Annotated in this window: 56 protein-coding genes, 1 tRNA gene, 2 pseudogenes and 1 riboswitch (2 of these 60 cut by a window edge); of the genes and pseudogenes, 34 read left to right on the plus strand and 25 right to left on the minus strand. The window is 59.0% G+C overall.

Annotation, left to right across the window (positions count from 1 at the left end; translation table 11 throughout):
• Window positions 1-382 carry the 3' portion of a peroxiredoxin gene (locus BMS17_RS07820; RefSeq protein ID WP_046029517.1) on the plus strand. It extends 92 nt beyond the left edge of the window, so the window shows 382 of its 474 coding nt (coding positions 93-474); the start codon falls outside the window, past its left edge; the stop codon is at window positions 380-382.
• Between the two features lie 132 nt (window positions 383-514).
• Here the strand turns inward: BMS17_RS07820 and BMS17_RS07825 are convergent, their stop codons facing one another.
• Window positions 515-1,585, minus strand: a complete 1,071-nt coding sequence (locus BMS17_RS07825; RefSeq protein WP_046029516.1) for an AI-2E family transporter — start codon at window positions 1,583-1,585, stop codon at window positions 515-517.
• Window positions 1,586-1,616: 31 nt separating this feature from the next.
• Window positions 1,617-1,856: a sulfurtransferase TusA family protein gene (locus BMS17_RS07830; RefSeq protein ID WP_046029515.1), complete on the minus strand. Its 240-nt coding sequence runs from the start codon at window positions 1,854-1,856 to the stop codon at window positions 1,617-1,619.
• A 98-nt stretch (window positions 1,857-1,954) separates the two neighbouring features.
• Between BMS17_RS07830 and BMS17_RS07835 the strand changes: the two genes are divergently transcribed.
• On the plus strand, window positions 1,955-3,388 hold the full coding sequence (locus BMS17_RS07835) for a M48 family metalloprotease (protein ID WP_046029514.1): 1,434 nt from the start codon (window positions 1,955-1,957) through the stop codon (window positions 3,386-3,388).
• Between the two features lie 70 nt (window positions 3,389-3,458).
• Here the strand turns inward: BMS17_RS07835 and BMS17_RS07840 are convergent, their stop codons facing one another.
• The 4 genes from BMS17_RS07840 to rpoE form a co-directional block, all read right to left on the minus strand.
• A complete protein-coding gene (locus tag BMS17_RS07840; RefSeq protein WP_077430730.1) occupies window positions 3,459-4,883 on the minus strand; it encodes a DegQ family serine endoprotease in 1,425 nt (474 codons plus the stop codon).
• 182 nt (window positions 4,884-5,065) lie between these two features.
• A complete protein-coding gene (locus tag BMS17_RS07845) occupies window positions 5,066-6,022 on the minus strand; it encodes a MucB/RseB C-terminal domain-containing protein (protein ID WP_046029511.1) in 957 nt (318 codons plus the stop codon).
• Between the two features lie 8 nt (window positions 6,023-6,030).
• On the minus strand, window positions 6,031-6,618 hold the full coding sequence (locus BMS17_RS07850; RefSeq protein ID WP_046029509.1) for a sigma-E factor negative regulatory protein: 588 nt from the start codon (window positions 6,616-6,618) through the stop codon (window positions 6,031-6,033).
• A gap of 30 nt (window positions 6,619-6,648) precedes the next feature.
• A complete protein-coding gene (gene rpoE, locus BMS17_RS07855) occupies window positions 6,649-7,230 on the minus strand; it encodes an RNA polymerase sigma factor RpoE (protein ID WP_007944079.1) in 582 nt (193 codons plus the stop codon).
• A gap of 561 nt (window positions 7,231-7,791) precedes the next feature.
• On the opposite strand from rpoE, the gene nadB reads away from it, so the two are divergent.
• Window positions 7,792-9,408 (plus strand): L-aspartate oxidase, encoded by a 1,617-nt coding sequence (nadB, locus tag BMS17_RS07860; protein ID WP_077430731.1) that lies wholly within the window; start codon window positions 7,792-7,794, stop codon window positions 9,406-9,408.
• Here nadB and BMS17_RS07865 read toward each other — a convergent pair.
• Both BMS17_RS07865 and BMS17_RS07870 read right to left on the minus strand, forming a co-directional pair.
• Window positions 9,377-9,829 (minus strand): protein YgfX, encoded by a 453-nt coding sequence (locus tag BMS17_RS07865; protein WP_077430732.1) that lies wholly within the window; start codon window positions 9,827-9,829, stop codon window positions 9,377-9,379. The two genes, nadB and BMS17_RS07865, sit on opposite strands and share 32 nt — an antisense overlap.
• Window positions 9,813-10,067, minus strand: a complete 255-nt coding sequence (locus BMS17_RS07870) for a succinate dehydrogenase assembly factor 2 (protein ID WP_077430733.1) — start codon at window positions 10,065-10,067, stop codon at window positions 9,813-9,815. The genes BMS17_RS07865 and BMS17_RS07870 overlap by 17 nt, the downstream gene beginning before the upstream one ends.
• Window positions 10,068-10,215: 148 nt before the next feature.
• On the opposite strand from BMS17_RS07870, the gene BMS17_RS07875 reads away from it, so the two are divergent.
• Both BMS17_RS07875 and BMS17_RS07880 read left to right on the plus strand, forming a co-directional pair.
• Window positions 10,216-11,157 carry a folate-binding protein YgfZ gene (locus BMS17_RS07875; protein WP_077430734.1) on the plus strand — a complete coding sequence of 314 codons (942 nt, stop codon included), beginning with the start codon at window positions 10,216-10,218 and terminating at the stop codon, window positions 11,155-11,157.
• 35 nt (window positions 11,158-11,192) lie between these two features.
• Window positions 11,193-12,014, plus strand: coding sequence for an HDOD domain-containing protein (locus BMS17_RS07880; RefSeq protein WP_046029500.1), 822 nt, complete (start codon window positions 11,193-11,195; stop codon window positions 12,012-12,014).
• Between the two features lie 56 nt (window positions 12,015-12,070).
• Here the strand turns inward: BMS17_RS07880 and BMS17_RS07885 are convergent, their stop codons facing one another.
• Together BMS17_RS07885 and BMS17_RS07890 are read right to left on the minus strand one after the other, a co-directional pair.
• Window positions 12,071-13,459, minus strand: a complete 1,389-nt coding sequence (locus BMS17_RS07885) for a sensor histidine kinase (protein ID WP_046029498.1) — start codon at window positions 13,457-13,459, stop codon at window positions 12,071-12,073.
• A complete protein-coding gene (locus BMS17_RS07890) occupies window positions 13,452-14,123 on the minus strand; it encodes a response regulator (protein ID WP_007944085.1) in 672 nt (223 codons plus the stop codon). The genes BMS17_RS07885 and BMS17_RS07890 overlap by 8 nt, the downstream gene beginning before the upstream one ends.
• Before the next feature lie 237 nt (window positions 14,124-14,360).
• On the opposite strand from BMS17_RS07890, the gene BMS17_RS07895 reads away from it, so the two are divergent.
• The 7 genes from BMS17_RS07895 (at window position 14,361) to BMS17_RS07925 (ending at window position 22,056) form a co-directional block, all read left to right on the plus strand.
• The gene (locus BMS17_RS07895) at window positions 14,361-15,650 is read left to right on the plus strand and encodes an OprD family porin (protein ID WP_077430735.1); all 1,290 of its coding nucleotides are present in this window, start codon (window positions 14,361-14,363) and stop codon (window positions 15,648-15,650) included.
• A gap of 39 nt (window positions 15,651-15,689) precedes the next feature.
• Window positions 15,690-16,667, plus strand: coding sequence for a tripartite tricarboxylate transporter substrate binding protein (locus BMS17_RS07900; RefSeq protein ID WP_046029492.1), 978 nt, complete (start codon window positions 15,690-15,692; stop codon window positions 16,665-16,667).
• 58 nt (window positions 16,668-16,725) lie between these two features.
• Window positions 16,726-17,184, plus strand: a complete 459-nt coding sequence (locus BMS17_RS07905) for a tripartite tricarboxylate transporter TctB family protein (protein WP_077430736.1) — start codon at window positions 16,726-16,728, stop codon at window positions 17,182-17,184.
• Window position 17,185: 1 nt separating this feature from the next.
• Window positions 17,186-18,700 (plus strand): tripartite tricarboxylate transporter permease, encoded by a 1,515-nt coding sequence (locus BMS17_RS07910; RefSeq protein WP_046029488.1) that lies wholly within the window; start codon window positions 17,186-17,188, stop codon window positions 18,698-18,700.
• A complete protein-coding gene (locus BMS17_RS07915; RefSeq protein WP_046029486.1) occupies window positions 18,693-19,730 on the plus strand; it encodes an AbrB family transcriptional regulator in 1,038 nt (345 codons plus the stop codon). The genes BMS17_RS07910 and BMS17_RS07915 overlap by 8 nt, the downstream gene beginning before the upstream one ends.
• 65 nt (window positions 19,731-19,795) lie before the next feature.
• Window positions 19,796-21,172 carry an AAA family ATPase gene (locus BMS17_RS07920; protein ID WP_052961881.1) on the plus strand — a complete coding sequence of 459 codons (1,377 nt, stop codon included), beginning with the start codon at window positions 19,796-19,798 and terminating at the stop codon, window positions 21,170-21,172.
• Window positions 21,169-22,056: a hypothetical protein gene (locus BMS17_RS07925; protein WP_046029485.1), complete on the plus strand. Its 888-nt coding sequence runs from the start codon at window positions 21,169-21,171 to the stop codon at window positions 22,054-22,056. The genes BMS17_RS07920 and BMS17_RS07925 overlap by 4 nt, the downstream gene beginning before the upstream one ends.
• A 28-nt stretch (window positions 22,057-22,084) precedes the next feature.
• On the opposite strand, the gene ung is transcribed toward BMS17_RS07925, so the two are convergent.
• Window positions 22,085-22,777 carry a uracil-DNA glycosylase gene (gene ung / locus BMS17_RS07930; protein ID WP_077430737.1) on the minus strand — a complete coding sequence of 231 codons (693 nt, stop codon included), beginning with the start codon at window positions 22,775-22,777 and terminating at the stop codon, window positions 22,085-22,087.
• 132 nt (window positions 22,778-22,909) lie between these two features.
• Here ung and BMS17_RS07935 point away from each other — a divergent pair, with 132 nt between their 5' ends.
• Window positions 22,910-24,022, plus strand: coding sequence for an enoyl-CoA hydratase/isomerase family protein (locus tag BMS17_RS07935; protein WP_077430738.1), 1,113 nt, complete (start codon window positions 22,910-22,912; stop codon window positions 24,020-24,022).
• Window positions 24,023-24,073: 51 nt separating this feature from the next.
• Here the strand turns inward: BMS17_RS07935 and BMS17_RS30635 are convergent, their stop codons facing one another.
• Entirely contained in the window at window positions 24,074-24,520 is a 447-nt protein-coding gene (locus BMS17_RS30635; protein ID WP_077430739.1) for a hypothetical protein, read from the minus strand.
• 168 nt (window positions 24,521-24,688) lie between these two features.
• The gene (locus BMS17_RS07945; RefSeq protein ID WP_077430740.1) at window positions 24,689-24,946 is read right to left on the minus strand and encodes a hypothetical protein; all 258 of its coding nucleotides are present in this window, start codon (window positions 24,944-24,946) and stop codon (window positions 24,689-24,691) included.
• A gap of 283 nt (window positions 24,947-25,229) precedes the next feature.
• Window positions 25,230-25,329, plus strand: a riboswitch (guanidine-I (ykkC/yxkD leader).
• A 62-nt stretch (window positions 25,330-25,391) separates the two neighbouring features.
• Between BMS17_RS07945 and BMS17_RS07955 the strand changes: the two genes are divergently transcribed.
• The 17 genes and pseudogenes from BMS17_RS07955 to BMS17_RS08035 all read left to right on the plus strand — a co-directional run.
• On the plus strand, window positions 25,392-26,459 hold the full coding sequence (locus tag BMS17_RS07955) for a putative urea ABC transporter substrate-binding protein (RefSeq protein ID WP_046029476.1): 1,068 nt from the start codon (window positions 25,392-25,394) through the stop codon (window positions 26,457-26,459).
• 16 nt (window positions 26,460-26,475) lie between these two features.
• Complete coding sequence (locus tag BMS17_RS07960; RefSeq protein WP_046029475.1) at window positions 26,476-27,291, plus strand: ABC transporter permease; 816 nt, start codon at window positions 26,476-26,478, stop codon at window positions 27,289-27,291.
• Complete coding sequence (locus tag BMS17_RS07965; RefSeq protein WP_077430741.1) at window positions 27,288-28,076, plus strand: ABC transporter ATP-binding protein; 789 nt, start codon at window positions 27,288-27,290, stop codon at window positions 28,074-28,076. Before BMS17_RS07960 ends, BMS17_RS07965 begins: the two co-directional genes overlap by 4 nt.
• Before the next feature lie 12 nt (window positions 28,077-28,088).
• Complete coding sequence (locus BMS17_RS07970; protein ID WP_046029472.1) at window positions 28,089-28,814, plus strand: urea amidolyase associated protein UAAP1; 726 nt, start codon at window positions 28,089-28,091, stop codon at window positions 28,812-28,814.
• An 11-nt stretch (window positions 28,815-28,825) separates the two neighbouring features.
• Window positions 28,826-29,467 carry an urea amidolyase associated protein UAAP2 gene (locus BMS17_RS07975; RefSeq protein WP_077430742.1) on the plus strand — a complete coding sequence of 214 codons (642 nt, stop codon included), beginning with the start codon at window positions 28,826-28,828 and terminating at the stop codon, window positions 29,465-29,467.
• Window positions 29,468-29,769: 302 nt separating this feature from the next.
• Entirely contained in the window at window positions 29,770-33,396 is a 3,627-nt protein-coding gene (uca, locus tag BMS17_RS07980; RefSeq protein ID WP_077430743.1) for an urea carboxylase, read from the plus strand.
• A 25-nt stretch (window positions 33,397-33,421) separates the two neighbouring features.
• On the plus strand, window positions 33,422-35,194 hold the full coding sequence (gene atzF / locus BMS17_RS07985) for an allophanate hydrolase (RefSeq protein ID WP_046029467.1): 1,773 nt from the start codon (window positions 33,422-33,424) through the stop codon (window positions 35,192-35,194).
• A 214-nt stretch (window positions 35,195-35,408) separates the two neighbouring features.
• The gene (locus tag BMS17_RS07990) at window positions 35,409-36,896 is read left to right on the plus strand and encodes a sensor domain-containing diguanylate cyclase (protein ID WP_077430744.1); all 1,488 of its coding nucleotides are present in this window, start codon (window positions 35,409-35,411) and stop codon (window positions 36,894-36,896) included.
• Between the two features lie 5 nt (window positions 36,897-36,901).
• A complete protein-coding gene (locus BMS17_RS07995; protein ID WP_046029463.1) occupies window positions 36,902-37,096 on the plus strand; it encodes a cysteine-rich CWC family protein in 195 nt (64 codons plus the stop codon).
• Between the two features lie 57 nt (window positions 37,097-37,153).
• Window positions 37,154-37,846, plus strand: coding sequence for a pseudouridine synthase (locus tag BMS17_RS08000; RefSeq protein ID WP_077430745.1), 693 nt, complete (start codon window positions 37,154-37,156; stop codon window positions 37,844-37,846).
• A gap of 311 nt (window positions 37,847-38,157) precedes the next feature.
• Complete coding sequence (locus BMS17_RS08005) at window positions 38,158-39,042, plus strand: alpha/beta fold hydrolase (RefSeq protein ID WP_046029459.1); 885 nt, start codon at window positions 38,158-38,160, stop codon at window positions 39,040-39,042.
• 169 nt (window positions 39,043-39,211) lie between these two features.
• Window positions 39,212-39,285: transfer RNA gene (locus BMS17_RS08010), tRNA-Gly, on the plus strand.
• A gap of 293 nt (window positions 39,286-39,578) precedes the next feature.
• Window positions 39,579-40,125, plus strand: a pseudogene (locus BMS17_RS08015) (PAAR domain-containing protein).
• A 10-nt stretch (window positions 40,126-40,135) separates the two neighbouring features.
• Entirely contained in the window at window positions 40,136-40,918 is a 783-nt protein-coding gene (locus tag BMS17_RS08020; protein ID WP_077430746.1) for a hypothetical protein, read from the plus strand.
• The gene (locus BMS17_RS08025) at window positions 40,903-41,268 is read left to right on the plus strand and encodes a hypothetical protein (protein WP_046029456.1); all 366 of its coding nucleotides are present in this window, start codon (window positions 40,903-40,905) and stop codon (window positions 41,266-41,268) included. Before BMS17_RS08020 ends, BMS17_RS08025 begins: the two co-directional genes overlap by 16 nt.
• A gap of 541 nt (window positions 41,269-41,809) precedes the next feature.
• Window positions 41,810-42,079, plus strand: a complete 270-nt coding sequence (locus BMS17_RS08030; protein WP_046029454.1) for a hypothetical protein — start codon at window positions 41,810-41,812, stop codon at window positions 42,077-42,079.
• A gap of 74 nt (window positions 42,080-42,153) precedes the next feature.
• Window positions 42,154-42,432: pseudogene (locus tag BMS17_RS08035) on the plus strand (type II toxin-antitoxin system HicB family antitoxin); the annotation flags it as partial.
• Between the two features lie 91 nt (window positions 42,433-42,523).
• Here the strand turns inward: BMS17_RS08035 and tam are convergent.
• Complete coding sequence (tam, locus tag BMS17_RS08040; protein WP_046029452.1) at window positions 42,524-43,294, minus strand: trans-aconitate 2-methyltransferase; 771 nt, start codon at window positions 43,292-43,294, stop codon at window positions 42,524-42,526.
• Between the two features lie 351 nt (window positions 43,295-43,645).
• Here tam and BMS17_RS08045 point away from each other — a divergent pair, with 351 nt between their 5' ends.
• Window positions 43,646-44,149, plus strand: coding sequence for an inclusion body family protein (locus BMS17_RS08045; RefSeq protein ID WP_046029450.1), 504 nt, complete (start codon window positions 43,646-43,648; stop codon window positions 44,147-44,149).
• A gap of 125 nt (window positions 44,150-44,274) precedes the next feature.
• Window positions 44,275-44,790, plus strand: coding sequence for an AidA/PixA family protein (locus BMS17_RS08050; RefSeq protein WP_046029448.1), 516 nt, complete (start codon window positions 44,275-44,277; stop codon window positions 44,788-44,790).
• 229 nt (window positions 44,791-45,019) lie between these two features.
• Here the strand turns inward: BMS17_RS08050 and BMS17_RS08055 are convergent, their stop codons facing one another.
• Window positions 45,020-46,105 (minus strand): type I restriction endonuclease, encoded by a 1,086-nt coding sequence (locus BMS17_RS08055; protein WP_077430747.1) that lies wholly within the window; start codon window positions 46,103-46,105, stop codon window positions 45,020-45,022.
• Window positions 46,106-46,344: 239 nt separating this feature from the next.
• Between BMS17_RS08055 and BMS17_RS08060 the strand changes: the two genes are divergently transcribed.
• Window positions 46,345-46,755 carry a low affinity iron permease family protein gene (locus tag BMS17_RS08060; protein ID WP_046029446.1) on the plus strand — a complete coding sequence of 137 codons (411 nt, stop codon included), beginning with the start codon at window positions 46,345-46,347 and terminating at the stop codon, window positions 46,753-46,755.
• 66 nt (window positions 46,756-46,821) lie between these two features.
• Here the strand turns inward: BMS17_RS08060 and BMS17_RS08065 are convergent, their stop codons facing one another.
• The 6 genes from BMS17_RS08065 to BMS17_RS08090 form a co-directional block, all read right to left on the minus strand.
• On the minus strand, window positions 46,822-47,325 hold the full coding sequence (locus tag BMS17_RS08065) for a DUF4142 domain-containing protein (protein WP_046029444.1): 504 nt from the start codon (window positions 47,323-47,325) through the stop codon (window positions 46,822-46,824).
• Between the two features lie 73 nt (window positions 47,326-47,398).
• Window positions 47,399-47,557 carry a KGG domain-containing protein gene (locus BMS17_RS08070; protein WP_077430748.1) on the minus strand — a complete coding sequence of 53 codons (159 nt, stop codon included), beginning with the start codon at window positions 47,555-47,557 and terminating at the stop codon, window positions 47,399-47,401.
• 117 nt (window positions 47,558-47,674) lie between these two features.
• Window positions 47,675-49,024, minus strand: coding sequence for a diguanylate cyclase domain-containing protein (locus tag BMS17_RS08075; RefSeq protein ID WP_046029647.1), 1,350 nt, complete (start codon window positions 49,022-49,024; stop codon window positions 47,675-47,677).
• Window positions 49,025-49,042: 18 nt separating this feature from the next.
• Complete coding sequence (locus BMS17_RS08080; protein WP_077430749.1) at window positions 49,043-49,681, minus strand: LysE family translocator; 639 nt, start codon at window positions 49,679-49,681, stop codon at window positions 49,043-49,045.
• Between the two features lie 65 nt (window positions 49,682-49,746).
• The gene (gene fos, locus BMS17_RS08085; protein ID WP_077430750.1) at window positions 49,747-50,163 is read right to left on the minus strand and encodes a fosfomycin resistance glutathione transferase; all 417 of its coding nucleotides are present in this window, start codon (window positions 50,161-50,163) and stop codon (window positions 49,747-49,749) included.
• Between the two features lie 10 nt (window positions 50,164-50,173).
• Entirely contained in the window at window positions 50,174-51,115 is a 942-nt protein-coding gene (locus tag BMS17_RS08090) for a LysR family transcriptional regulator (RefSeq protein ID WP_077430751.1), read from the minus strand.
• A 78-nt stretch (window positions 51,116-51,193) separates the two neighbouring features.
• On the opposite strand from BMS17_RS08090, the gene BMS17_RS08095 reads away from it, so the two are divergent.
• The gene (locus BMS17_RS08095; protein ID WP_046029437.1) at window positions 51,194-51,682 is read left to right on the plus strand and encodes a DMT family transporter; all 489 of its coding nucleotides are present in this window, start codon (window positions 51,194-51,196) and stop codon (window positions 51,680-51,682) included.
• Between the two features lie 75 nt (window positions 51,683-51,757).
• On the opposite strand, the gene BMS17_RS08100 is transcribed toward BMS17_RS08095, so the two are convergent.
• The 4 genes from BMS17_RS08100 to BMS17_RS08115 all read right to left on the minus strand — a co-directional run.
• Window positions 51,758-53,089: an MFS transporter gene (locus BMS17_RS08100; RefSeq protein ID WP_077430752.1), complete on the minus strand. Its 1,332-nt coding sequence runs from the start codon at window positions 53,087-53,089 to the stop codon at window positions 51,758-51,760.
• Between the two features lie 173 nt (window positions 53,090-53,262).
• Window positions 53,263-54,189, minus strand: coding sequence for a hydroxymethylglutaryl-CoA lyase (locus tag BMS17_RS08105; protein ID WP_046029435.1), 927 nt, complete (start codon window positions 54,187-54,189; stop codon window positions 53,263-53,265).
• Window positions 54,186-55,379 carry a CaiB/BaiF CoA-transferase family protein gene (locus BMS17_RS08110; protein ID WP_046029434.1) on the minus strand — a complete coding sequence of 398 codons (1,194 nt, stop codon included), beginning with the start codon at window positions 55,377-55,379 and terminating at the stop codon, window positions 54,186-54,188. The genes BMS17_RS08105 and BMS17_RS08110 overlap by 4 nt, the downstream gene beginning before the upstream one ends.
• Before the next feature lie 239 nt (window positions 55,380-55,618).
• Window positions 55,619-55,739, minus strand: partial view of a LysR family transcriptional regulator gene (locus tag BMS17_RS08115; RefSeq protein WP_077430753.1) — the 3' end only. It continues 788 nt past the right edge of the window; 121 of the gene's 909 nt are visible here — the last part of the coding sequence; its start codon lies beyond the right edge, outside the window; its stop codon occupies window positions 55,619-55,621.

Below are 55,739 nucleotides of genomic sequence, written 5' to 3' on the forward strand. Positions count from 1 at the left end.
GGTGGTGATTTACTTCTATCCGAAGGACAGCACGCCGGGTTGCACCACTGAAGGCCAGGGCTTTCGCGATCAGCTTGAAGCGTTCAAAACGGCCAACACCGAAGTGTTCGGTGTGTCGCGTGACAGCCTCAAATCCCATGAAAACTTCAAGGCCAAGCAGGCGTTCACCTTCGAGCTGATCAGCGACAAGGAAGAAGCGCTTTGCCAACTGTTTGACGTGATCAAACTGAAAAAGCTGTATGGCAAGGAGTACATGGGCGTTGATCGCAGCACGTTCCTGATCGACAAGGACGGCGTGCTGCGTCAGGAATGGCGCGGCGTGAAGGTGCCGGGGCATGTGGATGCGGTGTTGGCTGCTGCTCAGGCCCTGAACAAGGCCTGATTTCTTCGAAGTCTTTTCGGACGCCTTCGCGAGCAAGCCCGCTCCCACATTAGACCGAGTTTTTCCTGAAGGAATACGATCAAGTGTGGGAGCGGGCTTGCTCGCGAAGAGGCCATCAGCCTCACTAAAGAATTAAAGCAGCGGCGCCACTTCCGGCTCTTTGCGTGGCCACGCATCCAGCACGGCTTTGAACAGCGTCGCCAGCGGAATCGCGAAGAACACACCCCAAAACCCCCACAACCCACCAAACAACAGCACCGCACAAATGATTGCAACCGGGTGCAGGTTGACCGCTTCCGAAAACAGCAACGGCACCAGCACGTTGCCGTCCAGCGTCTGGATAATCCCGTAGACCGCCATCAAGTAGATGAACTGATCACTCCAGCCCCACTGGAACAGGGCAATCAGCATGACCGGCACGGTCACCACCACGGCACCGACGTACGGCACCACCACCGACACGCCCACCAACAAGGCCAACAGCGCTGCGTAGTTCAGCCCAAGAACCACAAAACCGATGTAGGTCACGCCCCCGCAAATGAAAATCTCGATGACCTTGCCGCGAATGTAATTGGCGATTTGCCGGTTCATTTCGTGAGCGACGCGGGTGATCAGCGCCCGTTCACGGGGCAGGTAGCCCCGCACCCACTGGCCGATCATCTCCCGGTCCTTCAAGAAGAAGAACACCAGGATCGGCACCAGGACGAGGTAGATCATGATGTTGACCAGCAGCGGCAAACTCGACAGAGAGAACGTCAGCGCCCACTGGCCGAATTTGCCGATTTCGCCGCGCGCCACTTCAATGGCCCGCAACACCTGCTCATCGGACACCAGATGCGGATAGCGCTCGGGTAGCAGCAATAACAGCGACTGCCACTTGACGAGCATGCCGGGCAACTCGTTGAACAGCGTGATCAGTTGATGCCAGAGCAGCGGCACGACGACAACAATGAAAACCAGCAACACCCCCATGAACAGCGCAAAGACCAGCCCCACCGCCACGGCGCCGGGTATACGCAGACGTTCGAGGGTGACCACCAGACCTTGCATGAGATACGACAGCACCATCCCGGCGAGCACCGGCGCGAGCATGCCACCCAAAGTGAGGACCGCCGTGAATGCCAGAACCAGCAGCACGGCCAGCACCACGGCTTCTTCATCGGAAAAGTAGCGCTGAATCCAGTCGCGTAACACCTTGAACATCGATATTCCTTAGAAACGAACGCAGCCGGTTTCAGGCTTTTTTTAACCAGTAGCGGTAAACACCCGCCTCATCTTCTTCGCGAAGCAGCGTATGACCGGCCAATCGGGCAAAGGTGCGAAAATCGCGCTGAGAACCTGCATCCGTGGCGATGACCTTGAGCACCGCGCCGCTGGCCAGGCGATTGAGCTCCATCTTGGCCTTGAGCAGCGGCAATGGACAATTCAGGCCGCTGGCGTCCAGTTCGGCGTCATGGGCTACTGTGTCAGTCATTGCTTCACTCCGGGTCTGGTGGTTGAGTTGCCTAGAATATCTGGTCGCAAGCCAAGTGTCCGGCTACAGTAAGGTCTTTGTCGACTAAGGCTTTGTGCATGACTTTTTTGCGCCCTACCCTGCTGACGCTCGCTTGCCTGCTCGCCTCACCGGGCTTTGCCGACGACCTGCCGTCACTCGGCGACGCCAGTTCTGCCATCGTCTCGCCGCAACAGGAATATCAGTTGGGCCGTGCCTGGCTGGCGCTGTTGCGCAGCCAGGTCGCGCAGCTCAACGACCCACAACTCAAGGATTACGTCGAATCCAGCGTTTACCGACTGGTGGAAACCAGCCAGGTCAATGACCGGCGCCTGGAGTTCATCCTGATCAACAGTCCACAGCTCAACGCCTTCGCGGCGCCCGGCGGGATTGTCGGGGTCAATGGCGGCTTGTTCCTCAATGCGCAGACCGAGGGCGAATACGCGTCAGTACTGGCTCACGAATTGGCTCACTTGTCGCAACGCCACTTTGCCCGTGGCGTTGAAGCCCAAAAGCGTATGCAGGTGCCGATGATGGCCGCCCTGCTGGCCGGGATCGTGATTGCGGCGGCCGGTGCTGGCGATGCGGGGATTGCGACCATTGCCGGTACGCAAGCGGCGGCGATTCAGGAACAGCGGCGTTTCTCGCGTCAGAATGAACAGGAAGCCGACCGGATCGGTATCCTCAATCTGGAAAAAGCCGGTTACGACCCACGCTCAATGCCGAGCATGTTCGAGCGCCTGGGGCGCCAATACCGCTATGACGCCAAGCCACCAGAATTTCTGCTGACTCACCCGGTTACCGAATCGCGGATCGCCGACACCCGCAACCGTGCCGAACAAGCCCCACAGGGCGGCATTGAAGACACGATGCGTTATCAGCTGATTCGTGCGCGGGTCCAGTTGATTTATGAAGAAACCCCTGGCCTGGGCGCCAAGCGCTTCCGTGCCTTGCTTGAGGAAAACCCGAAAAACGATGTCGCGCGCTACGGTTTGGCGATCGCACAAATCAAGGGTGGCCAGCTCAATGAAGCTCGGGAGAACCTCAAGCTGCTACTGGCAAAATCACCGAATGAGATCATCTACAATCTGGCGCAGGTCGATTTGGACATCACCAACAATCGACTGCCCGACGCTCAATCACGCGTCGAGCGGATGCTCACGCAATACCCCGGCAACTACCCGCTGAATCAGATACGTGTCGATTTGCTACTGAAACAGAACCGCACCGCCGATGCTGAGAAGGCCCTGGAAGGCCTGCTCAAGTCGCGTCCGGACGATCCGGATGTTTGGTATCAGGTGGCGGAGACTCGCGGCCTGTCGGGCAACATCATCGGCTTGCATCAGGCTCGTGCAGAATACTTTGCGCTGGTTGGCGACTATCGCCAGGCCATTCAACAGCTCGATTTCGCCAAGCGTAAGGCCGGCAGCAACTTCCCGCTTTCTTCGCGTATCGATGCACGTCAACGCGAGCTGATGGAACAGGAGCGCATGATCAAGGACATGATGGGCTGACGCTCAGCAAAATCCAGGCACAAAAAAACCGCCTCTTTCGAGGCGGTTTTTTATTCAGCCGACAACCGGTTTATTCAGCCAGTTTGAAGGTGATGAAGCTGGCACGACCTTGACGCAGAACCCGCATCGATACCGAACGGTTCTTCGGCAGTGCCTTGGCAATCTCGGTGAACTCCTTACTGGAGCCGATGGCCTGGTTGTTCAGGTGAGTGATGATGTCGCCCGGTTGCAAGCCAATCAGCGAGGCAGGGCCTTCCTGCACTTCCTTGATCACCACACCACCTTTGAGGTCGTAGGTTTTCTTCTGCTCATCGGACAGCTCGGCGACGGAAACACCCAAACGATTGCTGCTGATTTCAACGCCCGATTTAGGCATTGAATCCAGCTCTTTGCCTTCGTCAGGAATCGCACCAACCGTCAGCTCGACGTTCTTGCGCTTGCCTTCGCGAATGACCTCAAGATTAGCCTTGGCGCCTGCTTTCAGCGCGCCCACCAGGTGTGGCAGATCGGCCGACATGATGATCGGTTGACCGTTCATGCTCAGAATGACGTCGCCGACTTGCAGGCCACCCTTGGCCGCCGGGCCGTCGTCCTGGATTTGAGCCACCAGCGCACCGGCCGGTTTCTCTAGACCAAACGACTCGGCCAGGTCCTTGTTCACTTCCTGAATCACCACACCCAACCAGCCCCGGCTGACTTTGCCGCCGTCTTTCAACTGGTTGGAAACATCCATCGCGACATCGATAGGGATCGCGAACGATACACCCATGAAGCCCCCGGAGCGGGTGTAGATCTGCGAGTTGATCCCGACCACTTCGCCATTCAGGTTGAACAGCGGACCACCGGAGTTACCCGGGTTGATCGGCACGTCAGTCTGGATGAACGGCACATAGTTCTCGTTCGGCAGGCTGCGCCCGATGGCGCTGACGATGCCTTGGGTCACGGTGTGGTCGAAACCAAACGGCGAACCGATGGCGACAACCCACTGACCGGCTTTCAGGTCCTGGGATTTACCGAGTTTAAGAACCGGAAGGTCCTTGCCTTCGATTTTCAGCAGCGCCACGTCGGAGCGCGGATCAGTGCCGACCAGTTTGGCCTTCAGCTCACTGCGATCAGCCAGACGGACGAGGATTTCGTCGGCATCGGCGATCACATGGTTGTTGGTCAGAATGTAGCCATCAGGCGAGATGATGAAACCCGATCCCAGAGACTGCGCCTCACGCTGGCGATCACCGCGAGGGGAGCGCGGCTGAGGCATGCCCCGCTCGAAGAACTCGCGAAGCGCTGGTGGCAGGCCTTCAAGGTCCGGCATTTGCCCGGACACTTTGCGGTCCGGCAGTTTCTGGGTGGTACTGATATTCACCACGGCAGGCGAGGCCTGCTCGACGAGCTGGGTGAAATCAGGCAATTCGACTGCTTGAACAGCAGCTGCCTGACCGAGGACCAACACGGTGGCAAACATGGAAAGATAAGACTTCAAGCGTGGTATCGACATACGGCTCCCGTTACGACGAGCATGGTTAAGCGATATGGAGCAAGGAACACCGGGAACAATACGCCGGTATTTTTGTTCCGGGAACAACAAAACAAGGCCAGAGCCGTGAGGCTCTGACCTATAGAAAAATTCTGGTTTGTTTGCAACTTGAAATGCTCACCAAACATTTCGAAATCGGCTCACTACTTGGTTGCAGTGGCATCGTTGCGCATGGAGAGCGCGATCCGTTCAGCTGTGCCAATCGGGATCTCACCGACCACCGTCACCATCATTTCGCCTTGAGGCGTGGTCAGGCGCCGGGATACAGCAACGGTTGGTCCCAATTGTGTGCGAGTGTCCGTCACAGTTGCGCCATTCAATGGCTCGAGAAATACCGAGAACCGCGCCAGACCGTCGTCATACATCAGGCTATTGACCTGGGTCTTGGTCTGCGGATCCTTTCGAGCACTGCTGCTGGTCAATTCGAAACCCGGCGGTAACCAGTCCGAATGCCAGACCTGAGCGACTTTGACGGCGGAAGCCTTGTCACTGTCAAAAGTGATGGCCTTACATTCGGCGCCGGGCTGTAAATCCTGGTCTGATGGCACTTCCGCGGTGTCCAGTTGTGTGAACTGGAATCGCTCCAGCAACTGCCCTTTGTCATTGAGTAGCAATGACTTGAGCGGCAGGCCGGTCTCTTTATCCAAATGAAGCTCAAAACCGTATCGGTGCTGATCACGTGGCGTCAGTGAAACAATCACCGCGGCACGCCCAGCCACACGCGACTTGCCAATGACGGCAAGGTCATACCAATTCTTTAACTTTTGGGGATCCAGTGCACGAGCAGCGGAGTTGGGAGTATCCCCAAGTCCTGCTATCAGGGTGCCGCTAACGCATTGAGTATGCCCATCAATGCGTACGACTTCCTGTGCGGAGCCGTCAAGCTGGAGTAAACGCTCTCGGACTTTGCCATCCTGGACGCGATGCCAGATGTTATGGGTAGAAAAACTACCGTTACGCTCGTAAACGAATGTGCCGTGAAAGCTTTGCTGTTGCTCGGCCTGACCCAAGCGGGTCAACCAGTCCTGGGCTTCATCAGCGTGGGCTGGAACAACAATCCAGCCTGCGAGCAGAAGCGAAAGTAGAGGTATGGAGCGCATGATCCTCCTTAACGGTTTTCCAGGCTTGCTGCACGAGCATAAGGCAGCGCACTTTCAGTGCCTTTCAATGCAGCCTGTTGAGCATGTTGGCGCAAGTAGCTTGGCAGACGCTGATCGTGCCAGCCTGGCTGACCTTGCAATACACCGTTGGCCATAGGGCCAGTGGCTTCCGAACTCTCATTGTAGCCTGCCAATACAGCTGGCCCCTTGACCTGAGGAACGGCCAGACCCGGTTGATTGGATTGCTGAGCCAGTTCTACACCAGCGATCTCGTCCTGATTGTACAAACGAACGCCAGCCAGCACAGCAAGTGTTACCGATGCAGCGACTGCCAGACGACCCAGGCTGCGCCAAGGACCACGGGAAGCTTTTGCCGGCACGGCTTCATCGGCCAATGCAGCCGATACTGCCGCAGCGATATCCAGGCGTGGAAGCAACAAGTCCTTGTGCATGACTGCCCGAGCGATTTGGTAACGAGCCCAGGTTTCACGGGTTTCAACATCGTCAAAGGCATTCAGTACCCGACGCAATTCCAGTTCGTCCGCTTCGTTATCCATCACTGCGGACAGCGATTCCTGCAGGGCTTCACGACTCATGGCGTTCCTCTCTTGGCTATCGCCGCTGTCTCAGTTTTCCTGCAACAACGGCTGCAGGGCTTTATCGATGGCCTCCCGGGCGCGGAAAATCCGGGAGCGCACGGTACCCACCGGACACTGCATGACCGCCGCAATGTCCTCGTAACTCAGACCATCGAATTCACGTAAAGTTAATGCCGTACGTAAATCTTCTGGCAGTTGCTGGATGGTTCGATGGACGGTGCCTTCGATCTCATCCCGCAGCAACGCGCGTTCTGGCGACTCGAGATCCTTGAGGCCATGATCGCCATCGTAGAACTCTGCATCCTCGGAACTGACATCGCTATCCGGCGGCCGGCGGCCGCGTGAAACCAGATAGTTTTTCGCCGTGTTAATGGCGATGCGGTAAAGCCACGTGTAAAACGCGCTGTCCCCGCGAAAATTTCCAAGTGCACGGTATGCCTTGATAAAGGCTTCTTGTGCCACATCCTGGGCTTCATGGGTGTCGTGCACGAAACGCACGATCAACCCGAGAATTTTGTGCTGGTATTTCAGCACTAGCAGATCGAAAGCACGCTTGTCGCCGCGTTGAACGCGCTCGACCAGCTGCTGATCCTCTTCCTGGGTTAGCATGAACACTCCTCGATAAGCTCGGAGGAGGCTTGCATTACTAAACGACCGGACTTGCAAACATAGACTCGGGCTTTTCGCAAAAGTTCTCCCCCTCCAAGCAAGTTTCCTGCGCGCTCTGATTCGGCACGCACGAAAAACGCAGCGCGAGATTCCCCGGCTGCGCGAATAATCTTGTCATCGGATTCGCCGGCAAGGATCCAACCCGCAGATCCTGCACCTGAAGCCGACACTGTCCCTTGAATCAGGCAACCGTCTATTGATCTTGAGCCCTTGGCAAAAGTTCCAAATATTTATAACCAGACGGCACCGACATTGTGCAACCGTGAATAGAAAAATACTGTTAAATCGACGATACAGTCGTCTTGTCGTCGAACCGTTCAAAAAACCATCCGACGAAGCGTCAGGTTTTTCCCGTCACAGTAGTTTCACAATGCCATGTGCGCACGGGTATTGTGCCGCCCCACCCCTCTATATACTAGTGGGCTGTGTGGCCGCCCTGACTCGCCGTTACAGCAGTCTCGCGCCAACCCCGACCCGGGTCGCTTTGAGCGGAATCCTGAAATGAGCCAACAGTTTCAACACGATGTTCTGGTCATTGGCAGCGGTGCTGCCGGTTTGAGCCTTGCGCTGACCTTGCCTGGTCATTTGCGCATTGCGGTACTGAGCAAAGGCGACCTCGCCAACGGCTCGACATTCTGGGCCCAGGGCGGCGTTGCAGCCGTTCTGGATGACTCCGATACCGTCGAGTCCCACGTCGATGACACCCTCAACGCCGGCGGTGGCCTGTGCCATGAAGACGCTGTGCGTTTTACCGTCGAGCACAGTAAAGAGGCGATCCAATGGTTGATCGACCAAGGCGTGCCCTTTACCCGCGATGAACAATCCGGCACCGAAGACGGCGGCTTCGAGTTTCACCTGACCCGCGAGGGTGGCCACAGCCATCGGCGCATTATTCATGCTGCGGATGCAACGGGTGCTGCGATATTCAGAACACTACTGGCCCAAGCCAGGCAACGCCCGAACATCGAATTGCTGGAACAGCGGGTCGCGGTGGACCTGATCACCGAAAAACGCCTCGGCCTTGAGGGCGACCGCTGCCTCGGCGCCTACGTCCTCAATCGCGGGACCGGCGAAGTCGATACCTACGGCGCACGCTTCGTCATCCTCGCCTCCGGCGGCGCGGCCAAAGTCTACCTGTATACCAGCAACCCCGACGGAGCCTGCGGCGACGGCATCGCCATGGCCTGGCGCTCTGGCTGCCGGGTGGCGAACCTGGAATTCAACCAGTTTCACCCCACCTGCCTTTACCATCCGCAGGCAAAAAGCTTCTTGGTCACCGAAGCCCTGCGCGGCGAAGGTGCGCACTTGAAGCTGCCCAATGGCGATCGCTTCATGCAACGCTTCGACCCGCGCGCAGAACTGGCACCAAGGGACATCGTGGCCCGGGCCATCGACCATGAAATGAAGCGCCTGGGTGTCGATTGTGTCTATCTGGACATCAGCCACAAGCCCGAAGCGTTCATCAAGACCCACTTCCCGACGGTATACGAACGCTGCCTCGAGTTTTCCATCGACATCACCAAGCAACCGATTCCGGTAGTGCCAGCGGCGCACTACACCTGTGGCGGCGTGATGGTTGATCAAAACGGTCGCACCGACGTACCGGGGCTGTATGCCATTGGCGAAACCAGTTTTACCGGACTGCACGGCGCCAACCGCATGGCCAGCAACTCGTTGCTGGAGTGCTTCGTTTATGCCCGTTCGGCGGCAGCGGACATTCTTGAGCAGTTGCCACACGTGTCGATTCCAGCCGCCCTACCCATCTGGGATGCGAGCCAGGTGACCGATTCCGACGAAGACGTGATCATCGCGCACAACTGGGATGAACTGCGGCGATTCATGTGGGACTACGTCGGCATCGTGCGCACCAACAAGCGCTTGCAACGAGCCCAGCACCGCGTGCAGCTATTGCTGGACGAAATTGACGAGTTCTACAGCAACTACAAGGTCAGCCGTGATTTGATCGAATTGCGTAACCTGGCTCAGGTAGCAGAACTGATGATCCAGTCAGCCATGGCGCGCAAGGAAAGCCGGGGCCTGCATTACACCCTCGACTACCCCAACATGCTCCCGGTCGCCCTGGACACTATTCTGGTGCCGCCCACCTACGCCGACTGAACGTGAGGCGAACCCGCAGGCGTCGGTGCACATCCGCCGCCTGCGAGTCGCGGGGTACGCAGATCGACCTGATCCGCCGTTCGCCGCGCAGGCGAAACCGCAGCACCACGATCAATGGCAGCGCCAGGCTGTCCGGGCGCAACTGCACGGCTTGCCACCCCCCCACCCGACTCCACAACTGCCAGCCATCGGCGTCCCGGCGCAAGCCGCAGAAGGCCTGTGGGTGTTTGAGCAAGATCTGTCTCGGCAACACCCAAAAACCGTGAGCCGCGCACAGCGCAATGCCGAGCAGGCTGGCCCAGGCCGGTATGGATAGAAGAATCAACGAACCCAGCGCGAACAGCTGGGCCACACCATACGCCGCCAGCAACTGCCGAGAGGCATGCCAGCGGCATTCGAACATATTACTTGGGCTGGACACGGTCCAGGATCATGCGAACCATGCGCTGAAGCTCTGGATCTTCCGATTCGGCGCGTTCCATGAACCAGCCGAACATGTCCTGATCTTCGCATTCGAGCAGCCGGACGTAACAGGCACGATCTACTTCGTTGAGGTGCGCATAAACTTCTTTCACAAACGGCACCAGCAACACGTCCAACTCAAGCATGCCGCGGCGGCTGTGCCAGTAGAGGCGATTCAGTTCAACATCTTCGACCATGGAGCGCTCCTCAAATAGGCGGCAAGTATACAGCCCCGGACAGTGTCGAACAGTCGGCTTTGGTCGGGCACCACCTCCTTTTGTGAACTACCCATTTCCAGGGCGCCACCTTATGATGTCCCCCAGACTCTTTACCCTGCGATGACTCATGGCCGATTCTGCTTTTTTCTGCACCCTGTCTCACGAAGGCGTTCTCGCGGTCCGCGGCGTGGATGCTGGTAAATTCCTGCAAGGCCAATTGACCTGCAACCTCAATTACTTGAGCGATACCCAGGCTAGCCTTGGCGCACGCTGCACGCAAAAAGGCCGGATGCAGTCGAGTTTCCGCATCCTGCTGGAAAGCGACGGCGTTGTGCTGGCCATGGCCACCGAACTGCTGGAACCGCAGTTGGCCGACCTGAAAAAGTACGCCGTGTTCTCCAAATCCAAACTGACCGACGAAAGCGCCGCCTGGGTCCGTTTCGGGATCGACCATGGCGATACCGCGCTGAGCAGTCTCGGTCTTGAATTACCGGCAGACACCGACAGTGTCGTGCGTCACGAAGGCCTGATCGCCATCCGCGTCTCGCCGGATCGCGCTGAACTGTGGGTCGCCGCCGATCAAGCCGACGCAATCAAAGGCAAGCTGTCCACCCTGTTGGCCGAAGGCAATCTGAACCAATGGCTGCTGGGCCAGATCCGCGCAGGGATCGGTCAGGTGATGTCAGAAACACGCGAGCTGTTCATTCCGCAGATGCTCAATCTGCAAGCCGTCGGCGGCGTGAGCTTCAAGAAAGGCTGCTACACCGGCCAGGAAATCGTCGCGCGCATGCAGTACCTGGGCAAACTCAAGCGTCGCTTGTATCGTCTGACCCTGGAGGCCAGCGAACTGCCGGCCCCTGGCACGCCGTTGTTTTCCCCGAGCCACGGCAGTTCCATCGGCGAAGTAGTCCTGGCTGCCAATGCTGAACACACCATTGAACTCCTGGCCGTGCTGCAAGCCGAAGCGGCCGAGGGCGGGGACATTCATCTCGGTGCCCTGGAAGGACCTGCACTGAACTTGCTCGACCTGCCTTACTCACTGGATCGCGATCTAGAAATCCAGCGCTAACCGCAGCATTTGTTGCAACACCCTAGAGAAAAGAAATGAGCGATCTGGCGGAAAAGGTCCAACAGGATTTGGTTGAGGCCATCGATAACGATGACCTGGTTCTGCCAACATTACCGGAAGTGGCCCTGCAGATTCGCAAGGCCGCTGAAGACCCGGAAATCAGTGTCAGCACCCTGAGCAAAGTGATTGGCCGCGATACGGCGCTGTCGGCGCGACTGATCAAAGTGGTCAACAGCCCGCTGCTGCGCGCCACTCAGGAAGTGAACGACCTGCACACCGCAATCACTCGGCTGGGCATCAATTACAGCAGCAATCTGGCGATCGGCCTGGTGATGGAACAGATTTTCCACGCCCGCTCCGAGGTGGTCGCACAGAAAATGCGCGATGTCTGGCGCAAAAGCCTGGAAATCGCCGGGGTCAGCTATGCGCTGTGCCGCAGTTACACACAACTCAAACCCGACCAGGCGGCACTCGGCGGCCTGGTGCATCAGATTGGCGTGTTGCCGATTTTGACGTACGCCGAAGATCACTATGAACTGCTGTCCGACCCGGTCAGCCTCAACCATGTGATCGACCACATTCACCCTTTGATCGGCGTAAAACTGCTCAAGGTCTGGGAGTTTCCGGAATTGCTGGCGAAGCTGCCGGGGATGTACCTGGACTTCAACCGTCAATCCGGGCAGGTCGATTATGTCGATCTGGTGCAAGTGGCCAGCCTGTACTGCCACAAAGACACCGACCATCCACTCGCAAAAATCGATGCGTTCAACGTGCCTTCATTCAAGAAGCTTGGGATTGATCCGCAGAACGAGGCGATGTGCAAGGAACTGGAAGAGTCGCGTTCGATGTTTTACTAGCCTATATAGCGAGGGGGGCTTACCTCCATTGCTCCCCTTCACCACACACGATGCGTTCACTCTCCTGCAATAAAACTCACCCGAACCTTCAATCCTGACGGTTCACCATCGTGCAGGCTGATCTGCGCCAAATGCGCACGGCAGATCTCGCCGACAATCGCCAGGCCCAGCCCCGACCCGGCCACCTGCTGATTGCGCCGGTAAAAGCGCTCGAACACTCGATCCCGCTCATCGACCGGAATCCCAGGGCCATCATCTTCGACCTCCAGCACCGCCGGCGCCATGACCCGCAAAATCACATTGCCGCCCGACGGCGTATGAGCCAGGGCGTTATCCAGCAGATTACTCAGCAGCTCGTTCAACAGCGTCGGCTCACCGCGCAGCCACACCGGCTCGTCCGCTTCCAGTGCCAGGGCAACACCCCGCGCGTGGGCCAACGGCGCCATGGCCATGCCCAATTCGCGCGCCAACTGACTCAAATCCAGCAACTGGGCACCGCCCTCGGCAATCGCCCGGGCACCGTTTTCGACCCGAGCCAACGAGAGCAATTGGTTGGCAAGGTGAGTCAGGCGATCCGTGCCCTGGGCGGCGCTTTCCAGGGTGCTGCGCCAGGTTTCGGGTTCATTCGTGCGCAGGCCAAGCTCAAGGCGCGCCTTGAGCGCCGCCAGCGGCGTACGCAGCTCATGGGCGGCATCGGCGATGAACTGGGCCTGGCGCTCAAACTGCTCGCGCAACCGCTCGGTAAAGTGATTGAGCCCGCGCACCAGCGGCCACAACTCGCGCTGCACTTCCACCAACGGCAACGGTCGCAAATCGTCGGGCTGGCGCTCCTCCACGGCCGTGCGCAAGCGCTCCAGCGGACGCAACGCTGCACTCACCGCAAACCAAACCAACAGCAGCGCACCAATCGCCAGCATGCCAAGGCGCAGCAACGTGTCGGCGGCCAGGCTGCGCGCCATGCTGACCCGCGCCTCATCGGTTTCCGCCACACGAATTTCCGCCATGCCATTCATGTTCGGCTCGCTGACCGGCTTGAGCAGGCTGACCACCCGCACGTTCTGCCCCCGATACGTGGCGTTGTAAAAACGTGCCAGCGCCGGGTAGTCATCGGTGCGAGGCGTTCCCGGAGGCGGCGCGGGCAGGTTCTCGTAACCGGAAATCAAATTCTGGTGGATGTCATTGACCAGGTAAAAAATGCGCCCGGCACTGTCGTAGGCAAACGTATCCAACGCCACGTAAGGCACGTCGGCGCTAAGCGTTCCATCACGCTGGGAGACACCTGCCGCGATCGTTCGCGCCGACGCCAGCAACGTACGGTCATAGGCGGTGTCGGCCGCTTCGCGACCATTCCAGTACGCACTCAAGCCGCTGGCCAGCATTAACACCACCAGCAACAGCGCAAGGTTCCACAGCAACCGCCAGCGCAGGCTGCTGGGCTTATGCATCGCGGCTTTCCAGCAAGTAGCCAAGACCACGGAAGGTCACGATGGCGACCGGCTGGCCATCGAGTTTCTTGCGCAAGCGATGCACATAGATTTCGATGGCGTCCGGGCTGGCTTCTTCGTCCAGACCAAACACCTGGGAGGCCAACTGCTCTTTGCTCATCACCCGACCCGGCCGGGCAATCAATGCCTCCAGGACAGCCTGTTCGCGCGAGGTCAGGGTCAGCAACTCTTCGCCCAGCGTGAAACGCCGGGTGTCCAGGTCATAGGCCAGCACACCGCAACGCTGCTGACGCTCACCGCCCAGCACACTGCGGCGCAACAGGGCTTTGACCCGCGCTTCGAGCTCGGTCAGTTCAAAGGGTTTGGCGAGGTAATCGTCAGCGCCTAGGTTCAGGCCATGAACCCGATCCTTGACGTCACTGCGAGCGGTCAACATCAGCACCGGCAGGTTTTTCCCCCGCGAACGCAAGCGCGCGAGCACTTCAAAACCATCCATGCGCGGCAGGCCGACATCGAGAATGGCCATGGCGTACTCCTCGCTGCTCAAGGCCAGGTCTGCGGCCACGCCATCGTGCAGCACATCCACGGTCAACCCTGTGCTCTTGAGCGCCTGGGCGACACTTTCGGCTAACTGCAAATGGTCTTCGACGAGCAGAACACGCATGGATCTTTTCCTCATTCAGGGATGGTCGACGCCATTCTTTGGCGCGGAGTTTACAGCCGCAACCGCTGCTGTGAAGCCCGAAAACCGTGAAAGTCTGCTGAAAGGCTAGCGAAAGGTTAGCCCGTTAGAGTCGAGTCACGGACAGTTTCGACTGCCGTCGCTGCTGCCACACAGCGATCCGAAAAACGCCTCGAAGCGTTTTCGACAAATAAGAACAATAAACGGAGTACGACACCCATGCAGTCCTTGCAGACCCATGCTCTTGCGCCTGCCCGCCTCTCCCGTTTCAGCCACACCGCGCTTGCCAGTGCCGCCGTTCTTGCCGGCTTTTCGCCGTTGAGCCAGGCTGCCTTCTTCGAAGACAGTACGGCAACACTTGAAACCCGCAACATGTATTTCAACCGCGACTTTCGCGATGGCACCAGCGCCCAGCAATCCAAGCGAGACGAATGGGCACAAGGCTTCATGCTCAATCTGCAATCGGGCTACACCGATGGCACCGTAGGGTTCGGGGTGGATGCATTGGGCATGCTGGGGATCAAGCTCGATTCGAGCCCCGACCGTACCGGCACCGGCCTGCTGCCGACCGATGACGGGCGCGCGGTTGGCGAGTACTCCAAGCTGGGCCTGACCGGCAAAGTGAAAATCTCCGCCACGGAACTGAAAATCGGCAGCCTGATTCCGGAAATGCCGATCCTCAAGCCCAACGACGGGCGCATCCTGCCGCAGACCTTTGAAGGCGGGCTGCTGAACTCCAAAGAGCTGAAGAACCTGAGCTTCACCGGCGGGCGTCTCGACAAAGCCAAGGATCGCGACAGCACTGACTACCAGGACATCGCCCTCAACAACAAGAACAGCCGTTTTGCCGGCACCGTCACCGGCAACCACTTCGACTTTGGCGGCGTGGACTACAAGTTCACCGACAACATCACCGGCAGTTACTACTTCGCGCAACTCGATAACGTCTACAGCCAGCACTTCCTCGGCATGGTGGCCTCGGAAAAATTCGGCCCCGGCACTTTTGGCACCGACCTGCGCCTGGCCATCAGTGATGATGACGGCGAAGCCCGTGGCGGCAAGATCGACAACACCTCCCTCAATGGCCTGGTGAGCTACGCCTTGAGTGGGCACAAGTTCAGCGCCGGTTATCAGCACATGTCCGGTGACAGCGCGTTCCCTTATGTCGATGGCGCCGACCCTTACCTGGTCAACTTTGTACAGATCAACGACTTTGCCGGTGCCGAAGAACGCTCCTGGCAAGCACGTTATGACTTCGACTTCGTCAGGCTCGGCATTCCCGGCCTGACCTTCATGAGCCGTTACGTGAGCGGTGACAACATCAAGCTCAAGAACGGTGACGAAGGCAAAGAGTGGGAACGCAACTCCGAGATTAAATATGTAGTACAAAGCGGCGCTCTCAAGGATGTCGCCGTGCGCCTGCGTAATGCCACCTACCGCTCCAACTACTCCGCTCGCGATGCCGACGAAGTGCGTCTGCTGGTGAGCTATAGCGTTGCCCTTTGGTAATTCAGCACGTCCATAACAACAACTCCCAAGGAGACTTGAATGAACCTATCAATGCGTAAAGTTGCTCTCGCCGCCAGTTGCATGCTGTTTGCCGGTCAATTGATGGCCGAACCCAAGCGCCCGGAATGCATCGCCCCGGCCTCGCCGGGCGGTGGTTTCGACCTCACGTGCAAACTGGCGCAGAGCGCGCTGGTCAACGAAAAGCTGCTGACCAAACCGATGCGCGTGACCTACATGCCCGGCGGTGTCGGCGCGGTAGCGTACAACGCGGTGGTCGCCCAGCGTCCCGCCGATGCCGGCACGCTGGTGGCGTGGTCCAGCGGTTCATTGTTGAACCTGGCCCAAGGCAAGTTCGGGCGTTTCGATGAAACCAACGTGCGCTGGCTCGCCGCCGTAGGCACCAGTTACGGCGCCATCGCGGTTAAAAGCGATTCGCCTTACAAGACTCTGGACGACCTCGTTCAGGCGCTGAAAAAAGATCCGAGCAAAGTGGTGATCGGTTCCGGCGGCACCGTCGGCAGCCAGGACTGGATGCAAACCGCACTGATCGCCAAGGCCGCCGGGATCAACCCGCGTGACCTGCGTTACGTGGCGCTCGAAGGCGGCGGTGAAATCGCCACCGCCCTGCTCGGCGGCCACATCCAGGTCGGCAGCACCGACATCTCCGACTCCATGCCGCACATCCAGAGCGGCGACATGCGCCTGCTGGCCGTGTTCGCCGAAAAGCGTCTGGACGAGCCGGAAATGAAAGACATCCCGACCGCCAAAGAACAAGGCTACGACATTGTCTGGCCAGTGGTTCGCGGCTTCTACCTCGGGCCGAAAGTCAGCGACGAAGACTACGCCTGGTGGAAAGCTGCCTTCGACAAGCTCCTGGCTTCCGAAGACTTCGCCAAGCTGCGCGATCAGCGTGAACTGTTCCCGTTCGCCATGACCGGCCCGGAGCTGGACACCTACGTGAAGAAGCAGGTTGCGGACTACAAAGTGCTGGCCAAAGAGTTCGGCCTGATCCAGTGATCGCCTCTGTCTAGCGGCTGCGGCCCCGTTTCGCGGGGTCGCGGCACAGGAGTTTCCCATGCTCTTACAACGCATTTTTGCTGCGGTGCTGTTGCTGGCCTGCGCTGGCCTGGCGCTGATGGCGTGGCCGTATCAAGCGGCATTTTCCTACGAACCGGTGGGGCCTCGGGCCTTTCCACTGTTGATGCTCGGGCTGATGGGCCTGGCGCTGCTGTACATGGTATTTCGTCCGGCGCCGATCAAACATGACGACGATGCACCACCGATGGACCGCGAAACCTTGACCAAAATCGGTATCTGCGTCGTGTTGCTGTTGGTATTCGCCGGCACCTTCGAACCCCTGGGTTTCATTGTCGCCAGCACCTTGATCGGTATCCCGATGGCGCGCCTGTACGGCGGCCGCTGGTTGCCCAGCATCGTGATCATCACGCTAATGGCCGTCGGCCTTTATCTGCTGTTCGACAAGTTGATGGACGTGCCGCTGCCGCTTGGCGTGCTCGACGTTCTGGAGAACTGATATGGATACTCTTGGCTATTTGGGTCAGGGTTTCGGCGTTGCGCTGAGCCCGTACAACCTGGTGACTGCCCTGTGCGGCACCCTGATCGGCACCGTCGTTGGCTTGTTGCCGGGCCTGGGTCCGATCAACGGCGTGGCGTTGTTGATCCCGATCGCATTCGCCCTCGGCCTGCCACCGGAATCGGCACTGATCCTGCTGGCGGCGGTTTACCTGGGCTGCGAATACGGCGGGCGGATCAGCTCGATCCTGCTGAACATTCCCGGCGAAGCCTCTACCGTCATGACCACCCTCGACGGCTACCCGATGGCCCGCAAAGGCCTGGCCGGTGTCGCACTGTCGTTGTCCGCGTGGAGCTCGTTCATCGGTGCGTTCATCGCCACCTGCGGCATGGTGCTGTTCGCCCCGCTGCTGGCGAAATGGGCGATTGCCTTTGGCCCGGCGGAATACTTCGTGTTGATGGTATTCGCCATTGTCTGCCTGGGTGGCATGGCCGGTGACCGACCGCTGAAAACCTTTATCGCTGCGTTGATCGGTCTGTTTCTGTCGAGCGTCGGTATCGATGCCAACAGCGGCGTGTACCGGTTCACCGGGGACAACATCCACCTGACTGACGGCATTCAATTCGTGGTGTTGGTGTTGGGGCTGTTCTCTATCAGCGAAATCCTCCTGCTGCTGGAAAAAACCCATCATGGCCAGGAAGCTGTGAAAGCCACCGGCCGCATGATGTTCAACTTCAAGGAAGCCTCGGCAGTGTTCGTGGTGAACCTGCGTTGCGGCGTTCTGGGCTTCATCATGGGTGTGTTGCCGGGTGCCGGCGCAACCTTGGCCAGCGCCGTGGCCTACATGACCGAGAAACGCATCGCCGGGGCCAAAGGCACGTTTGGCCAGGGTGATATGCGTGGCCTCGCGGCACCGGAAACCGCCATCGGTGGCGCAGCATGCGGCGCTCTGGTGCCAATGCTGACCCTCGGCGTTCCGGGGTCGGGCACCACGGCGGTGATGATCGGCGCTCTGTCGCTGTACAACATCACGCCGGGGCCGCTGCTGTTCCAACAGCAACCCGACATCGTCTGGGGCCTGATCGCCTCGTTGTTCGTCGCCAACATCATGCTGGTGATCCTCAACATCCCGATGATCCGCATCTTCACCCGCATCCTCGCCGTGCCGAACTGGGCGCTGGTGCCGGTGATCGCAATCATCACCGGGATCGGTGTCTACGCGGTGCACGCCACCACGTTCGACCTGTTCCTGATGATCGGCATCGGTATCTTCGGCTACATCCTGCGCAAGCTGGATTTCCCACTGTCGCCGATCCTGCTGGGCTTCATCCTCGGCGGCCTGATGGAACAGAACCTGCGTCGCGCCCTGTCGATTTCCAACGGTGCACTGGAAATCCTCTGGTCCAGCCCGATCACCTTCGGTTGCTGGGTCCTGACCGCGATCATGCTGCTGATGCCACTGCTGCGGATCTGGCGCAAACGTTCGGCCGCTCAGCGCGCAATCGCCGATGTCTGATCGAACACCGCTCAAAGCCTGGTGGGGAACACCGCTGGTCGGTCTGCTGGGCGGTTACCTCGCCAGCCAGATCGGCTGGCCGCTGCCCTGGATGGTCGGCTCGTTGCTGGCGATCATCCTGGTGCGCTGCCTGACGCCCTGGCAATTGGCGGAAATCCCTGGCGGCCGCAAGTGCGGCCAGTGGATTGTCGGAATCGGGATCGGCCTGCACTTCACCCCGGTGGTGATGGAGCAGGTACTCAGTCACTTCGGCTTGATCTTCTTCGGTGCGTTGGTCACCAGCCTGTCAGCCGTGGTCGGCGTATGGTTGATGCGGCGTACCGGTGAGGATCGCGCCACCGCATTTTTCTCCAGCATGCCCGGCGGCTCCGGCGAGATGGTCAACCTCGGCGCGCGCAATGGCGCAGTGCTCAGTCGCGTGGCGGCAGGGCAAAGCCTGCGGGTGCTGGTGGTGGTGCTGTGCGTACCGGCAGCCTTCAAATACTTGCTGGGTGACGGCGCGCCGGTGTTGCACGCAACGGCCGTCGACTGGCGGTGGCTGGCCTTTTTATTCCCGGCAGGCGCCCTGGCGGCGTGGCTCTGGGAGCGCTTGCGTCAACCCAACCCATGGTTGTTCGGGCCGTTGCTGGTGAGTGCGGCGGTGAGCATCGGTTGGGATCTGCATATCGGTTTGCCACACGGCGGCAGCCAGATCGGCCAATGGCTGATTGGCAGCGGCCTGGGTTGTCACTTCAACCGTCAGTTTTTCCGGCGCGCGCCTTCCTTCATGGGCCGAACCTTGATCGGCACAGTGCTGACCATGTTGATTGCCACGGCGGCTGCCTTGGGGTTGAGTGCGTTGACTCATCTGGATCTGCGTTCATTGACGTTGGGCATGATGCCCGGCGGGATCGCGGAGATGAGCCTGACGGCGGAGACCCTGCAATTGTCAGTACCGCTGGTAACGGCGATGCAGGTGATGCGGTTGTTGTTTGTGTTGTTTCTGGCCGAGCCGTTGTTCAAATACTGGAACCGCGAGAGCATGCCTTAGCGGAGGCTTGTGATACCCGCCAGGAAAGAGTTTGCTACCATCTCTGCTTCGGGAGAGGTGATTAGATGCACATCAGCAAACTACAGATAGAAAACTTGCGGTCTTTCGAGAAGGCCACCCTTGAATTCAATCTGCCGGGCACCAAAGACCTCCAATACCCTAACGTCAACGTATTGCTGGGGGACAATGGTCTCGGCAAGACCAGCATTCTAAAAGCTGTTGCACTTGCGGTACTCGGACCGTTGCTGAGCGGCAACTCTGGTTTTGTACCTGAAGGCTTGATCCGGCGTGCTCCGGCGAAGATCGCCGGTAAGGTCAACCTCAAGAAAAACACAGCCATTCTGACCGCCGACATCATCTCGACCGTAGAAGAACGACCGCTGAAAGCTGCGACGGACCTCATGCCCGAAACGTTTTCAGTGAGTACCGAAGTCCGCACGGTCAGCTCGGTAGAGCGGATGAGCTGGCATATGTCGCCAAAGAGCGCGGATGAAACGATCGAGGCGATGCAGCTCGATGAAAAAAGCCCGGCCTTTTTCATTGTCGGATATGGAGCTACCCGCCGTGTGGAAGCATCCGCACGGGTGGATGAAAGTGCCCGAACCCGATCCCGTCTACGTCGTTACGAACGCGTTGCAGGCCTTTTCGAAGACCACCTGACGCTCATGCCGCTGTCTTACTGGCTGCCGGCCTTTTCCGTGGAAAACAAGGGCCGTTACAAGCAAGTTATCAATCTGATCAATGAACTGCTGCCACCGGCCTGCCAAATTCAAACGCAACCAACGGGCCGTGAACACTTGTTCGAAATGAACGGCATCGTTCTGCCCTTCCGCGCCTTGTCTGATGGGTACAGGGCCTATATCGGCTGGATCGGCGACATGCTGTTCCACGTCTGTAAAGGTATCGCCAGTGGCTTGAAACTGAGAGAAATGCGCGGCGTGATCATGGTCGATGAAATCGATCTGCACCTGCATCCCGAATGGCAGCGCAGCGTAGTGCCCACACTGGCCAAGGCACTCCCGAACGTTCAGTTCATCCTGACGACCCATAGTCCGTTGGTCGTCGGCTCATTGATGTCGCAAAACCTGTTTGTGCTGGCAGAGGAAAACGGCTCGACCATTGTCAAGCGGCTGCCCGAACATGTGCGTGGAAAAAGCGCCGAGCAAATTCTGCTGTCGCCCTACTTCGGCCTTGATAGCACTCGGGCGGCGCCCGTGGCGGATAAGCTCAACGAACTGGCTCGCCGAGCGGTGTCGGGCAATGTTAAAGCCTCTGTCGACTACCTGAGAGTGCTCGCCGAAGGCATGTCCTTCGAAGACATGGCAAAACCGCAAAAGGTCCAAGTGGCCACTGCTCGTGTTCGACGCCCGCGCGCTGTCAAAGCCAAGCCTGAAGTTGTTGCTCAACCGCAGCGCAGTAAGCAGGCAGAGTCCAAAGAATGATCCGTTACCCCATTTCGGAAGCTGAGCTGATTGCATTAATCAACGGCAAAAAACCGAACTGGTTGGGTCGTGCCCAGCAGCGAACCCAGCACTACGTCGATGCGGGCGGCTATACCGATGACTCGGACTTCTGGGGAGAAATCAAACAGGTCTACATTACGCTGCAGCACGAAAAATGCGCGTACTGCGAGACCAAGCTTCAAGGCGCGGTATTGGCGAGCAAAGTCCATGAAGTGGAACACTATCGCCCCAAAAGCGAAGTCAAGACCTGGCCCAATCACAACGTCGAGCACTGGAAAAAATTCAAACCTGCCTGGACGACTGGTGCAGGCAGCAAAGTCGGGTATTACAAGCTCGCTTACCATCACTTGAACTATGCCATTGCCTGCACCCGCTGCAACTCCACGCTCAAGTCGAGCTACTTTCCGATTCGCGGCAATCGCGACACTCAGAACGGCGATCCGGCGGACATGCAGGATGAGTCGGCGCTGTTGCTCTATCCGGTTTCAATGACCGACGCCGACGACCCTCAAGACATCATCACCTTCAATGGCGTGCTAGCCGTTCCGAAACACAACTCCGGCCCCGCCTATGAACGTGCAGTCACCAACATCGAGTTCTTTCAGCTTAACCATGAGGACCTCACTTCACGCCGGGCCGAAGAAATCAGGACATGTTGGCTAGCACTGCAAATGTCGAGAAACGTCCCGCAAGACAAGCAAATGTATGACGACACAATCGCATTGATGTGCAGCCCTGAAAGTGCATTCAGTTCATGTGTGTCCGCCTTTTTTTTACTCAGTCAAACCGATTATCCAGTGGCGGAAACAATGGCCAGATTCATCATCAAGGCGCTGTTAACAAAACAACCGCTGACGCCCTGATTTATTGCCTACGCGAAACCGAAACCTCTCAAACTGGCGGCAACCGCCACTCAATCGGCGTCTCGCCATTCTGCTCAAGAAACTTGTTGGTGCGGCTGAAGTGTCCACATCCGAGAAAACCGCGATAGGCCGACAGCGGTGACGGGTGCACCGAGGTCAGCACCAGATGCTTGGTGGCATCGATCAGCTTCTGTTTGCTCTGGGCATGAGCGCCCCACAGCATGAACACCAGGTGCGGTTGCTGCTGGCTGACCACTTCAATGATCCGGTCCGTGAAAAACTGCCAGCCCTTGTCCTTGTGCGCGTTAGCGTTGGCGCGCTCCACGGTCATGGTGGTGTTGAGCATCAGCACGCCTTGGTCGGCCCAGCTCTGCAAATAGCCATGGTTGGGAATATCGATGTTCAGGTCGCGTTTCAATTCCTTGTAGATGTTTACCAGCGACGGCGGCGACGGCACACCCGGTTGCACCGAGAAGCACAAGCCGTGCGCCTGGCCCGGGCCGTGATACGGGTCCTGACCGAGGATGACGACCTTGACCTTGTCCAGCGGCGTAGAGTTGAGTGCGTTGAAAATCATCGGGCCCGGTGGATAGATCTCCTTGCCCGCCGCGCGCTCCTGTTGCAGGAAATTACGCAACTCTGCCATGTAGGGCTGGTCGAATTCGGCACGCAGTGCCTCCTTCCAGCTCGGTTCGAGTTTGATACGGTCGTCAGCAGTCATGGTTACATCCGGCAAAAACAATGGGGCGAACCCTAGGAAAGCCCATCACGCTTGTCAATTGATCTGACGCACATCCGGCACTTTCCCACACAGCGATCATACTTAACCCTCAAATTCCCGATCGAGGTCACGATGAATCTGCACTTCGAAGAACTCACTGGCACCGACGGCGCTCGCATCGGCGTCGCCAGCCTCGATGCCGAAAAATCCCTCAACGCCCTGTCCCTGCCGATGATCAACGCCCTGCGCGATCAAATGGACGTCTGGGCCAAAGACCCGCAAGTTGTCTGCGTGTTGATGCGTGGCAACGGCGCCAAGGCATTCTGTGCCGGCGGTGAAGTGCGCAGCCTGGTGGAGGCCTGTCGCGCCCATCCCGGGGAGGTGCCACCGCTGGCCGCGCACTTCTTTGCGGCGGAATATCGCCTGGACTTCAAACTGCACACCTACCCGAAACCGTTGATCTGCTGGGGCCATGGTTATGTGCTCGGCGGCGGGATGGGGCTGTTGCAGGGTGCGAGTATCCGCATTGTCACGCCAAGCAGTCGGCTGGCGATGCCCGAGATCAGCATCGGCTTGTACCCGGACGTCGGCGCCAGTTGGTTCCTGTCGCGGCTGCCCGGCAAGCTCGGATTGTTTCTGGGCCTGACCGGCGCCCATATGAACGGGCGCGATGCAATCGACCTGGACCTGGCCGACCGCTTCCTGCTCGATGAACAACAGGAGGAGCTGATCGAAGGGTTGCTGCAATTGAACTGGCAGGAACAGACGCCGATGCAGCTCAACAGTTTGCTCAAGGCCTTGCAGCAAGAAGCGGTTGCGCAACTGCCCGAAGCCCAGTGGCTACCGCGGCGCCAGCGCATCGACGAACTTTTGGACGTCAGTGATGTGAGTTGCGCCTGGAAAGCCATCAGCCTGCAACGCGACAGCTCCGACCTGCTGCTCAATCGTGCCGCAAAAACCATGAGTGAAGGCTCGCCGCTGACCGCTCATCTGGTCTGGGAGCAAATCGCCCGGGCCCGGCACCTGTCGCTGGCTCAGGTTTTTCAGATGGAATACACCATGAGCCTCAACTGCTGCCGACATCCGGAGTTCAGCGAGGGCGTGCGCGCACGGTTGATCGACAAGGATCAGAAACCGCACTGGCACTGGCCGGACATCAACAACGTGCCGGATGCCGTGGTGCAGGCGCACTTTCATAAAGTCTGGGAAGGACGGCACCCGTTGGCGGATTTGTCGGAATACTGAAATCCGGGCATAAAAAAAGCGGCGCTTGATGCGCCGCTTTTGTTTGAGCGATTACCGGTTGCCGCCTCGGCCCATGTGATCGCCGCGCCCGTCGTGATGGCGTCCACCCCCTCGATTGTCATTATCCCAGCCTCCTCGGCTGCCATTGTTCCAGCCACTTCGATGATGACCGTCCCAGCCCTGATTCTGATGAGACCGGTAATAGCTCCGGGATTGGTAATAGCGCGGGGCCGGTTGATAGACGCGCGGCTGATAGTAATAACGCGGTGTTGGCTGGTAATACCGCGCGGGGGGCGCGTAGTACCGGGGCGGTGGCGAGTAATAACCACCGCCACCTGAATAGTAGGAACTGCCACCAGCGTAATAGGCGGGTGCAGGCGAGGTATAACCATCTGAATAGTAGCTGTCTCCTCCATCGGAATAGGGCACGCACGCACCAAGAGACAATCCCGATAAAGCAATCAGCAGAATTTGGCGGAGCTGTTTTCGACAGAGCATGGCGGCCTCCTGGACCGCGAGTGAGCCGTACCAGCGACGCTGGCAGGCGGCAGTCAATTATTCGGTGACTGTCGAAAGATCAGACCTCCGTTTCCTGAATCTGGTGCGTTCACGAAACAGATTGAAACATCTGTCCGATGAAAGGTTTTTCATCTATTCACACCCTGATTAATGGTGCCCGCCGTGATATCCACCGCCGTAATAACGCGAGCCGTGACCGCCGTGATAGCCGTGGTTGTAGTAGCGATAACCCCCGTAATAACGCGGGCCGTAATAGCCGTGGTTGTAGTAAGGCGAGTAGTAGTAAGGCGCGTAATAACCGGGGTAGTAATAAGGTGCGGAGTACGCATCGTAAGGGTCTGCGTAGTAGTAGCAGCCAGACACCCCCAGACCGAGCAACACATAGAACACGATTCGACGCAGCATGACGGCCTCCGAAAAGACCCTGGACAGCAGCCGACAATGGCCGGCTGACACTGCTTTTGACTGAGAATCCGCCATCAAGTGCTGTGCCGCAAAATCCTTCAGATCAGCGGGCGATGCGTCCCATTGCGGTGCAATCGCGCACCATCACAAGGCAACCGTAAGCCTCTTTTCCGACGCGGCTACGCGCCATCCCCCACGTTAGAGCGCTCAAGACGAGTTGGCACGCCTCTCGCTTTAGCAACTGCGTGCAGGAGTTCATTACAGGTTCGCGGCACCACAATTTGCAATGGCTGACTAGGGTTCCGGCTCGCTGAGCGAGTGACTGGTCCGAGAGTTGGCGACCTCCAGTTGAGGTTACACGGCGGGACAAAAGCCCGGGAGACAAGCCACCGTTCGCGGTGCCGCGTTGACTCCTGCCCGCCCTCGATCAACTGGAGAACCACCCATGTCCCAGCTACGTTTCCCCGCCCTGCTCGCCGCGGCCTTTGCCGCCCTCGTGAGCGTCTCGTCCCAGGCTGCCCCGAAAGACCATTTCAGCGTGTGCTGGACAATCTATGCCGGCTGGATGCCCTGGGAATACGCCGGCAGCCAAGGCATCGTCGACAAATGGGCGAAGAAGTACGGCATCAAGATCGATGTGGTGCAGCTCAATGACTACGTCGAATCCATCAATCAATACACTGCCGGCCAGTTCGACGGTTGCACCATGACCAACATGGACGCGCTGACCATTCCGGCCGCGGGCGGCGTCGACAGCACCGCGCTGATCGTCAGCGACTTCTCCAACGGCAACGACGGCATCGTGCTCAAGGGTGACGGCAAGAAAGTCACCGACCTCAAGGGCATGGACGTCAACCTGGTGGAGCTGTCGGTTTCCCACTACCTGCTGGCCCGGGCGCTGGATTCGGTGGACCTCACCGAGAAAGACCTGAAAGTGGTCAACACCTCCGACGCCGACATTTCCGCCGCGTTCAACACCGAACAGGTCAACGCCGTCACCACCTGGAACCCGATGCTCTCGGACATCAAGGCCAAGCCTGCCGTGACCGAAGTCTTCAACTCCAGCCAGATCCCCGGCGAAATCATGGACATGATGGTGGTCAACAGCGCCACGCTCAAAGACAACCCGGCCCTGGGCAAAGCGCTGACCGGTGCCTGGTTTGAAGTCGTCGAGTTGATGAACGCGAAAAACGCCGCCAGCAAAACCGCACTCGAACACATGGCCAAAGCCTCGGGCACTGACCTGACCGGTTTCCAGGCGCAACTCGACACCACCAAATTGTTCGCCACGCCCAAAGAGGCCCTGGACTTCTCCACCAGCAAACAACTGCCGGAAACCATGCGCAAAGTCGCCGAGTTTTCGTTCCAGCACGGCTTGCTCGGCGAAGGCGCCAAGGACACCAGTGCCGTCGGCATGGCGTTCGCCAATGGCGTGACCAGCGGCGACAAGGGCAACCTCAAGCTGCGTTTCGACCCGACCTACGTGCAGATGGCTGCCGACGCCAAGCTGTAATCACGAGGAGCTGGCCATGCGCCTGATCAATCGCCATCCGGATCGTCCGAGCCGCCTGTTGTTGGTGATCCTGCCGTTCGCTCTGGTGCTGTTCGCCTACTTCATGGGCTCGGCCGAGCGGCTGACGGACAACCCCAACGACAAGCTGCTGCCCAGCGCCGTGCAGATGACCGATGCAGTGAAGCGCCTGGCCTTCGTGGCCGATGCACGAACCGGCGAATACCTGCTCTGGCAGGACAGCGCCTCCAGCCTGCGTCGGTTGGCCATCGGCCTCGGTATCAGCGCCCTGGCCGGGCTGTGCCTGGGCATGGCGGCCGGGACCCTGCCGCTGTTCGGCGCGCCGTTGTCACCGTTGTTGACGGTGCTGTCGATGGTGCCACCGCTGGCCATCCTGCCGATTCTGTTCATCGTCTTCGGGCTGGGGGAATTGTCGAAAGTGATGCTGATCGTGATCGGCATCACCCCGGCCCTGGCCCGTGATCTGGAACAGCGCGCCCGGGAAATTCCCGTGGAGTTGCTGATCAAGGCCCAGACCCTTGGCGCCTCGACCTGGACCCTGATGCTGCGCGTGGTGCTGCCGCAACTGTTGCCGCGCCTGCTGATCTCGATGCGGCTGATGCTCGGCTCGGCGTGGTTGTTCCTGATCGCCGCCGAAGCCATCGCCTCCACCGACGGCCTCGGCTATCGGATTTTCCTGGTGCGCCGTTACCTGGCGATGGACGTGATCCTGCCTTACGTGGTGTGGATCACCCTCCTCGCCTGGCTGATGGACTGGGGCCTCAAGCGCCTGACCCAGCGTGCGTTCCCTTGGTATGAAGGAGCACGCGCATGAGCTTCATCACGGTGAAAAACGTCTGGCAGCAATACGCCGATCAGGTGGTGCTCGAAGGCCTGCACCTCAACGTCAACGAGGGTGAATTCTGCACCCTCGTGGGCGCCTCCGGTTGCGGCAAATCGACCTTCTTGCGCCTGTTGCTCGGCCAGGAACGCGCCAGTCGCGGCGAGATTCTGCTCGACGGCCAAGCCCTGGCCGGCGAGCCGGATTCGAGCCGTGGCGTGGTGTTCCAGCGCTACTCGGTGTTCCCGCATTTAACGGTGCTGGACAACGTCATCCTCGGCCTCGAACTGCCGCGCTCGCCCCTGCTCGGACGCCTGTTTGGCAGCGCCAAACGTGACGCTCGGGAACAGGCCGCGGTGTTGCTGCACAAAGTCGGCCTCGGTCATTCGCTGGACAAATACCCGGCGCAATTGTCCGGAGGCATGCAACAACGGTTGGCCATCGCCCAGGCGCTGATCATGAAACCGCGCGTGTTGCTGCTCGACGAACCCTTCGGCGCACTCGATCCGGGCATCCGCAAAGACATGCACGCCTTGCTGCTGGAGCTGTGGCGCGAGACGCAACTGACGGTGTTCATGGTCACCCACGACCTGTCCGAAGGCTTCAGCCTCGGCACGCGCCTGCTGGTGTTCGACAAGGTCCGCATCGACCCGCACGCCCCCGGTGCCTATGGCGCACGCATCACCTACGACATCCCTTTGAACAGCGACCGCCGCGCCACCCGCGCCGCCGTCGACGCCCTGCCGATGCCGCTGGCAGGCACGCTTCGTACCGCTTAGAGGAATCTGCAAATGACTGATTCGACCTTACTGTTCACGCCCTTCGCCGAAGAATTGCTGCCCGGTGGCGGCCACCGTTCGTTCGTGTTGAAACGCGGCCAACTGCTGCGCCTGACCGATCTGCGCGGCGGGGCCAACGTCAGCCTGACGCTGCTCAACGCCAACGAAAAAACCGAACGCCTGAACCTCCCCGACAGCCTCAAATGCCAACACACTGCCAAGCTCACTCGCGGCCATTGCCTGTACTCGGACATGGGCCGCGTACTGGCCGCCATCACTGCCGACACCTGCGGCTGGAGCGACAGCCTCGGCGGTGTGCTCTGCGCTGAAGAAGTCGCCGAAAAATACGGCGCGGGGCGCTATCAGGAACTGCGCAACGGCTTCTTCCGCAACGGCACTGACAACCTGCTGGTGGAACTCGGCAAGTGGGGATTGGGCCTGTCGGATTTGCTGATGACCCTCAACCTGTTCAGCCGCGTCGACGTCGACGAAGCCGGGCGCTTCCACTTCGTCGAGGGCAACTCACAGGCCGGCGACTACATCGAGTTGTACGCGCCGATGGACACATTGGTGGTGCTCACGGCCCTGCAACACCCGATGGACCCATCGCCTGAATACGCGCCAAAACCGCTGAAGCTCAGCTGGATGAACGCCGACGCCAGCGTTGCCGAACACTGCCGCACCTCGCGCCCGGAAAACGAGCGCGGCTTCATCAACACCGACCGTTTGTTCGCCTGAGGATCGCTGCCATGTCACTCGCAATCGCTACCGTTCATAACGAACCCGACACCGCGATCTACCGCGCCACCATCCCCGCCGGCGAACCGTGGCTGATGGAGGTCAAGGCCGGACAGACCTTGCGCATCCTCGACCTGGAAGGCAACCAGGCCGTCGACACCTTGTTCTACAGCGTCGCCAATCCCAAGGAACGCTACGACGTGCAACGCACGCTGCGTCGGCAAAACAGCGTGTACCTGAGCACCGGCAGCGTGCTGTATTCCAACCTCGGCAAACCGATGCTGACCATCGTCGCCGACACCTGCGGCCGTCACGACACCCTCGGCGGCGCCTGCGCGCAAGAGAGCAACACCGTGCGCTACGCCCTGGAAAAACGCTACATGCACAGCTGCCGCGACAACTACCTGCGTGCCTGCGTCCACGACGGGCGACTGGGCAAGGGTGACATCGGGCCGAACATCAACTTCTTCATGAACGTGCCGGTCACGGCGGACGGCGGGCTGACCTTTGAAGACGGCATTTCGGCGCCGGGCAAGTACGTCGACCTGCGGGCCGAGATGGACGTGATCGTGCTGATTTCCAACTGCCCGCAACTGAACAACCCGTGCAACGCCTACAACCCGACCCCTGCGGAGCTGCTGGTATGGAACTGAAATTGTTGAAGCTGCGGCGGTGGCTGTTTGCCCTGTGCCAGGCCCGCTCAGGCCAGTGCCTGAAACAACCCTGACACCGCCGAACCTGTGGGAGCGGGCTTGCCCGCGAAGGGGCCAGCACATTCGATATTGATGTCGACTGACCCACCGCTATCGCGAGCCGGCTCGCTCCTACAAGGGGACGGCGGCGTTTGAGAAATCTGATTTTTCATCCGGGACGGCCCGGATGCATCTCGAAAAACTGCGGGACGGCCCGCATCCCAGGTCGAGGCTGATGCGCTATCGCCTCCGGGGGTTATGCCATGTTCGAAAAAGTCCTGATTGCCAACCGTGGCGCCATCGCCTGCCGCATCCTGCGCACCCTGCGTGAATTGCAGGTTAAAGGCGTCGCCGTTTACTCCGAGGCCGATGCGGCCAGCCTGCACATCCTGCAAGCCGATGAAGCCCACAGCCTCGGTGAAGGCGCGGCGGCCGGCACCTACCTAGCGGTCGACAAGATCCTCGCCATCGCCAAAACCACCGGCGCCACGGCAATTCATCCCGGCTACGGTTTCCTCTCGGAAAACGCCGCGTTTGCCCAGGCCTGTGAAGACGCCAACATTGCCTTCATCGGCCCCACACCCGAACAGCTGCGCGTGTTCGGCCTCAAGCACACCGCCCGCGCCCTGGCCAAACAACACGGTGTGCCGATGCTCGAAGGCACCGAACTGCTCGACAGCCTCGACGCAGCCCTGATCGCCGGCGAACAGGTTGGCTACCCGGTGATGCTCAAAAGCACTGCCGGCGGTGGCGGTATCGGCATGCGCGTGTGCCGCAGCGCTGCGGAACTGAGCGAATCTTTCGAAGCGGTGAAACGCCTCGGCCAGAACAACTTCAGCGATGCCGGCGTGTTCATCGAGAAGTACATCCAGCGTGCGCGGCACCTTGAAGTCCAGGTGTTCGGTGATGGTCGCGGCGAGGTGATTGCCCTCGGCGTGCGCGACTGCTCGGTGCAGCGCCGCAACCAGAAAGTCCTCGAAGAAACCCCGGCGCCGAACCTGCCGGAAGGCATGGCCGACGACCTGTGCGCAGCGGCGATCAAACTGGCGAAAGCGGTGAACTACCGCAGCGCCGGCACCGTGGAATTTGTCTTCGACAGCGAAGATCAGCGCTTCTACTTTCTTGAAGTGAACACCCGTTTGCAGGTCGAGCACGGCGTTACTGAACAGGTCTGGGGCGTCGATCTGGTGCGCTGGATGGTCGAACTCGCCGCCGGTGATCTACCGCCGCTGCGTGAGTTGAGCCAAGGGTTGAGAGCCGAGGGGCACGCGATTCAGGCACGTCTGTATGCCGAGGACCCGGGACGCGATTTCCAGCCCAGCCCGGGCTTGCTCACCGCGGTGAATTTCCCGGCCGCCAACGGCATTCAACTGCGCATCGACACCTGGGTCGAGGCCGGTTGCGAGATCCCGCCGTACTTCGACCCGATGATCGCCAAGGTCATCAGTTGGGCGCCGACCCGCGAAGAAGCACGCGCCGATCTGCATCAGGCATTGAGCGACAGCCTGCTGTATGGCGTGGAAACCAACCGCGATTACCTGCGCCAGATTCTGCTGGATGCGCCGTTCGCCAGTGGCCAACCGTGGACGCGTTGCCTGGAAGGCCTGAGCTATCAGGCCAACACTTTTGAAGTGTTGAGCGCCGGGACCCAGACCAGCGTTCAAGACTATCCCGGTCGCCTCGGCTATTGGGCGGTGGGCGTGCCGCCGTCGGGCCCGATGGACAGTCGCGCATTGCGTCTGGGCAATCTCCTATTGGGTAACGAAGAAGGTGCCGCCGCCCTCGAAATCACCATGACCGGGCCGTTGCTGCGCTTCAACTGTGATGCGGTGGTGGCGGTCACCGGCGCGGTTATCCCGCTGACGTTGAACGGCGAAACTGTCGCGATGTACACCGCGCTGTTGATTCCGGCCGGTGCCACGTTGAGCCTCGGCACGATGGCCGGCGCCGGCGCCCGCAGCTATCTGTGCGTGCGCGGTGGCCTGCAGGTTCCGGATTACCTGGGCAGCAAAAGCACCTTCACCCTCGGTCAGTTTGGCGGGCATGGTGGTCGCGCCTTGCGCGCCGGTGACGTGTTGCATGTGCCAACGTTGAGCGACCGTAGTGTCGGTGCGGAACTACCTGAAATCGCTGAGTTGCCCGCGGTGCGGCAAATCCGCGTGATCTACGGCCCGCATGGCGCACCGGAATACTTCACCGAACGCTACATCGGCACGTTCTTCTCGACCCAATGGGAAGTGCACTTCAACTCCAGCCGCACGGGTGTGCGGTTGATCGGGCCGAAGCCTGAATGGGTGCGCGCCGACGGCGGTGAAGCGGGTCTGCATCCGTCGAATATTCATGACAATCCGTATGCCATCGGCGCAGTGGATTTCACTGGGGACATGCCGGTCATCCTCGGCCCGGATGGCCCGAGCCTGGGTGGGTTTGTGTGCCCGGTGACGGTGATCGAGGCGGACCTTTGGCAGTTGGGGCAATTGAAGGCTGGAGACAAGGTTCAGTTCATCCCGGTCGATATCAAAACCGCCCGCAATCTCGCCTGCAAGTGGAATACCTGTGGGAGCTGGCTTGCCAGCGATGGGGCCCGTCCAGACACCGCTTCAACTTCATCGCTGGCAAGCCAGCTCCCACAGAGTCTTATGTCGCCTGTGGTATTGGATATTGGTCAGGGGGATACGCGGTTAGTGGCGCGTCTTTCTGGGGATACTCATCTACTACTGGAAATCGGCGCCCCCGAACTCGACCTCGTCCTGCGTTTCCGCGCCCACGCCCTCATGCAAGCGCTGGAAAGCAAACACCTGCCCAGCGTGATCGACCTCACGCCGGGCATCCGCTCGCTGCAAGTGCACTACCAACCCGAGCAACTGCCGCTGGCCGACCTGCTCGGTATCGTCGCCGGTGAATGGGACGCCGTGTGCGCCGCCAAGGACCTGCAAGTGCCGTCGCGCATTGTCCATCTGCCGCTGTCCTGGGATGACCCGGCCTGTCAGTTGGCGATCGAAAAATACATGACCACCGTGCGCAAGGACGCGCCGTGGTGCCCGAGCAATCTGGAGTTCATCCGCCGCATCAACGACCTGCCCAACCTCGATGAAGTGCAGCGCACGGTGTTCGACGCCAGTTACCTGGTGATGGGCCTGGGCGACGTCTACCTCGGCGCGCCGGTCGCCACACCGCTCGACCCGCGTCATCGCCTGGTGACCACCAAATACAACCCGGCCCGCACCTGGACCGCGGAAAACTCGGTGGGCATCGGGGGCGCCTATATGTGCGTCTACGGCATGGAAGGCCCCGGCGGTTATCAGTTTGTCGGTCGCACGTTGCAGATGTGGAACCGCTACCGCGAAGTCGCCGCGTTCGACGGCAAACCATGGCTGTTGCGCTTCTTCGACCAGATCCGTTTCTACCCGGTGAGCGCCGATGAACTGCTGCGCATCCGCCGGGATTTCCCCCTCGGTCGTTTCGATCTGAACATCGAGCACTGCCAGTTGAACCTCGCGGATTACCAGGCATTCCTGAGCAAAGAAGCCGACACCATTGCTGCGTTTCGTGATCAGCAAAAAGGCGCGTTCAACGCCGAGCGCGAGCGCTGGATTGCCAGCGGCCAGGCGCACTTCGACAGCGAAGAACGGGTCGCCGAAACCACCGAAGATGCGCCACTGGCCAACGGTCAACAAAGCGTCGACAGCCACATCGCCGGCAACCTCTGGCAGGTTCAGGTGCAAACCGGCAGCCGCGTGGCCGTCGGTGACGTGCTGGTGATTCTGGAGTCGATGAAGATGGAAATCCCACTGCTGGCCCCCATGGCCGGCGTGGTGCGCGAGATTCGTTTGCAACCGGGCTCGGCGGTACGTGCCGGGCAGCGCGTCGTGGTGCTGGAACTCGACTGAACCCATTTCGAAAAGGATTAACGCCATGAACATCAATCTGCAACTCGACGCCCTGCGCAGCGCTTACAGCGACGGGACCCTCACGCCCCGGCAATTGCTGCTGAGCCTGCGCGATAAAGCGGCGGCGCTGAACCCGGACTATCACCTGTTCATCCATTTGCTCAGTATTGAAGAACTGGAGCCGTACCTCGCCGCCCTCGACGGCCACAGCATCGACAGCCTGCCGCTGTACGGCGTGCCGTTTGCAATCAAGGACAACATCGACCTGGCGGGCATTCCCACCACGGCGGCGTGCCCGGAGTTTGCTTACGTGCCCGAGCGTTCGGCGACCATCGTCGAACAGTTGTTGGCGCTGGGGGCGATCCCGTTGGGCAAGACCAACCTCGACCAGTTCGCCACCGGCCTCAACGGCAGTCGCTCGCCGTATGGCGCGTGCCCCAACAGTGTGTTGCCGGAGTATCCGTCGGGCGGTTCCAGCGCCGGGTCTTCGCTGGCGGTGGCGCTGGGCGTGGCGAGTTTTTCCTTGGGCACCGACACCGCAGGATCGGGGCGTGTACCGGCAGGTTTGAACAATCTGGTGGGCCTGAAAGCCACCAAAGGTTTGATCTCCACGGCGGGTGTGGTGCCGGCCTGTCGCACGCTCGATTGCGTCACGACCTTCACCGCGACCGCTCGCGAAGCCAGCCAATTGCTCGCGCTCACGGCACACCTCGACCCGCGCGATGAATACAGCCGCAGCAACCCGCAATGGAATGACGGCGCGGCATTCGGCACACCGCGCCCGTTCCGCTTTGGCGTACCCCGTGCGCAAGATCTGGAGTTCTTCGGTTGCCCCGAAGGCCCGCTGTTGTTCGGTGATGCCATCGACCAACTCAAGGCTTTGGGCGGTGAAGCCGTCGAACTGGACCTGTCGCCGTTTCTCGAAGCCGCACGTCTGCTTTACGAAGGGCCGTGGGTGGCCGAGCGTTACAGCGTGGCCGGCGAATTGATGGAACAAAACCCGGAAGCGGTGCTGCCGGTGATCCGTGCGGTGCTGGCCAAGGCTCCGGCGGTGACGGGCGTGCAAACCTTCCGCGCCCAGTATCGCCTGCAAGCCTTGAAGGCGCTGTGCGACACCGCACTGGCAGACCTCGATTGCGTGGTCACACCGACCATCGGCCGCCCGGTGACACGGGCGCAACTGGACGCCGAACCGGTGCTGCGCAATTCGGAATTGGGTTACTACACCAACTTCATGAACCTGCTCGATTACGCCGCTGTCGCCGTGCCCAGCGGTTTCATGGGCAATGGCCTGCCGTGGGGCGTGACCCTGTTTGGTCGGGCGTTCACCGATCAGTACTTGTTGAGCGTGGCGGATGCGTTCCAGCGTCAGCACGGTGTGACGGCGCCCACGCCAACAACCGTTGCGCGCAATGACCGGGCGCGGTTGGTGGTGTGTGGTGCGCACCTGGACGGGTTGGCGTTGAACTGGCAATTGAAGCGGCGCGGGGCGCGGTTGATCGAGACGACTTACAGTTCGCCGGACTATCAACTGTATGCGCTGGCCGGTGGCCCGCCATTTCGTCCGGGGATGGTTCGCGTAAAGTCCGGTGGCGTGGCGATTGCGGTGGAAGTCTGGGAACTGCCAAGCAGTGAATTGGGCTCGTTTTTGACCGGAATTCCGGCGCCGCTGGGGTTGGGCAAGGTGCAACTGGCGGATGGGCGATGGGAGAGCGGGTTTATCTGTGAGGCGTATGGGTTGGAAGGTGCCACCGATATCAGCCATCTTGGCGGATGGCGAGCTTATCTCGCTCAATGATCGTCCCCATGCTCTGCGTGGGAATGCATGCTGTGACGCTCCGCGTCACGCTCGCAAAGGGACGCAGAGCGTCCGGGGCGGCATTCCCACGCAGAGCGTGGGAACGATCATTCCGTTGAGGCCCGTGAGCGATCATTCGCGTTCGACATAGAGCAGTTATTTCCCGGCGGTGCCATTAGAATGCCTGCTTTGGACCATTGCCCACGGAAGTGTCATGTCGCCCCGCTCGCCTCTGTATTCTCAACGTTCGTTGGTCCTCACGCTGATCGCGCTGCTGGGCGCCGGGTTTCTTGCCACGTCCTTCCTCAGTTACTACGCCTCTCGCGCGTCGATTCGCGACAACATCGTCAACACTGAACTGCCGCTGACATCGGACACGGTCTACTCGGAAATCCAGAAAGACCTGGTCAGACCGATCCTGATTTCCTCGATGATGTCCCGCGACACCTTCATGCGGGACTGGGTGGTGAACGGCGAGCACGATCCCGAGAAAATGACTCGTTACCTCAACGAAGTCATGACGCACTACGGCGCCTACACCTCGTTCTTCATTTCCAACAGCACGCTGACCTACTACCACGCCAAAGGCGTGCTCAAACAGATCAAGGCCACCGAACCCCGTGACACTTGGTATTTTCGCGTGCGGGACATGGCCGAGCCTTACGAAATCAATGTCGACCCGGACATGGCCAACAAGGACAACCTGACCTTCTTCATCAACTACAAGGTCTACGACTACAACGACCGTTTCATCGGCGCGGCGGGTGTCGGCCTGACGGTCGATGCGGTGATCAAGCTGATCGACAAGTACCAGCAGCGCTACCAGCGCAGCGTGTATTTCGTCGACAACTTCGGGCGCCTGGTGCTCACTGGCGCCGAGGGTGGCCCACAAGGTGCACACATCGGGCAGAGCCTCAGCGAGCTCGACAGCATGAAAAGCCTGGTCAGCCAATTGCCCAAACCCCACAGCGGCAGCTACGAATATTCCGTTCAGGGCCAGGGACATTTCCTCAATGTGCGCTTCATTCCGGAGCTGAATTGGTACCTGTTCGTCGACAAACGCGAAGACGGCGCCCTCAGTGAAATCCGCCAGTCGCTGTACCTCAACCTGCTGATCTGCCTGCTCGTCACGCTGATTGTGCTGGCCCTGCTGAACCGGGTAATCAAGCGTTTTCAGGGCAAGATCCAGGCCCAGGCCACCCTCGACACACTGACTGAACTGCCAAACCGTCGAGGCTTTGATCTGTTGGCTGCACAGGCCATGCATGAAGCCCAGCGCGAGCCGAAACCGCTAACCGCGCTGCTGCTGGATCTGGACCACTTCAAGGTGTTGAACGACACCTACGGGCATCTGGCCGGCGATCAGGTGCTGATCGGCTTCGCGCGGGATCTGGAGAGCTGTCTGCGCCATTCCGACATCGTCTGCCGCTGGGGCGGTGAAGAATTTATCGTGCTGCTCAAGGACACCGACGGTGAGACCGGCCTGATGATCGCCGAGAAAATTCGCCAGCATGTCGAAACACAACGTTATGCCTACAACGATCAAGCCTTGCAGCTGTCCGTCAGCATCGGCTTGACCACGTTGCAGCCGGATGACACCTTGCACACCCTGCTCTCACGAGCCGATCATGCGATGTATCGCGCCAAGCAATCGGGCCGTAATCGCACCTGCGTGGAAATGTCTCACTCCAGCTATGAATGACCTTTATGAACCGGCCTGAACACTGCCCGGCCTGCGGCGCCTCCAACGACTGCAGCCTGGCCGACCCGCGAACCGCTGATCGCGCCTGTTGGTGCTACGGCGTCAGCATCGACCCGGCCGTGCTCGAAGCACTGCCGGCCGAACTGCGCGACGCCTCCTGCCTGTGCCCACGCTGCGCGCAGGTCGAGGCACAGCTGTAAGCAGGCCTCCGGCCGATCACGTAAGATACGCGACCCTTTTCCCACCGATCCCTTGCCATGCGCGTTGACCGTTTCCTCAGCAATCTGCCGTGCTTCAACCGTAAGCAGGTGCGCCTGTTGCTGGTGGAAAAGCGCGTGCGGATCGACGGAAACATCGTCAGCGACCCGCACGCCGACGTCCGCGAATTCAGTCGTGTTGAAGTGGACGACGACGTGCTGCAAGCCGGCAAGCCGCTGCGCCACTTCATGCTGCACAAGCCCGCCGGCTGCGTCAGCGCCACCCGCGACCCGGAACACCCGACAGTCCTCGACCTGATTCACGAGCCCGACAAGGATGAGTTGCACATCGCCGGTCGCCTGGATTTCAACACCACCGGCCTGATGCTGATCACCAATGACGGCAGCTGGTCACGACGCCTGACCCAACCGCAGACCAAACTGCCCAAGGTTTATTACGTCGAGACCGAGCAGGAGATCGGCCCGGAATATGCGTTGAAATTCACAGAAGGGCTGTATTTCGCTTTCGAGGACCTCACCACTCAACCCGCCGGGTTAGAGCTGTTGGGGCCGAAGTCGGCGCGCCTTAGCATTATTGAAGGTCGCTATCACCAGGTGAAGCGCATGTTTGGCCACTTCGACAACAAGGTGCTACGCCTGCACCGCGAGCGCATGGGCCCGCTGGAGCTGGACAATGCGCTAAAACCGGGCGAGTACCGCCCATTGCGCACCGAAGAGATTCATTTGATCTAAGCAGGCAACCGCTCAGCAGAAGTTGTCGAACAATTTACGAAAGACACTTGCGCGATGCCGCCTCCCCTGCTTGAATCAGGTCGTCAGCCGAAATGTGACTGACGAGTCACAACATACCTCTAAGAAACTTTTTGCCGGTTAGAGAACCCTCAGGTTCCGCCTCAGACCGACAGACTGCCCGCCAATAATAATACCCGTCGACCTGCTGCATGGATCGACATGGGCCTCCAAATTCCAGGCGTATGCCTACCTGTCACAAAGCTCGTGCAATCTCATTTGCGCGCATACCCGCTTGCCAGGAGTCTTATGACATGAGGCCAGAAATCGCTGTGCTGGATATACAAGGTCAGTATCGGGTTTACACGGAGTTCTATCGCGCAGACGCCGCAGAGAAGACCATTATTCTGGTCAACGGCTCGATGGCCACGACTGCGTCGTTTGCACAAACCGTGAAAAACCTTCATCCGCAATTCAACGTGGTTTGCTACGACCAGCCCTACGCGGGCAAGTCCAAGGCCCACAACCTGCACGAGAAATTGCTGACCAAGGAAGTCGAAGGGCAGATCCTCCTAGAGCTGATCGACCACTTCGGCGCCGAACACGTTCTGTCGTTTTCCTGGGGCGGTGCCGCGACCCTGGTCGCCCTCGCCCACCGGCCACGACGGATCGAAAAAGCCGTAATCAGCTCGTTCTCCCCGGAGATCAACGCGCACATGCTCGACTACCTCGAGCGCGGCGTCGATTACCTCGGCAGCCGGGACGGCGACCGGGTCGGCACCCTGGTGAACAGCACCATCGGTAAACACTTGCCGACTCTGTTCAAGCGCTTCAACTATCGGCACGTCAGCAGCCTGGCCGATCATGAATACGGGCAGATGCACTTCCACATCAGCGACCTGCTGCACAGTGATCGCCAGTGCTTTCTGAAGGCCGCGGAGAAAATCAACGTGCCGGTGCTGTTCATGAACGGCGAATGGGACGAATACACCGCCGCCGATGGCGCGCGATTGTTCGCCAACCATGTGCAACACGCCACCTTCACGACCCTGGAAGCGACCGGCCACTTTCTCGACATGGAACACAAAGCCGCCTGCCGAGACAGCCGCAATGCACTGATGGGGTTCCTGAAACCGGCACAGCATGAAAGCCGACCGCGTTACCACTACGTTCAGGACCACCATGCACTGGCTATCTGAAACAGCGTCCTCGCGAGCACGCCCCGCCCTACAGCGTTGAATGCAGTCCTGTAGGCGCGAGGCTTGCCCGCGATAGACCGTGTTGTCGTTTCGTGGGTGCTAAATGCAGCGTGCATAAAGAAAAACTTCAAATCCGTGCGCACATCTGGTACAAAGTCAGCCGCTCTGAGCGGGTGTCGTATAATGGCATTACTCCAGCTTCCCAAGCTGATAACGAGGGTTCGATTCCCTTCACCCGCTCCACTCAGATTTCAGTCTCACGTCGTTTTTTGACGGGGGATAAAAAACCGGCCTTGATGGCCGGTTTTTTTATGTCTGGGGTTTGGTGGACTCGGGTATGTGGTCAACTTGGCCAATCATTGATAAATAGATCAGTCCCCAATTTTCCACAGCTGAATAAGCATGGTTGTGCATCTCTGGCTTATCAACTCCCGCCGCATGCCCCAGGCATGACCTTGCTGACATCTTCGCGAGCCATTTCTCAGAGTAGGTCTGATACAGTCGTCCCCGTTAAATTCGTTGACAGGGAGTCAAGCATGGCAAAGCCAGCTGCACGTATCACCGACCCAACCAGTTGTCCCATGCCGGGGCACGGCTCCAAAGCTATCGCCTCTGGCTCTCCTGATGTGTTCTTCGACGGCCTTGCAGCCGCTCGCAAAGGTGACACCTGCACCTGCGGTAGTGCGTTAGCTTCAGAAGTGTCCGGCACAGTGTTAATCAACGGCAAAAATGCCGCGCTGGTCGGTACTGTCGGCACATCATGGCGATGTCGTGATCGGCGGTTCGGGCACGGTCATCATCGGAAGCTCCCATACCCCTGCCCCCTTTATTCCTCCTATGCCCATGGTCATTCACGGCAACTGGATCGGCTTTAAGATTCCCGCAGAAGAAAGCTACGAAGGGTTTGCTTGCACGGCTCACTTTGACGATGGGTCTTCCATGCCCGGCGTCTTTGACGCAAACAACTCGGTCAAATTTTCCAACCCCACCGGAAAGGCATGCCATACCTTGGCATTTGCCCAACACGAAAACACCTGCACAACCGCAGGTATCGACGGACTGCTGAACGACATTTTGGGATAAGGATATTCTAGTGACGGAACCGAACCTGGTAACCGGAAGTTATGTTGTTAAAAGCGAACATACGCTCGACCGGTCTCCCCTTGAGATGGCGGTTGCAGGCATGGAGGGGGCGGCCAGTCGTTTTTCCATCGATGCCATCAAGGACGAACGCATCCGCGCAAGCTACGAGAGCAATATTCGACGAATGTCACAGCAGATATTCGCTGAGGTGAGAGCTGGCAATATCAGCGTCGAGGACGCGACAAAGTTCAGCAATGAGATGCGCAACAAAATCATGTTCGAACACCGCAAGCTGACCTCTGCACAGGGTTTGGCCATCGTGCAAAAAAAGAAAAAGGCCGGCCGAACACACAGCGACATCCTGAACGAAAAATCTCAAACCCAGTTCCACAAGAACTACGAACAACTTTCTAAGGCTCAACAGAAAGAGGTCTTGTACAGAGCTCTGGAGCGGTCCGGCAGTGCCAATGCCAAGTTCACTTCTGGCACAAAAATCATGTCTGTCATGGGCAAGGTTGGCATCATCTTGACGGCGGTGCTGGCCACCTACCAAATACTGAACGCTGATGACAAGGCCAAGGAAACGGCGCGTCAAGCCACGATCCTGGGTGGTGGTGCGGCAGGTGGGTTTTTGGCGGGCTTGGGCATATCCGCTCTTTGTGGTCCTGGAGCTCCGGCCTGCGCAATCGCCGTAGTTCTCATCGGTAGCGTTGTCGGCGGCATCGCCGGCGGGGTCGCGGCTGACACGTTCGACGCAGAGCTAGAGGAGCTGGCCCATTGGGACATATTCTGACGCCTACGGAACGAGCGAACATCCAGATCGCGCTGGCAGAGGCCTTTGTAGACAGCACTGTCGACTACGCCTCTATCGCAGAACGAATTCGAGGCTATGACCCAAAGGACGTTGAAGAAATCTTGTACTCAGAGGTCGCGCCTGTCTGCTTCAGCAACCTTGAAACGCCCGTCCCTCCTGTTTGGAGTGGTTTTAAGGATGAATGGTTACTAGAGGAAATAGCCAAAGAACTCAAAGCGCGAGAACACAGTTGGTTTCGACGTCGCTTCGACCAGTTAAAAGTGGCATGGCTACGCTACAGCTACGGTTACATCTGGAAGGAGCTCATGAAATTTCATCGTTTCCAGTAACTGCCCCCCTAAGAATGAATTACGAATTCCTTATGAGAGTTTGTTCCCTGCTGTTGCCTGACGGGCGACCATAACGAAAAAACCGGTCCTGTGTGGCCGGTTTTTTTGTGGGCGGGATTTAGTGAAACGCTGATTCTTCATCCTGAACAAAGCAGTCAACGTCTGCCCAATCACGCGTCGATCACCCAATTCCCTGATGGCACGAAAGTGGCCAATTTCCGAAAAGGCAACGTCCTACACGACGCTGGGAATTGTCCGTACACTTGCGCATTGCTGTGCCTTTGTCACGAGGCCTATAGTCCGAGCGCGCCCAAATGGCGTATCGGGTTTGGCGACTCGATGCCTTGGTACAGGAGCCTCCGAGAATTTCTCGGAGCGCTTTTGAACGTACGTTGCTACCTCATTTTTGGTGGCTGTGCGTGGGAGACCTTAGGGTCTGCCGGTTTTACCATGGCCCGGTTCGCCAACCCGCGTACAGCTACCACCCTATTGTTTGGCGACGATTGAGTGGTAGGTCTTCCTCCTATCATGGTGATCAATCTTGAAAGAATATATGGCTCTAACCAGCAACGCCGACGATCTGCCCTCCCTCTTCGTCAACACCACCCAACCGCTGCACTCACTGCTCAGCACGGCCAGCTACAGAATACGAGCCGTGACGCAGATCCTCGAAAACCTCGCCATGCGAGGCGACATCACCACCGACGCGGTCATCCTCAGCGACTTTGCATTGCTCTGCTGCGTGCCCTTGCGCGACGGTTGCGATGTGCTGGACGTTATCGCTCGACGCATGGATGCCGAACCGTCCTGAGGTGATACCGGGCGCCTTTCGGGGCGCCCTTTGCCTTTCATGGCCTGACAGCCAGTTAAAGGAGGGCGATGAACATGCTTTATCCAATTGCGATTTCAGCAGGCGATGACCAACACGCGTGGGGCGTAGAAGTGCCTGATGTCCAGGGTTGTTTTTCGGCTGGAGAAGGACTGAACGATGCAATAGCCATGGCGCGCGAAGCCATTGAAGGCCATTTCGAAATTCTCGCGGACCAAGGATCCCCGATTCCACTGGCAAACAATGTCACCCTGCACATATCCAATCCGCAGTACGCGGAATGTGTATGGGCAGTTTTGGACATCGACAGGACTAAATACTCGGGGGAAGCCCGGTAGCATTGATAGTTGACGCCCTTCCGTCAGAATGACCGAAGCACCACTGTGGCGAGGGAGCAAGCTCCCTCACCACAGGTTCAGTGTGCTTTTACCGAGTCGCAACGATAAACAACCGTGGAAACGGCAGCAGCACCGAACCATCGCTCAACGCTGGATAGGCCTGCTCGATCGCGGTTTGATACTGCTTGAGGTACTGAGCCTTTTCCGCATCATCCAGCGGTTCGAGAAACGGCCGCAAACCGCTGCCCTTGAACCACTCGACCACGCCCGAAGCCCCGCCCGCCAGCGGGTGATGGTAGGTGGTGCGCCATACATCGACGCGCGCGCAGTGCGGTCGCACCATCGAGTAGTAATCGCTGGCACTGGCCATTTCGGTGCGCTGCCCGGCTGCGCTCGCCAGTTTGTCGGCCCACGGGCCCTCGGCGGCCACTTCACGCATCAGGCGATGGGACGGTTCGTTGAGGTTGTCAGGCATCTGGATGGCCAGGCTGCCGCCCGGCGTCAGTCTGGCGGCCAGCGAAGGCAGTAACGTCGCGTGATCGGGCAGCCACTGCAAAACCGCATTGGCAAAAATCACGTCGAACGGTCCGCTATCGTTCCAGGTACCGATATCGACGGTGTCGAACTGCACGCTGGGCAAGCGCTTGCGAGCCGCATCGATCATGTCCGGCGAACTGTCCACGCCACGCACCGTGGCGCCGATGAAGCGCTCGACCAGCAGTTCGGTCGAGTTGCCGGGGCCGCAACCGATATCAATGGCCGAGCGCGCCTCCACGGGCGGGATGGCAGCGAGCAAGTCTCGCGCCGGGCGTGTGCGTTCATCTTCAAAAGCGACGTATTGTTTGGCGGACCAACTCATTGCGTTCTCCTGCAGGTGCGGTGTTGTGGCCCGAGGCGCACCACCGGTTCGCTACGATACCTCGACCAACCTTCAAGGCCCTATCCCCGACCTTTGTCCAACCACGACAACTTGACCGCTCGTCGAGCCATACACGAGGTAGTTTTGACAGCCTCAATTTCGCATCTATAGTCCAATCGCGGCCCGTCGGAAGGAACCCGAACCCGTTAGTTTGCACGCAAGGAGCAAGGCCAGCTCATGTTCGTGACAGGTGGGTTCCGCCCGTAGTGTTTGCGCAACGACCGCAAGGCAAGCAAGCGTTGTTGTGCCTGGAAAGATGCCAGGCGTTCACTATGAAGAAGGAGCTTTACTATGTCTCGAGTCACGGACGTACTGGTTTCGATCGACACTGAAACCATCCTGAAAAACTACCCGAACATCAGCAAAAACCCTGCCGCGCCGACGATGATCGACGTCAATCATGTGTACATGGTTACCAACCAGAACAACGTGATTAATGGTCAGGCGGGTGGCGAACTGAACTTGAAAGCACAAGTGGGCGACCTGATCCGCTGGCGGGAAACCAGCCTGTCGCAGAGCTTTGAAACAGCGGTGATTTTCTACAAATTCATCGGCAATGTCGGCAACGAGCTGATCTCCACCCCCACGCCACGCAAGGCCACTGCTTGCGTGGCCGTCCCCAACACCAGTAATCCTTCAGTGCCGAGCTGCCAGAAAGTCGACAACTATTACTGGTCGTCGGAAACACTGGCGTGCGGTAGCGTGACCTACCATTTCAACTTTTTGATCGTGGATCGCGAGTGCAAGATTGTCGGCTGCTGTTCGTGGGATCCGTTCATTACCATCCGTAACTGACGAGGGTCTGGCCCCTTGGCGACAAGGGGCTTGCCGAACACGTTGCCGCCTCGACAGGAACCGGGATGTCTTGCATGAACCGACGCGGCTGCCGTCATGTACCACCATCATGAAAGGAATCCATGATGACTTCCGAACCGATCAACGCCCCCTCCTCCGCGAACAATATATTGCTGATCGTGGATGCCGAATCACTGCTTTCACGTTATCCGCAACCCAGTCTGAAACCGCCATTACCAACGGTGATTGAAGAGGGTTTCATCCTCGTCATCGGTGGAGGCAAAAGTACAATAAATGACAGTAAAATTACGTTACACACGAGTAACGAAACGACATTCCATCTCCGTGGAAGGACCATCAGCCTACTGGCCGAACACAGCGTGGTGTTTTACGAGATATCAGTGGGCGATGCCGGCGTACTGTCAGCGCCCGAATTGGTGGTCCATGGCAACCTGACGGTGCCTGTGCCCGACCCGGCAACGCCGACGGAGCCGGGTAACCACCAGGCCGATGATCATTATTGGAAATGCACTCGACGGTCCTCAGGCGTGGAGACGTGTGAGCTGAATTTCATGCTGATCGACAAAAACTGCGAGGCGCTGGGCTACTTTAGTTGGGCGGTTGAAGTGGAGTTGACGTAGCAAACAGCACTCGCGAGAAATCGGCCGCATAGAGCAATGCCGTTTGATTAATAAAATGGGAGAGCGAAGAAGGGGCCTGTGGCGAGGGAGCTTGCTCCCGCTGGGGAGCGAAGCGTCCCTAAAAATGGGACTGCTGCGCCCGAGCGCGGACCAGTCCAACGGGAGCAAGCTCCCTCACCACAAAATCAATATCACCTGACAGGTTTTTACAGGCATAGAGCAAGAGTCGTTAATCGTAATACCCAACAGTCTTCTTCAAGTGATCCGAATACTCGTAGATGTCATCAATTGAGTTGATCGCATGCCGGGTTTCATTCTTCTCTTCGTCAAATATGCCGATGTATTTCTGTGAACGATTGAAGTGCAGACGGCAGATCGGTTTACGGTTGTTATCGTCCAGCAGAATGCCGAAGTAACTTTGAGTATCGCGCTGAACAATCCGCTTGGCGTCGACAACGGAGCGCACCACAGCCCGGACGATGTGATAACCCTCCAGTTCTTCCAATGTCGTCAGCACCTTGTCCTCTGACTCGTCCCGCACATCCGCCTGCTCAGCACCGCCAGAAGTAACAGGTAAAGAGGCTAAAGCGGGTTGGATTGCACCGCTCATCGCCGACTTGAGCCGTTCGTTGATTTGGTCATTGAGAAATTGCATGACTGCTTTTCTCGTCAGCTCATGAAACTGCTCGCGGACCTTCTGAGTAATCACTCCGTCGTAGACACGCGAAGCGAACACTTTCACAAAGTCGTCATCGGGTTTGCTGACCTGTGCAGCAATGACCTTTTTGATTTGACTGACGTATTTCAACTCACCGGCGGCGCTGATGATCGAGTCCACATCGAAAGCGGATTTAGTGAGCTTCACCAGTTCCGGGACCGAGTACTCGTCGATGTCCAACAGGTCGAGTTCAAGAAATGGTTTCTCATCCATTTTGTTAGGCGCATCCAGGTCGGTGAAAAATTTGTAGACCTGACCGTTAGTGAGGATGGAGATACGAGCGCTCGTGACATGGAAGTAACGAAACAACTGAGATGCATGATTGATGTGCAGTGGCTCGCCTATTTTTTTGCACTCGATAAGGATCTGAACCTCTCCAGCTTTCATGATGGCGTAATCAATTTTTTCTCCCTTTTTCGTTCCGATATCGCAAACGAATTCAGGAGTTACTTCAGTCGGATCGAACACGTCGTAGCCCAACACCGTGCTGATAAAGGGCATGACAAAGGCGTTCTTGGTCGCTTCTTCCGTCTGAATTGCAGCGCTCTGCAAACGAACTTTTGCGGCCAGGCTTGCTAACTTTTCGAAGAATTCCATGAGTGACCTCTTAGCGGGTGTCTATCCGTGTGTTTGGATGCTGGCAAATTGACTGCCTTTGATACTAGACACAAACCGGCACAAAGAAAGATTCCAACCAGGATTGGCGAATTAAAGACGTTTCCTTCATCTGAATCCGACGCAATGCAGGTTTCCAATCAATCCACAAAGCCAATCAGAATTTTCAACCCGCCCGCACTGTCACACCTTCAGGTACTTCCCCAATAAGGAACACGGCCATGAAATTCGCAAAGATTTCGCAGAAACTCGCCCTTTGGGCCGGTAGCCCAAAGACATTCATGGGGGCGCTGATTCTTATTGGCTTGTGGGGCCTGAGCGGGCCGATTTTTGATTTCAACGACACTTGGCAACTGATCATCAACACGTCGACCACCATCATCACGTTCCTGATGGTGTTCCTGATCCAGAACACGCAGAACCGCGATACCGACATCTTGCACTTGAAAATCGATGAGTTGCTGCGGGTGAACAAGGAGGCGCAGAACGCCATGCTGGGGCTGGAGTTGCTCGATCTCAAGCAACTGGAAGCACTGCGCAGACACTATCGCGCCATGGGCGAAAAAGATGTGCATGGCCTGGCAGGGCTGGCGACGTCGAGTCAGCGCAAGCAGGATTTGAACGAGTGCTGAATCCAAACAAAACGGCGCGTGATGTGAATGACGCGCCGTTTGCTTTAAACACCCCCAAACCTGGTGCTAGCGACCGGCTTGCAACGCCTTGGCCATCTGCAGGTGGTTTTGCAGTTTGGGCAGGGTCTCTTCAGCAAACGCCTTGATTTGCGGGATGTCGGTGGTCTGCGCTTCTTGCTGAAGTTGCTCGATGGCTTCCTGCGTGGTTTTCACCTGACTGGCGGCGTACGCCTCATCGAAGGTTTCGCCGTCCATCACTTGCGGCATCAAGGCTTTGGCCTTGTCGACCACCTCTTCGCGCGGGGCTACCGGCAAATCCAGCTGTTTGGCGATTTTCGCCAGGTGCTGGTTGGCGGTGGTGCGGTCGTTGATGACGACAATGGTGTAGTCCTTGACCTCTTTGGATTCGGTTTTCTGATGGGCCAGGCGACTGGTTTCAATATCGGCCATGCCTTGGGCCGAGGCCTCGTTGATGAATTCTGCGGGGGACTGGGCAAAGGCACTGCCGGCACACAGGCCCAGCAACGTAGCAAAACATACATATCGTATTCGGGTGGCCATCCGGATCATGGTCGCGCCCTCCTTCTGAAAAATTCAAGCGGGAGCTTTCGCCCCCGCCTCTCATCAAAACCACCTTCAATCACTACTTGGATTTCTGACCTCCTTTGCGGCCCATTTCGGGCTTCGAAGGGTCTTTGTCGACAGTCGTAGTGGTGGTTTTCCCACCCTTGCGACCGGCTTCAGACGCCTTCGTTCGATCGTTAGCGAAGTTTCCCGAGTTCGAGTTTCTTGAGTTAGGCATGATTCTCTACCTCTTGGTAATGACCCAGGCGAGCAGCAGCCCGCATAGAATCAGAATTGAGGCGCACTGAAAGGTTTAGAAAACCTGATAACGCCGCGACGAACGGCAGCGGATATTTCAGGTGTCGAGCCGCAGGTGATGCCGGCGCTTGGCGGTGTACATAGCTTCGTCGGCATGCCGGAACAGCTGCTTTTCTTCGGTACCGTGCTCGGGGTAATGAGCGACACCGATACTGACCTGGATGTTCAGGCTGTGCCCGTCCAGACGCAGCGGCTGCGCCAGAATCTGAAGGATTTTCCCCGCCACGCTGTCGGCGTCTTCCGCGGCCTGGATGCTGTGCAACAACACCACAAACTCATCCCCGCCGATGCGCGCCACGGTGTCAGTTTCGCGCACGCAACCCTTGAGCCGATTGGCGACCGCTTGCAACAGCATGTCGCCCACCGCATGGCCGTGTGTGTCGTTGACGTTTTTGAAGCGGTCAAGGTCGACGTACAGCAACGCCATGCGCCCGCTATCTGCCCGAGCCAGCGCCAGTGACGCTTTCAGACGATCACGCAGCAGCTCGCGATTGGGCAGTTGCGTCAGTTGGTCGTACTGGGCCATTCGCTGCAACCGGGCATGCAATTGCTTGCGCTCGATGGCAGTCGCGACCTGGGCGCAGACATATTGCAGCAATTCCTTGTCCCGCTCGGTGTAGCGCTCTCCGCCGGGAATGCTTTTGACGATGAGCGCGCCAATCGTTCCGTTTTTCGAGTTCAGCGGAACGCCCAGCCAACACGGCGAATTCGGCCCGGAGACCAACATCTCAAAACCTTCGTGCGAATTTTCCTGGCCCGGGGTCAGCAAAATCGGCAGGCCACTGCGGATCACTTCCGCACACAGACGCCCGGTCATGGTGCCGGGCTGTTCGGGTTGCAGTTCCTGATCGTCGACGTGATACGGAAAATTCAGCTGCGCGCAGTGTTCGTCATACAGCGCCACCGAGAAATTAAGCGCCGGCAGCCATTCGCCAATGATCAAGTGAATGCGCTTGAACAGCGCCAGCAAATCTTCCGCCGCGTGAGCCGCTTCGGAGATCGCGTACAACGCCGCTTGTCGGGACTCGGCCAGCTTGCGTTCGGTGATGTCCCGGGCCACGGCGATGCGTAACTGATCGACTTCCGACCAACGCGCCGACCAGAGGATATGCACCACCTGGCCGTCCTTGCGTACGTAGCGGTTTTCGAAATTGAGTTTGGGCTCACCGCCCATGATCTCCCGCGCGGCGTCGAGGGTGCGCTGGCGATCGGCCGGGTGCACCAGATCAATCATTGGCTGGCCGATCAGTTCGTCGGGGGTGTAACCGAAAATGCGCTCGCAGGCCGCACTGACAAAAACGAAGCGACCTTGCTTGTCGACGGCACACACGGCGTCCAGCAAAAGATCGATGTAGCTCGCCAACGGCGCGGAGTTTCTGGATGCCATGGTGCCCTGCATGTGGCCTCAAGCCTTGTTCGTGACCAGCCCCGGCAACGCGTGCGCCAGGGCATTAATGGCAAAACCGATAAACATTACCCCGCACAACCGGGTGATCGCCAGTTCATGGCGCTGATACAAGGTGCGGACCTGCCGCGCGCCCACGATGCCGATGAGAATAGCGTAGGCGATCAGGCCTCCAACAAAGCTCAGGACGATCAGCCACGGCAGCATCGACCAGTGCAACAGTTCTGCGCGGCTGGACAACAATGCGGTGAAGGTGGCCACCGCCACCGGGTAAGCCTTGGGATTGGTCAAACCGAACATGATGCCGTGCCAGAACGGCTGGCGAGCCGGGCCCTGAGGCGCTTCGGCACTGCTGCGCTTGGCCCGTACTGCGCGTAAACCCAGCCAAAACAAATACAGTCCGCTGAGCACACCCAACACATCAAACGCAGTACTACCGATTTCGCGTGCGCCGACAATCGCAATCAGTGCCGTGCTGCACCAGACCACATCCCCCAGCAAATGCCCGCACAAAAACCCCGCCCCCGCCCGTCGCCCATGCGCCGCACCGATCCCGAATACCGCCAGCACACCCGGCCCGGGGGTGATGCCGTAGATAAAACCCGAGGTAAGAACGGCCATTAGCAGGGATGGGGTCATAGAAAAACTCTTTTGAACCACTTAGTGAATGGACGCCAGTCTATATCAGGTCCAGCAACATCGACTTACAGATCGTCGAAGAACTTCATCCCCGCATACGGCCGCTGCCGGCAGGCCGCCAGGCGCGACGCCAGGTCACCCACATGGGCTTCCAGCTTGTGACCGTCCGGATCAAGGAAGTAGAAGGACGCGCCCTCGCAGCGATTGTCGCGCCATTCCTGCACGTGGGCAGCTCGAAGGCGCTCGACGAAACACGGAAAATCCGCCACCTCGAGGCTGAAGGCGTAATGGGTGTAGTCGGCGGCAGGCTCGGGATGGCGCAGCGGGTCGAGGGATAGACACAACCATAAACCCGGCAGCGACAGGTAGGCACCGGTATCCCAAGTGGCTTCGAGGCGCAGTTGCAGGAGGTTCTGATAGAACGCCACGCTGCGGTTGAGGTCGGTGACGGCGAGGGTCAGGTGGTTGAGGCCTGTGAGCAATTTGATCGCCTCAAGAGTTTGGAGTTGAGTCAGTGGACATGTCACCGCGCACTATCCCCTGCGCAATCCGCCCATTCAACCAATTCAACGCCTGATCCCCACCCCGCCGTTTGTGCCACGCCAACACAAAGGTGAACGACGGAATATCAAACGGTGGCGGCACGACGACCAGCGACTGTTTATCAATATCACGCAGCCCACGGGACGCCACCGTCAGAATCAGATCAGTACCGCTGATGAATACCGGGGCGACGCTCCAGTGCGGCAGGCTGATCGCCACGCGACGGCGTTCGCGCAGTGCGGTCAGGGCCCGTTCGATTTCCGGGGTGCCGCTGCCGCGCATTTCCAGCAGGACGTGCGGTCGCGCGAGGTAGGTTGGCAGGTCGAGGATGCCATTGGCGGGCAGGCTGTAACGGTCGACGAGGCACACGTAGTGCTCTTCGAACAGCGGTGTGCTGCGCAACTCATTCGGCAATTCGGGAAAGACCCCCACCGCGACGTCGATATCACCATTGAGCACGCCCTCGATCATGCCTTCGCGGCTGGCGTGGCTGATTTGCAGGTCAATGCCCGGCGCTTCCCGGCGCAAGGTTCGAATCAGCCCCGGCAAGATAATCGCCGCGCCGTAATCCGACATCGCCAGGCGAAAGGTGCGCTTGGCGGTGGCGGGATCGAAGGTGTTTGGCGCCAGCAGTGATTGCACCTGAGCCAGGGCTTCGGCCAACGGTGCGACCAGTTCCAGCGCACGTGGCGTCGGCACGAGTGTGGCGCCCGCGCGCACCAGCAGCGGATCGCCGAGCATGTCGCGCAGTCGGGCCAGCGCGTGGCTGACCGCCGGCTGGCTCAGGTGCAGGCGCTCGGCAGCCCGGGTCACGTGTTGTTCGCTGAGCAATGCGTCGAGAATCACCAGCAAGTTGAGGTCGATGCGTCGAAGATCATTCATTTGATGCATGTTCTGTATAGCAAACCGGAATTTAAATTTGCGTGACGAATACCCTACAGTCCAGCGAATCCTGTTGGAGAACACATCATGAGTACATTGCACTGGACCGGTCTGTTGCTGCTGGCGCTGATTGCCGGGGCGGTGGTGCCCTTTCAGAGCGCGATCAACGCCAACCTCACGCGAGGCCTGGGCCATCCGTTGTGGGCGACGCTCGCCTCGTTGCTGGTGAGTATTGTGGTGTTGCTGCCGATCATCGTGGCGCTGCGCTTGCCGTTGCCGTCGCTGGCCTTTATCACCCGGGCACCGCTGTGGATGTGGGCAGGAGGCGCGTTTGGGGTGTGCTTTATTTCGTTGGCGTTGATGCTGCTGCCCAAGCTGGGAGCGTCAGGCTTTATTGCGCTGGCGTTGGCGGGGCAAGTGGTGGCGTCGCTGGTGCTGGATCACTTTGGGTGGTTTGGATTGATGGAGCGGCACATGACGTTGCCTCGGGCGTTCGGGGCCGTCTTGTTAGTGGCGGGGGTGGTGTTGATTCAGTTGGGCGGCATGACGGAAAAAGCCATCGCCGCAACGCCTTGAAAACCTAAAGATCGCACCCTCCGGCAGCGCCTGCGTGGATGCGTGGTCCACGTAGGTGCTGCCGGAGGACGATCTTTAAAACTTGTCCAGCGTGCGCAACTTCTGCGGCAACCCCCACAACAGCAGCGCCACCGCGATCAACGCGCAGACACCGATGACATACAGGGCCGGTGTGGTGCTGCCGGTCAGGTCCTTGATCCGCCCGACCATCACCGGGCTGACGATGCCGCCGAACTGACCCAGGGTGTTGATCACCGCAATCCCGCCGGCGGCCCCTGCGCCAGCACCGGCCAGCAGTTTGGGTGGCAGGGTCCAGAAGCTCGGGATGGACGCGATAATGCCGGCACCGAGCAGGCCCAGCGCGACAATCAGAAAGGTCGTGTGGTTGGCGAAGATCCCGGCGCAGAAGAACCCCACCGCCCCCACCGCCACCAGCCCTGCGACAAACTTGCGCCGCTCGCCGGTCGAGTCAGACAACCGCCCGATCACCACCATGCTGATGGCGCCGCAGATGTAAGGAATGGCGGTCAGCAAACCGATCATCACCGGGCTCTCGGTGCCGGCACTGCGAATCAGTTGCGGGGCCCAGAAATTCAAGCCGTAGGACGCCACCTGGATCAGGAAGTAGATCAGCCCCAGCGTCAGGAAACCCGGAATTCGCAGCGCGGCGAGCAACGAGCCGCCACTCTTGTGCGGTTCATGCTGAGCGATGCGGCTGGCCAGCAGCGTCTTCTCGGACGGCGTCAGCCAATGGGCATCTTCGATGCGGTCCTTGAGCAATGTCAGCACCAGCAAGCCGAGGCCGATGCACGGCACGCCGCCGAGCAGGAACAGCCAGTGCCAGCCACGCATGTCAAGGAAGCCGTCGAGATGTTGCAGCACCAATCCGGAGAACGGCGCGCCGACCAGGCCGGCAAATGCCGACGATAGAAACAGCATCGACGTGATGCGTCCGCGATAGTGCTGCGGGAACCACAGCGTCAGGTAATACAGCACGCCCGGCGCAAACCCGGCTTCCATCGCGCCAATCACAAAGCGCAGCGCGTAGAACTGCCATTCGCTGTTGACGAAGACCATGGCCGCCGTGGCCAGGCCCCAGGACATCATGATCCGGGCGATCCAGCGCCGCGCGCCGACCTTGTACAGCATCATGTTGCTGGGCACTTCGAATATCACGTAACCGACCACGAACAACCCGGCACCCAGGCCGTAAGCGGTGTCGCTCAGGCTCAAGTCGGTTTGCAACTGGAACTTGGCGAAGCTGATGTTGATGCGGTCGAAAAACGCGAACAGGTAGCAAACCATGATCAGCGGCATCAGGCGCCAGGCGACCTTGCTGACCAGGGCTTTTTCTTCGTCGTGGCTAACGGACGGGCTCACGCCCGCCTCCAGTACATTGAGGCTCATGATGATTCTCCAGGCGGACTTCCCGTGGGTGTCCGATTGTTTTTGTTGTCTGGTTGAGATGCTTTTTTGCAGGAGCCGAGCTTGCTCGCGATAGCGGTGGTTCAGTCGACATCAATGTTGGATGCGACTCTGTCATCGCGAGCAAGCTCGGCTCCTACAGGGATTCGGTGTGGTCAGGAAGGCACGGGATGCAGGTCGCAATTGCGTCCGGCCTTGGCCAGTTGACCGGGCACTTCGTGACCTAGCAGCGCCGGCAATCCTCGGGACAGTTTCAGCAGCAGAGGCAAGTCGATGCCGGTTGGAATACCGATTTCATCGCACAGGTTGACCAGGTCTTCGGTGCAGATGTTGCCCGACGCACCCGGTGCAAACGGACAACCGCCGAGCCCGCCCAGCGCGGCATCGAAACGTCGGGCGCCGGCCTCGTAGGCGGCCAGCACATTGCACAAGCCAAGGCCGCGAGTGTTGTGGAAATGCAGGGTCAAATCCGCTGGCGAGACCCGTTGCAACACCCGGCGCACCAGCCTGTCGACCTGTCGCGGGTTGGCCATGCCAGTGGTGTCGGCCAACGTGATGCCCTGGATGCCGAGTTCCTGATAGGCCTCGACGATTTGCAGCACCCGGTCCTCATCGATCTTGCCTTCGAACGGGCAGCCGAAGGTGGTGGCGATGCTGGCGTTAAGGCGCACCGGCGTGCCCTGAACGTAGTGCACGATCTCACCGAATGCGGCCAACGAGTCTTCGCAACGCATGCGCATGTTCGCCAGGTTGTGCGTCTGGCTGGCGGACATCACCAGATTCAGCTCATCGGCCCGCGTCGCCAACGCCCGTTGCGCGCCTTTGAGGTTGGGGATCAGCGCAACGTAGATCACTCCCGGTTGGCGGGTGATGCCCTTGAACACCGATTCACCGTCACGCAACGCCGGGATGGCCTTGGGCGACACGAACGAGCCGGCTTCGATCCGGCTGAAGCCGGCCAGCGACAGTTGATCGATCAGGGCAATCTTGTCGACGGTTTCAACCCAGGTTGGCTCAATCTGCAAACCATCGCGCGGGGAGACTTCCTGAACGATCAGGGTCTGGGAGTAATCAGTAATCATTGCACCACTCCTTCAGCTTTCAGGCGTTCGATGTCCGCCCCCGTGAGGCCAAGCGTCCCGAGGATGTCATCGGTGTGCTGGCCCAGGCCAGGTCCCGACCAGTTCACGCCGCCGGGCGTTTCGGACAGTTTGGGCACGATCCCCGGCATCTTCACGGTGGCGCCACCCGGCAGTTCGGCACTGAGCAACATGTCCCGCGCCTGATAATGCGGATCGGCGACGATATCGGCCACTGAATAGATACGACCGGCCGGGACTTCGGCCGCTTCCAGCGCCGCCAACACGGCATCGATCGGCAGGCTGCTGGTCCAGTGGGTAATGGCGGCGTCGAGCACATTGCTTTTCAATGCACGCCCGTCGTTGTGAGCAAACTCGGGGGCTTCGGCCAGATCATGCCGACCGATGACCTCCATCAGACGCTTGTAAATCGGGTCGCTGTTGCCGGCGATCACCACGTAAGCGCCATCGGCCGTCAGGTACGTATTAGACGGGGCGATGCCTGGCAAGGCACCACCGCTGCGTTCACGCACATGGCCGAGCATGTCGTATTCCGGCACCAGGCTTTCCATGACGTTGAACACGCTTTCAGCCAGCGATACATCGACCACTTGCCCACCGCCCTGCCCGGTCTTGACCCGCAGCAACGACATCAAGGCGCCGATCACCGCGTGCAGCGAAGCGAGGGAATCGCCGAGGCTGACACCCACCCGCGCCGGTGGTGAACCGGGTGTACCGGTGGTATAGCGAATCCCGCCCATGGCCTCGCCGATGGCGCCGAAGCCCGGGCGATCACGGTACGGGCCGGTCTGGCCGTAACCGGAAATGCGCACCAGCGTCAGGTTGGGATTGAGGGCGTGCAACACGTCCCAGCCCAGGCCGAGTTTTTCCAGGGCACCGGGGCGCAGGTTTTCGATCAGCACGTCGGCACTGGTCGCCAGTTGCTTGACCAGTTCGATGCCTTCAGGGGATTTGAGGTTGAGTGCCAGCGACTTCTTGTTGCGCGATTGCAGGTACCACCACAGCGACGTGCCTTCGTGCAGCTTGCGCCACTTGCGCAGTGGGTCGCCCTGGCCCATGGCTTCGATCTTGATGACTTCGGCGCCGAACTCGGCAAGCATGCGCGCGGCGAATGGCGCGGCGATCAGCGTGCCGATCTCGATCACTTTGATGGCGCTTAAAGGGGCAGACATCGCAAGTTACCTCTTATTCTTGGAATATGTGCCAAGGCTAGAGGAGCGGGGGTCAAGGAATCCAACCTTCAGTTGGCAACGGGCGTTCGTGAAACGCGAACGCTCGGTTGGAGATTGTCGGCAAACTCAGGTCAGTCATCGCGGGCAAGCCCGCTCCCACACTGGATTTATGTCACGCCAGAAAACCCTGTGGGAGCGGGCTTGCCCGCGATGAGGCCCGCCCATTCAACCGAGAATGATCAGACCTGCCCGCGCAACTGTTCAAACAACATCCGGCTCACCGGCGACAACGCCGCTTCGTCCCGCACCACGATGATCAACGCTCGATCCGACCAGTCATCCGTCAACGGCACTGCGTGC

The organism is Pseudomonas sp. C9, from assembly GCF_002000165.1.
Taxonomy (GTDB): Bacteria; Pseudomonadota; Gammaproteobacteria; order Pseudomonadales; family Pseudomonadaceae; genus Aquipseudomonas.

What these genes read in the sequence shown, in the direction of transcription:
- BMS17_RS07825 (WP_046029516.1), bottom strand. Translation starts at nt 1,585, where the DNA reads ATGTTCAAGGTGTTACGCGACTGGATTCAGCGCTACTTTTCCGATGAA.
- BMS17_RS07830 (WP_046029515.1), bottom strand. Translation starts at nt 1,856, where the DNA reads ATGACTGACACAGTAGCCCATGACGCCGAACTGGACGCCAGCGGCCTG.
- BMS17_RS07835 (WP_046029514.1), top strand. Translation starts at nt 1,955, where the DNA reads ATGACTTTTTTGCGCCCTACCCTGCTGACGCTCGCTTGCCTGCTCGCC.
- BMS17_RS07840 (WP_077430730.1), bottom strand. Translation starts at nt 4,883, where the DNA reads ATGTCGATACCACGCTTGAAGTCTTATCTTTCCATGTTTGCCACCGTG.
- BMS17_RS07845 (WP_046029511.1), bottom strand. Translation starts at nt 6,022, where the DNA reads ATGCGCTCCATACCTCTACTTTCGCTTCTGCTCGCAGGCTGGATTGTT.
- BMS17_RS07850 (WP_046029509.1), bottom strand. Translation starts at nt 6,618, where the DNA reads ATGAGTCGTGAAGCCCTGCAGGAATCGCTGTCCGCAGTGATGGATAAC.
- rpoE (WP_007944079.1), bottom strand. Translation starts at nt 7,230, where the DNA reads ATGCTAACCCAGGAAGAGGATCAGCAGCTGGTCGAGCGCGTTCAACGC.
- nadB (WP_077430731.1), top strand. Translation starts at nt 7,792, where the DNA reads ATGAGCCAACAGTTTCAACACGATGTTCTGGTCATTGGCAGCGGTGCT.
- BMS17_RS07870 (WP_077430733.1), bottom strand. Translation starts at nt 10,067, where the DNA reads ATGGTCGAAGATGTTGAACTGAATCGCCTCTACTGGCACAGCCGCCGC.
- BMS17_RS07875 (WP_077430734.1), top strand. Translation starts at nt 10,216, where the DNA reads ATGGCCGATTCTGCTTTTTTCTGCACCCTGTCTCACGAAGGCGTTCTC.
- BMS17_RS07880 (WP_046029500.1), top strand. Translation starts at nt 11,193, where the DNA reads ATGAGCGATCTGGCGGAAAAGGTCCAACAGGATTTGGTTGAGGCCATC.
- BMS17_RS07885 (WP_046029498.1), bottom strand. Translation starts at nt 13,459, where the DNA reads ATGCATAAGCCCAGCAGCCTGCGCTGGCGGTTGCTGTGGAACCTTGCG.
- BMS17_RS07890 (WP_007944085.1), bottom strand. Translation starts at nt 14,123, where the DNA reads ATGCGTGTTCTGCTCGTCGAAGACCATTTGCAGTTAGCCGAAAGTGTC.
- BMS17_RS07895 (WP_077430735.1), top strand. Translation starts at nt 14,361, where the DNA reads ATGCAGTCCTTGCAGACCCATGCTCTTGCGCCTGCCCGCCTCTCCCGT.
- BMS17_RS07900 (WP_046029492.1), top strand. Translation starts at nt 15,690, where the DNA reads ATGAACCTATCAATGCGTAAAGTTGCTCTCGCCGCCAGTTGCATGCTG.
- BMS17_RS07905 (WP_077430736.1), top strand. Translation starts at nt 16,726, where the DNA reads ATGCTCTTACAACGCATTTTTGCTGCGGTGCTGTTGCTGGCCTGCGCT.
- BMS17_RS07910 (WP_046029488.1), top strand. Translation starts at nt 17,186, where the DNA reads ATGGATACTCTTGGCTATTTGGGTCAGGGTTTCGGCGTTGCGCTGAGC.
- BMS17_RS07915 (WP_046029486.1), top strand. Translation starts at nt 18,693, where the DNA reads ATGTCTGATCGAACACCGCTCAAAGCCTGGTGGGGAACACCGCTGGTC.
- BMS17_RS07920 (WP_052961881.1), top strand. Translation starts at nt 19,796, where the DNA reads ATGCACATCAGCAAACTACAGATAGAAAACTTGCGGTCTTTCGAGAAG.
- BMS17_RS07925 (WP_046029485.1), top strand. Translation starts at nt 21,169, where the DNA reads ATGATCCGTTACCCCATTTCGGAAGCTGAGCTGATTGCATTAATCAAC.
- ung (WP_077430737.1), bottom strand. Translation starts at nt 22,777, where the DNA reads ATGACTGCTGACGACCGTATCAAACTCGAACCGAGCTGGAAGGAGGCA.
- BMS17_RS07935 (WP_077430738.1), top strand. Translation starts at nt 22,910, where the DNA reads ATGAATCTGCACTTCGAAGAACTCACTGGCACCGACGGCGCTCGCATC.
- BMS17_RS30635 (WP_077430739.1), bottom strand. Translation starts at nt 24,520, where the DNA reads ATGCTCTGTCGAAAACAGCTCCGCCAAATTCTGCTGATTGCTTTATCG.
- BMS17_RS07945 (WP_077430740.1), bottom strand. Translation starts at nt 24,946, where the DNA reads ATGCTGCGTCGAATCGTGTTCTATGTGTTGCTCGGTCTGGGGGTGTCT.
- BMS17_RS07955 (WP_046029476.1), top strand. Translation starts at nt 25,392, where the DNA reads ATGTCCCAGCTACGTTTCCCCGCCCTGCTCGCCGCGGCCTTTGCCGCC.
- BMS17_RS07960 (WP_046029475.1), top strand. Translation starts at nt 26,476, where the DNA reads ATGCGCCTGATCAATCGCCATCCGGATCGTCCGAGCCGCCTGTTGTTG.
- BMS17_RS07965 (WP_077430741.1), top strand. Translation starts at nt 27,288, where the DNA reads ATGAGCTTCATCACGGTGAAAAACGTCTGGCAGCAATACGCCGATCAG.
- BMS17_RS07970 (WP_046029472.1), top strand. Translation starts at nt 28,089, where the DNA reads ATGACTGATTCGACCTTACTGTTCACGCCCTTCGCCGAAGAATTGCTG.
- BMS17_RS07975 (WP_077430742.1), top strand. Translation starts at nt 28,826, where the DNA reads ATGTCACTCGCAATCGCTACCGTTCATAACGAACCCGACACCGCGATC.
- uca (WP_077430743.1), top strand. Translation starts at nt 29,770, where the DNA reads ATGTTCGAAAAAGTCCTGATTGCCAACCGTGGCGCCATCGCCTGCCGC.
- atzF (WP_046029467.1), top strand. Translation starts at nt 33,422, where the DNA reads ATGAACATCAATCTGCAACTCGACGCCCTGCGCAGCGCTTACAGCGAC.
- BMS17_RS07990 (WP_077430744.1), top strand. Translation starts at nt 35,409, where the DNA reads ATGTCGCCCCGCTCGCCTCTGTATTCTCAACGTTCGTTGGTCCTCACG.
- BMS17_RS07995 (WP_046029463.1), top strand. Translation starts at nt 36,902, where the DNA reads ATGAACCGGCCTGAACACTGCCCGGCCTGCGGCGCCTCCAACGACTGC.
- BMS17_RS08000 (WP_077430745.1), top strand. Translation starts at nt 37,154, where the DNA reads ATGCGCGTTGACCGTTTCCTCAGCAATCTGCCGTGCTTCAACCGTAAG.
- BMS17_RS08005 (WP_046029459.1), top strand. Translation starts at nt 38,158, where the DNA reads ATGAGGCCAGAAATCGCTGTGCTGGATATACAAGGTCAGTATCGGGTT.
- tam (WP_046029452.1), bottom strand. Translation starts at nt 43,294, where the DNA reads ATGAGTTGGTCCGCCAAACAATACGTCGCTTTTGAAGATGAACGCACA.
- BMS17_RS08045 (WP_046029450.1), top strand. Translation starts at nt 43,646, where the DNA reads ATGTCTCGAGTCACGGACGTACTGGTTTCGATCGACACTGAAACCATC.
- BMS17_RS08050 (WP_046029448.1), top strand. Translation starts at nt 44,275, where the DNA reads ATGACTTCCGAACCGATCAACGCCCCCTCCTCCGCGAACAATATATTG.
- BMS17_RS08055 (WP_077430747.1), bottom strand. Translation starts at nt 46,105, where the DNA reads ATGGAATTCTTCGAAAAGTTAGCAAGCCTGGCCGCAAAAGTTCGTTTG.
- BMS17_RS08060 (WP_046029446.1), top strand. Translation starts at nt 46,345, where the DNA reads ATGAAATTCGCAAAGATTTCGCAGAAACTCGCCCTTTGGGCCGGTAGC.
- BMS17_RS08065 (WP_046029444.1), bottom strand. Translation starts at nt 47,325, where the DNA reads ATGATCCGGATGGCCACCCGAATACGATATGTATGTTTTGCTACGTTG.
- BMS17_RS08070 (WP_077430748.1), bottom strand. Translation starts at nt 47,557, where the DNA reads ATGCCTAACTCAAGAAACTCGAACTCGGGAAACTTCGCTAACGATCGA.
- BMS17_RS08075 (WP_046029647.1), bottom strand. Translation starts at nt 49,024, where the DNA reads ATGGCATCCAGAAACTCCGCGCCGTTGGCGAGCTACATCGATCTTTTG.
- BMS17_RS08080 (WP_077430749.1), bottom strand. Translation starts at nt 49,681, where the DNA reads ATGACCCCATCCCTGCTAATGGCCGTTCTTACCTCGGGTTTTATCTAC.
- BMS17_RS08090 (WP_077430751.1), bottom strand. Translation starts at nt 51,115, where the DNA reads ATGCATCAAATGAATGATCTTCGACGCATCGACCTCAACTTGCTGGTG.
- BMS17_RS08095 (WP_046029437.1), top strand. Translation starts at nt 51,194, where the DNA reads ATGAGTACATTGCACTGGACCGGTCTGTTGCTGCTGGCGCTGATTGCC.
- BMS17_RS08100 (WP_077430752.1), bottom strand. Translation starts at nt 53,089, where the DNA reads ATGAGCCTCAATGTACTGGAGGCGGGCGTGAGCCCGTCCGTTAGCCAC.
- BMS17_RS08105 (WP_046029435.1), bottom strand. Translation starts at nt 54,189, where the DNA reads ATGATTACTGATTACTCCCAGACCCTGATCGTTCAGGAAGTCTCCCCG.
- BMS17_RS08110 (WP_046029434.1), bottom strand. Translation starts at nt 55,379, where the DNA reads ATGTCTGCCCCTTTAAGCGCCATCAAAGTGATCGAGATCGGCACGCTG.